We start from the raw sequence: 57,671 nt of genomic DNA, 5'->3' as shown, positions 1-57,671 counted from the left end.
AACAACCAGGAACGAATCGTGCCGGTGTGCGGGTCCCAGCCAATCACCTGCGTGCCCTCGAAGGCAGCATCATCGCCTGTCGACACGCGGAATGTCCGCACCAGAAAGTTCTGGTTCGTGGTCCAACGGCAGCTCACCGCCACGGAGTTTCCTTCGTTGGTGTTGCTCCACGAACCAACCATCCACTCCAGTTCCTGCAACTGTTCGTAGTGCGTTGGCGGGGCGGCCGCGGCTGGTTGCTCGGCCACTCGATCCATCTTCCAACCCGCTGGGGTCTTCACATGCACCACTTGGTACTCGAGTTCCTTGGGTTCTGCATTGGCCGTGACTACGCGGGCGATACCAGTTTCGCTGGCGACGTTGGGCGAGACCAACTCAACGTCGAACTCCACCAACTCCAGTTTCACATCGCGCGACTCGAAGTAGCTCGTGAATGCCTTGACCAGTGCTTCGCGACCTTTGATCATCTGGCCGGCTTCGTTCTCCAGCTCGCCTTGCTCGGTCCAGTGGTCGGCTAGCGCTTTGGCGTCGCCGGCGTTGAAAGCTTCGACATACGAGTCGATGGACTTGCGAATATCGGCCGTCCCATCATCAGCAGCTTCGGCCTGAGGCGGGTCAGTTGCTGTGTCTTGAGCTACTACGCACGAGGTCCAAGAACCAGCCACACCGACCGCCAACGCGGTCAGCAGGAAGTATCGCATGGCAATTGCTCCGATTGAGAAGATAAAGGTAAGCGCGAGGTTGTTCGCCGTGTATGCTCGCTTGCTTCCTGCTACTTCGCGAGAGGGTAACTTATGGGAATCATACCACCATTCCCTACCCGACACCAACTTCTTCCCCACAGTTGGGGGCAGAAAAAATGGGAGGGGCAGAAGTGCACCCAGCGGTCCGATTGGGAACAATCAAACCAACCTGCATGGTCGCTGTGACCTCGGGGAGCTCGCCGCAACGGAGTTGAGTGTTCTCGGGCGATTCGGTGATGCCTACGCGAGCAGGACCACCCGAATCTCGCCCCCGAGGTTAGTGCGCACCCGCAGGCAGACCACGGCAGCACGATTGCGCCAAGTTGCCAAATCGCTAAAGTTGGCTCATCCCGATCGTCGAATATTGATGAAGGCGGAACGTCTTTGCGCCGCTTGTTGATGCAGCTTTTCTTGCTCCTTTTCCAGTATCTATGTCCCGGCTCCAGCTAGCACTGACTAGTCGCGTACTGTGTGCGCTGATGTGCTGCTGCGCCTTGTCCAAAGCAGAGGAGCTGCCACGCCCCCGGCGTTTGCCGCCGCCTGAAAATGTCTCGAGCGATCTGCCAGCACGCAAAGCGGATGATAGCGTCACGCCTGTCCAGTTCAGTGATACGGGCGTTGGCCCCGACTCGGTTGCCGGCAGTGTTGCTGACGACGAGTTCGACCCGGTGACCGAGATGGAAGAGGAAAGCGACTTTCTTGACCTCTCACTCGCCGAGACCGTAGGTCCGTCGTTCGAACTCGACGGTAACGAAGAGGGCGTGGACGCTCGGCTCGACAACAACTTCACCAACTTTCCCGAGTTCACCGGTGGCATTGTGGTGTTCGGCGACGACGTGGCACTGAAAATCGGCGGCTATATCAAGGCCGACCTGATCAAGGACTTCGACGCCATCGGCTCCACGGACGTATTCGACACCACGACCATCCCCACCAGTGGTCCCAACCGGCAAAACGCCCGCTTCCACGCTCGCCAATCGAGGTTGAGTTTCGATACGCGTTGGCGAACCGAGGGAGAGACCGTGCGGGCGTTTGTCGAGGGTGACTTCTTTGGTGGCGAACCAAACAACCCAACGTTTCGACTCCGGCACGCCTATGGTCGACTCGGTCGTTTTACTGCTGGCCAAACCTGGACCACTTTTACCGATCCCTCGGCCGTGCCACAAACGCTCGACCGTGAAGGCGGTGTGTCCAATGTCAATCGTCGGCAAGGGTTGGTCCGCTGGGATCAGCCGTTGTGGTGCGACGATCTCTCTTTCGCCATGGCGCTGGAGGATCCCGAGATCAACGTCGAAGCCGTCAGTATGTTGATGGGGCAGGGGCGCACCGAGTTTCCCGACTTCATCACCCGCATCCGATACCAACGCGACTGGGGCGAACTGCGTGGCGCCTACGTACTGCGGACGCTCGGGTTTCAGCCCATCGGCGAACCGGTGATCAACGAGCGCGGTTGGGGGTTCAATTTCACTGGCGCGGTGTTTGTGCTGGAAGATACCAAGGCGTACTACCAGATCACCTTCGGCGATGGCATCGGCAGCTACCGCGGTTCGCCGGACGTCGTGGCGACGGGGCCCAATTCGGCGGAAGTTGTGGGGTCCTTCGGCTGGATGGTCGGCGTCCACCAACAGTGGAACGACTCGCTAACGTCGAACCTCACGTTTAGCAGATTGCACATGGAGGACATTCCGGGGCAGGATCCCGACAACCTCCGCAGCACAACGTACCTGGCGGTGAATCTGATATCGAATCCTTACGAACGAGTGTTCTACGGCATCGAATACCTATACGGCGTACGCGAGGACGCCAGCGGCGCCCGAGGCGACGCCAACCGGTTGCAACTCTCGTTTGGTTTCTTCTTGCCGTAGGCTTGCGGCCTATTTTTTCGTCACACGCAAGTGATATGGCGCAAGGAACTCGTCGCCTTGGGCGAGTTCGAATCGAAGGGAGAAATCGCCGACTGGAATCGCGACGTCGCGAAACACAACTGCGGTTGTGGTGGTATCCACACGTTGTTTCAGTTCGGTGGAGCCGAGTGTAAGCGTTGCCTCGCCCTCGACTGGCTTCAAGTAAATGGCCTCCACGTCCACAACGCCAGGTGCCTCGGCCCGCAACAACCATTCCCCCTGGTTGCCCCAGCCGCTGCCAACCGACTGCCAGTCTTGCCGAGTGAGCGTCGTCACCGTCTGTTGGTCGCTGCCAATAACCATGCGTGGCGGAGCGTAGTTGTCCGCTCGGGTGGTCGAGACGTCGTCGAACCACGACCCATAGTGTTGCCTCAGTCGCTGAAAGACTTCGGGCTGCTGCTTGCTTAGGTCGTTCGACTCTCGCGGATCGCTGGCGACGTCATACAGTTGGAATGGAGCATCGTCGCTCGGCTGGAAGCGTCCGAAGCCACTCGCGCGCACCAGTTTCCATTGCTGCTCGATGACCGTCATGTTGTGTCCCGCCACAGGCTGCGCACCGCGATGGCTTTGAATCACCACACTCCGATCGGGCCACTCTGCATTCTGTTGCGTCAGCAGTGGAACGAGGCTCCTGCCGTCTAGTTTCAGGTCTTCCGGAGGACTGCCGCCGGCGATTTCGAGCAGCGTGGGCAGCATGTCGATGTGCGCGGCCAGCCGATCGTCGCGATGCCCCGGGCGAACATGCCCGGGCCATTCGACGATGAAGGGACTAATCACACCGCCTTCGAGCACCTGCCCTTTCACGCCGCGGCGGTTGCCGACGTAGCGAGCGTCTTGTGGCCCGTTGTCGCTCATGAAGATCACGATGGTGTCTTCTGCGACTCCCAGTTCTTTGAGCTGCGCACGAAGCTTGCCCACGTTCTCGTCGATGTTCTCAATCATCGCAAACGTGCGGGAGGTGCGGTCGATCATCTTCTCGTTGCCTTGGACCACTTGCGAAAGGTCTTTCGACTTGTACTTCTTGTAGAGCTGCTCCGGCACATCGTGATAGGGGCCATGCGGCGCGTTGGTAGAGACGTAGGCGAAGAAGGGTTGCTGCACTCTGATGCTCTCACGGATGAACGCGAGTGCTTCGTTGAAAAACACATCGGTGCAGTAGCCATCGGCGACGAACTGCTGGCCGTTCCGCCAGAGAGTTGGGTTGGTGTAAACGCCACGGTTCTCAGGCGGGTCGCTAGGTTGGCAGAGTCCGCCGCCGTGGAACACGACCGTGCGGTCGAAGCCTTGATCCTGCGGCCGCAGTGGGTAGTTGTCGCCCAAATGCCACTTGCCAAAGATGCCGGTCGCGTAGCCTGCGTCGCGAAGCAACTCGGCCACGGTTACCTCATCGGTGTCCATCATCGAATGCCCGCGGTAGGTGTCGATCACGCGGGTGCGGTAGTTGTACCGCCCCGTCATCAGGCTCGCCCTCGTCGGCGAGCAGACGGGCGAGACGTAGAACCTCGTCAGCTCGGCGCCATGGTCGAGCAGCTGGTCGATGCTGGGCGTCTCGATCACCGGATTGCCGTGGCATGCCAAGTCGCCCCAACCGAGATCGTCCGTCAGGATCAATACGATGTTGGGCGGAGTGGCAGTGGCCGGCCAAATTGCTGAGAGCAAAGTGGCTACACAGCAAGCCATCGCTAACCTGAATACTCGTCGCGAACTCATGAGATTGCCTCGCAGCTAGGATGCATTGCTGTGGACCGCATGCCAGACCTTTATACCACAGTGGGTTTGGGCGTGCCGGGAGAGTAGGATAGGGGGCACGCGTTCGACTCCATTGATCCCGCTGGTCTTACTTGAGATTGAGGAACTACTTGAAGCCGCTCCACTCGATACTTTTTGTTGTTCCTCTCTCGCTCGGCGTCTCTCTTGCCACGGCCGCTGAGCGTTTGGTCGACCAGGTGAACCCGTTTCTCGGCACCGCTCCGCTCACCAACGCCGCGGACATCGGCTACGATCCGCCGTGGCGAGTATGGGCTGGTTTGACGTTTCCCGGCGCTAGTTTGCCGAACGCGATGGTGCAGCTTAGCCCCGTGACCGAATTCGGCAGCGGCGCCGGTTACGAGTACGAAGATCAGAAGATCCTCGCCTTCACGCACACCAACAAAGGGCATTGGAACCTGTGCCACTTGCCGCTGCTTCCGGTCTCGGGCGAGGTGGACCCCGACGACTTTGCGTCCGAGTTTTCGCACGACGACGAGTCGGCCAGCCCTGGTTACTACCAGGTGAAGCTCGCGCGGTACGACATCCACGCCGAGCTGACCACCACGCTGAGGTGTGGACTGCATCGCTACACGTACCCCCGCGGCGCGGACAAGCGATTGGTCGCCGACCTGACCCGGTCGAACGAGCGGGTCCGCGACTGGCAGCTCGAGCAGGACGGCGACTCGGCCTTTCGAGGCTTTCAAGACACAGGCCAGCGGGTCTACTTCTACGCGACAGTGAATCACAAGATCACCGGCGTCGAGACAATCCAAGGCAGCGAGCGCCCCGTGGTGGTGCTGTCGTTCGAGCCGTCGCGCGAGCCGCTGGAGATTCGCATCGGCTTGTCTTTCGTTAGCATCGAGAACGCCAAGGAGAATCTGGAGGCGGAACTCGCCACGAAGAGCTTCGCACAGACGCGGCGCGAAGCTTCGGACACGTGGGAGAAGCTGCTGTCGAAGATTCGCGTCACCGGCGGCAGCGAGCGGCAGGTCGAACTGTTTTACTCGTGCCTGTACCGGTGCTTCCTGTGGCCCGCTCTGCGGAGCGACGTGAACGGTCAGTTCACCGACGAGCGGGGCAACGTCGCGAGCAAGGGTTTTCGGTACTACACGCTTCCCTCGCTGTGGGACACCTACCGCAATAAACTGGTGCTGCTGGGTATGCTGTCGCCGGAGGTGACCTCCGATGTGATTCAGTCGATGATCGATCGGGGGGAGCACCGCGGCTTCATGCCTACGTTCTTCCACGGCGACCACGCGTCGCCGTTTGTTACGGGGGCGTACCTGCGCGGGGTGCGTGGGTTCGACGTTCAGCAGGCGTACGAATTGATGCTAAATAGCGCCACCGAGGAGAACCGCCGGGCGAGGCCTTATCTGACCGAGTACATCCGCAACGGCTACATCTCTACGCGACGCGCACGAAACCCGCACGTCGAGACGCGGGCCAAGGCTGGCGTGACCAAGACGCTGGAGTACGCCTACGACGACTACGCAGTGGCCTTGCTGGCCCGCGAGTTGGGCGACGAGGCTACCTTCGAGACGATGATCAAGCGATCGAAGAACTACAAGAACCTGTTCGATTCGTCCATCGGGCTGATGCGGGGCCGACTACGCGGTGGTGAGTGGGTCGAGCCGTTCGACGCCGAGCAGCCGTACTACGAGTACATGTACCGCGAAGCGAACGCTTGGCAGTCGTCGTTTTTCGCACCGCACGACACCGAGGGGCTCGTCGCGTTGTACGAAAGCCCCGCGGCCTTCGAACAGCAGGTCGATCAGTTGTTCTCGTTGCCATGGAATCCCCGCCACATCGCCCGCAACGTGAGCAGCTTCATCGGACAGTACTGCCACGGGAACCAACCCGACCATGGGTATCCTTATCTTTACTACTGGGTCGGCAAGCCGGAGAAGTCGCAGGCGCTGCTCAACACCATCCTGGACCGCTTCTACGGCATGGAAGGTGGCAACACTCTGTGCGGCATGGACGACACCGGCGAGATGTCGGCTTGGTACGTGTTCAACGCCATGGGCCTCTACCCTTACTCGCCGGCTGATGCCGAGTACCTTGTGACGGTTCCACTGTTCGACACGGTAAGGCTCCGCCTGGGTGACACATCGGTCGAGATCGTACGGCGCGGCTCCGGTACGCGCATCGAGCACATCCGCCACGGCCGGCAGACGGTCGAAGGCTACTTCATCCGCCATGCCGACCTTGCTAGCGGCCAGCGGCTCACGATCGAAACCCGGCCGGTCGACTAGTTCCTCGCATCTCCCCCTGCAGGAGGAAAAACGACGAGAAATCTGGCGGGCTGCGTGGCCGCTTATTGATCTCCCTGGTGCAAGCAAGATTTCGCCCACTTTTTACCGCGTTCTTGCCGGGCGATGGGCTCAACCAAGGGAGATAAACCGATGCCACGCGTACTGACCTGCGGGATGCTGCTGTTCATGTTGTCGTTGTCGGCGGCCAAGGCCGCGGTGCCGTACACGCCGGTTTCGGTGTTTGGCAAGCCGCTTACCGGGCCGAACGTCATGCGGCCTCACGAGGTTTACGGCAAGGAGTATTCGAACGACCGCGACTTCTCTGTCGTTGGCCCCACCGACGATCCCCAACAGATCATCAACTGGGACGGCATCGGCGGCGTGATGGACGGTCTGGACTACTCGTTCACCCAACAGCAGAACGAGTTCGATCTGCAACTCGACGCCATGGCGAATCATCGCGACGGGTTGTTTCGCGAACTGATCCGCGACGACGCCCATTTGATCTATTCTCACGACGACGAAATCGTGATGTTCCCCAACGGCCCTCCCGGGCCGATTAATCTGTTCAAAATGCCCAGCGTCGGCCCAGTGACGTTGGCCAACGGACAACAGATCGGCGGCGCGGGTGAACTGAGTGTGGAACTCTCTGGCGCTCACGTTGGAGCGTCGATCCACGACTTGTGGGCTAAGCGATCGGAGATCAATCGCATGCCGCCGCCGATCGACAAGATCGCTGGCGACATAGACGCCGTGGAAGTATGGGGGCCGGAACCACCCAAGGGCGAGGAGGAGGGGCAAGTGTTCTTCGGCGACGCCGACAAATACTCGTTGGAGCTCGACTTTCAGACGGGCACTTCGGTTTGGAATGCGTCGGGCACTCCGTACGTGTCGCACGCGATGATCGTGGGGGCCGTGGAGTCGCTGTTGGGGGCCATCCCGGGACACGCCATCCTGCCCCACGACAATCAGGAAGGACGCAATGCGATCGACATCGACGCGTTGATGGTTTACGACACCTCGGGCGAAATTGATGTGTTCGATCTGGAGCCGCAACCACCCCACAGCGAGAACCCGTTCGATCAACTTCGAGAACCGATCTTCGACGAGCAACCCCGCGACACGATCATCTTCAGCATCCGCCAAATCGTCGACGACGTGGACCCGGATGGATACTACGCCACCGGCAGTGAGCTGTTTGTGCTGGATAGCATGAGCGGGGTGAGCTTCCTGGAGCATGGTGGCCACCTTTGGGACAAGGGCTACGCCCTGTCCGAATTGCAGTTCAAGCTCGAAGGCCAGGAAGACGGTTACGGGGTGCTGGACGTGAACGCGATCGAGGCAATTGGCCAGGAGCAAGAAATCCCCGTGGGTCCTTGCCCTGGCGACTTCAACGCCGACGGGGTGGTGAACATCGCCGACTACGTGGTGTGGCGGAACAACCTGGGGTCGCTCGACGAGACGACCATCTCGATGAACGGCTACCTGAACGGCGTGGTCGACTCCGCCGACTACGGCCTGTGGAAAAGCAACTTCGGCCACGTCTGCCCAATGCCCATGCCGATGCTCTCCGCCACGGCTTCGGTGCCAGAGCCGAGCACCGTGGTGCTGCTCTCGACCGTGGCCCTGTTGGGAGTGGCCCTGCGACGCAGAGCAATGGCGAGCTAACTGAAAGCAGCCCAACGGCTGCCGGAGGGGAGATGGAGCCACCGCGTGCCCCCCCGCGCGGTGGCCTCCATTGCTAGACCTGAAGCGAAGTTCCACCACATAATGGAGACCACCAGCCATGCCCTCCCTGCGAGTTCCATCTATGCACGATGCAAGCGAAGTCTCGGTTACCCAGTGGATTGCCGATCTGCGTGTCGGCCAGGAAACAGCCGCGCAACAACAACTGTGGGCGCGGTACTTCAAGCGGCTGCAAGCGCTGGCCAAAGCTAAGCTGGGCAACATGCCGCGGGCGGTGGAGGACGAGGAAGACGTGGCGGTCAGCGCGCTGGGCAGCTTCTTCGTACGAGTTCGCGAAGGGCAGTTCCCCGACCTGACCGATCGCAACGGACTGTGGCCGCTCTTGGCGAAGATCACCGCTCGCAAGGCGATCAACCTGCACAAACGCCAAACCGCCGCCAAGCGAGGCGGAGGACGCCAGGCGGAAACGGGCGCGAGCGACGACAGCCAGAACGCGCCGCTGGAATTCGTGGACGAGCAGATCACGCCGGCGTCGCTGGTGGAACTGAGCGAGCAATGCAATCTGTTGATGGCCGAACTGCCCGACGAGGCGATGCGGCAGATTGCCGAACTGAAACTGGCAGGTTGCTCCACGCAGGAGATCGCCCAACAGCTGGAACTCTCGCCCCGCACCGTGGAGCGCAAGACAGGGCTCATCCGCCGGTACTGGACCGCGTGGCTCGAGCGAGCCGAGCAAGCGTGACGAGCAACAAGCCCAGTAAGCTCCAAGTCGCCGGCTCCGGCACGTGCAGCGGGTACACGATGGCGCCCTTGGTCGGTGCGTAGTTGTTTCGCCACACCACGTAGTCGGCAAGGTTCACCAGGCCGTCGCCATTGCCATCGGCGTCGTACGTGTTGGCGCCGAACTGCGATTCCCACACGGCATAGTCCAACGAGTCGACCGCGCCATCGGCGTTGTAGTCGCCAGGGCCGGCCAGCGTTAACACCGCGTCGCGATCGTCGACAGGAAATGTCCAGTCGCGATCACTCAGCAACGATGGATCATAGGGCGACGGCGCGGCGCCGATTGTGTCGACACCAAACTCCACTTCCATCGCGCTGGAATCCTCGCCCACGTGGTTCATTCCGTTCGTTCCAACTTGCAGCGCGAACTGGATAGACCCCGTGTCGGTGCTGGGTGTGAGCGTAAACGACGCGAACAACCATGCGGGGCTGCCGCTGCTGGTGGTGCCACAGTACGGATCGGCTGCATCGCAGGAGACGCCGAAGCCGTCGCCTAGCGTGGCGGGGATCGAGTAGCCTTGCAAACCAAGCAAACCTTGACTGAAGGGCGCCGGAGGATAGTCGTACAGCCCGGGACTCGTGCCGGGCGACTCGGTCATTCCCGTGCTCGAGTCGTGTACGTCGCCGAAGCGTGGATTGCCGGAGGTGAGCACGGGGTTGTAAACATCGATGTTCGAAGGGTCGATGCTGTACGTGGTCTCTTGCGAGACGACATTCAGCGAGACGTTCTGAAACTCCAAGAACGGATTGGTCGACGCGTGCCAGTCGCCCGCACTGGTGGTGCGAGGCTGGGCCCAGATATGCAGTCGCCGAGGGGTGCCCGAAGCCGCAACAAACTCCGCCACGCCCGGCGTGCCTGGGTCTTGGCCGTCGGTGGAGATCCAAAACCGCGCTGGCGCAGCCTCCGCACTGCCGGCGAGCAGCAAGGTGAGCACAAAAATTGCCCGACAGACGGGTAGAATACGCATAGCACCAGAGAGGGGGGTCGCCGCCCCCCACCAACCGCAAGACAGAAGTTCCGAATCGTGCCCCCCGCGCCGAGTGTAAACACAATCTGCAAGAAAGTACAGAAATCGTGGCGGGCGAGCGCCCGATTTCTTGATTAGCCTGGGAGTAGGGTTACGATCAACGGGGGACGCCCCCTCGCTAGGGGCTCGCCTTGCGCCTTGGTAATTACGAGTGAAATGAGCATCGCCACCCCAATTTTGCCGGCCCAACACCGCATACCGCGACCGATTTGCGCGGTGCTGGTGCTGTGTGCGTGGTTGGTGCTTGCTGCGATAGCCTATGGCCAGCCGACCACCTTCACTTACTCCAATCTCAATCAAGGTCCCAACGACAACCTGTTGGTGAGAATCGAAGGCGCGGGAATTCCCGGCGTCGACTACGACCTGCACAACGTGCTCGGCAACGCCATGCTCGACGGGCGGGTAGAGCTTAGGTTCGATGCCGGATACCAACCCGCGATTGGCGAATCGATCAACTTCCTCCAGGCGCAAACCATCGAGCAGCAGTTCCGCTCCTACTTCTTCCCCACCATCGCTCCGCCCGACGAAGTCGCGGTGCAGTTCGAGCAGTTGGATCAATTGGTCCGAGCGGAGTTCGTCAGCCCGCGCTTTGGCAACGACTTTCAGCCGACTGGGCCCGGCGTGAGCCAATGGCACGTCGACGATAATTGGAGTTTGGGAGAAATCCCCAACTCGACCGACCAATTGGTGCTGATGAACAACAGCCCCATAGCTTCGCAGCGGGTGCGCGTGATCGGCGACCCCATCGACGGCTTCGCGCCGGCCGCTGCGCATGAGATTGCGATCCAAGGCGGACTGCTGCCCATGATTCTCGAAGTCAACGGCGGCACCAACGGCGTCGGGCATCTGAGTGTTTCCACGCGGACGGCGATCGATAACGAAGGACAACTCGAACTGGTTAATCAAGGATCGCTGTTCACAGGCGAGTTGCTGGTTGGCAACAAGGGTACGGTGTTGCTCGACAACGGCCACATCGAAACCGGCGTCGCCGGCGCCCGCGTCGCCGGCTTGCTGGCGGGCACCGGTCAGGTTTCGGGCGACTTCCAACTGCTGCCGGGCGGACTGCTGGAGGTCCAAGAGCCCGCTGGCGGACGCGGTGGTCAAATCATGATTTCGCAAAACTACTCGCAATCGCCCGGCTCCCGCTTGGCGCTCGACTTGCCGTCGGACAACCCGGGCGAGTACGAGCAACTGTTCATCGGCGGCACGGCCTCCTTTGGCGGCGTGCTGCAGGTCAACCTCACTGAGTTCGACGGTTTCGGGGTGGGGACACGCATTGAACAAGTGGTTTACGCCGAAACGGGAGTTGGTCAAAACGACAGCTTCCGCCGCCTGGACGCGATTGGTCTGCCGACGGGAATCTGGGCGAAAGTCGAGTATGGTGTTGGTTCCTACTACGCTTCGATCGAAGGTCATTCGGTGGGCGACATGGACGGCGATTTCGATTTCGATCAGGAGGATGTCGATCTGTTTGTGCTGGCACTTCGCGATCGGGAGGCCTATGAGTTGACTCCGCTCGACGGCGGGGGGATCATTGGTGTCTCGGCCGACATCACAGGCGATACCGACTTTGACGGCGACATGGACTTCGACGACATCGACGACATGATTGCTCTGTTGGACGGCTCCGCAGCAGTTTACGCCCGACAGGTGTTGTTGGGCGTCTCCGTTCCCGAACCTGGTACTCTCTCGCTCCTTTTCCTTGCGTGTCTGGCGGTAGTCCGCTGGCGCAAATCATGACCCGCAATCGCATTGCATTCACGCTTGTTGAATTGCTGGTGGTCATCGCGATCATCTCGGTGTTGATTGCGCTGCTCTTGCCTGCGGTGCAAATGGCCCGCGAGGCGGCCCGTCGCTCGAGCTGCAAGAACAACTTGAAGCAAATCGGCCTGGCGATGCACGAGTATCACAACGCCCGCAGCGTGCTGCCGCCGGGCATGATGATGCACGCCAGGCGCAATCAGCCCAGCGCACCCTGGCGAGCGCTGCTGCTTCCCTACATGGAGCAGCAAGCTCTGTACGACGAAATTGGTGTGATCGAAGATCCATCCGACAACTCGTATGGTGGTGTGCAAAGCCGATTTCCAGGTACTTACGAACAACCAATGTTCCTCTGCCCCAGCGCTCCCCGCCCCGAAGGGCAGTTCAAGCTGGCTCACTACGCCGGCGTGGCGGGCGAAGTGAATGCCAGCGACGCGTGGCTGCTGGAGACGGACAATCGCTGCGGCGCCGTGCGGCGCAACGGACTGCTGTTCCCCGATAGCCGCGTCCGCATGGCCCACATCACCGACGGCACCGCTCACACGCTGCTGGTCGGCGAGCGAACATACATCTTTCGCGACTGGCTGGTCGGTGGCGAATGGGTCGGTTCGGCGCCCAACTACACGCGAGTCTGCATGAGGTCGAGCAAAAACATCGTTTATCCACTCAACGCCGACCACGACGAGTTTGGCTACAACATAGAAGACCGAAGCATTCCCGAAGGCGGCGATCCTTCGATGATGCACAACGACCTGGAATTCGCCAGCGAACATTCCGGCGGTGTGCAATTCCTGCTGGCCGACGGCTCCGTGCAATGGCTGGCCGACGACACCACGCTGCCAACGCTGTACGCCATGGCCTCGCGCAACGGCGAGGAAATCGTGCCGTAAGCTCGACCGCCGCTGGGATCCCATATTCACCCAGGGTAGCGTCCGATTCAATACTCCTTTCTGTTCGCGTTCATTCGTGTAGATTCGCGGGCAACATCTTGCACCACCAAGTCACGGCGACGCGTTGCGTGGCAACAGTTGATCCCGCAGTTCATCCAGCGACTCCACTTCGGTTGGCCAATCGGCTTCGAGCTTCAGTCGCGACTCGCTGGCCTTCAGCACGGAGTCGCGGCGCTCGGTGTCGCTCGGCTCCAGCGACGCCCGCAGCATTGCCTGATCGATGCTCGAGACGGTGGGCGTCACGTCTAGTAGCTCTTCCACTTCGTTCAGCACCGCGAGAGCTCCAGTCTCGTCGCCAGTCGACTCCAGCAGATGTGCCAGGGTAAGTCCAACTTCGATCTGCTCGCCTGGTGAATCGCTCGCGCCGTGGGCGTCCATCGCCGCGCGGTAGTGTTCGGCCGCTTGGGACTTGCGATCGGCGCTCACCAACAAGTCGGCCAGCGCGCGGTGCAAATCGGCCGCCGCGCCTTGATCATCCATCTGTTTGAGCTGCTCGGCGTACGGCTCGTACCGCGCATCGAGTAGCGACTCCACCAGGTCGACACGCCACGCTTCGACCTTCGCACCCTCTGGAAGGTTGCCCTTGAGCTGCCCAAGCCGCTCTTCGAGCGACGCAACTTGCTGCTGCAAGTCGAGCCGGTCCGCTTCGCGCTCTTTGACCAGCGTGTTGCGCTCGTCGAGTCGGCGGGCGATCTCACGCCGCTGTGATTCGATCATCACCGCGGCCGTGGGGCCGCCGATCGCCAGCACGGTCGCCAGCAGCAGCACCGTTGCCAGGGCCGGGTGACGCTTCACCCAACGCCACGCTCGCGCGGCTGCTGGGATGGGTCGGGCGAGTACCGGCTTGCCGTCGAGCCACCGCCGCAGCTCTTCGCCCACTTCCTTGGCCGTCTGATACCGCCGGTTGGGGTCGACCTCCATGCACTTCAGGCACACCGTGGCCAGGTCGCGCGGCACGCTGGGATCGAGCGAACGCGGCTGCGGCGGGTCGGTGGTGAGCCGCGCCTGAATCTGCATAGCGGGGCTTCCGCGGAACGGCAGTTCGTTGGTGAGCATGTGAAACAGCATGACGCCCAGCGAGTAAATGTCGGTCCGCCGATCCGTCCAGTGCCCTTCGCCGCGAGCCTGCTCGGGCGACATGTAGGCCGGCGTGCCGACGACAAAACCGTCGATGGTCATCGTCACTTCGCCGATCTCGCGTTTGGCCAGGCCGAAGTCCATCAGCCGCGGCTTGCCGGTCGCGTCGATCATGATGTTCGACGGCTTCAAGTCGCGATGCACCACGCCCGCTGCGTGCGCTTCGGTCAGCGCTTCGGTCACGGGAATGCACACTTCGGCAATCTCGTCAGCCGAGCGGCGGTGCGACTTCATCCAATCGGCCAGCGACTCGCCCAGCACGTACTCACTGACGATGAACACCGTGTTCTCTTCGCGCCCCACCTCGAACACCGGCACGATATTCGGATGACGCAACTGGGCCGCCGCCCGGGCTTCGCGGAGGAAGTGCTCGACCTCCATCGTGCTGAGGTTACCCTTGCGGGGAATCTTCACCGCCACAACGCGATCGAGTTCCGTGTCGTGCGCCTTCCACACGGTGCCGAACCCACCCACGCCCAACCGCGCGAGCAGTTCGAACCGCCCCAAAGTCTTCAGCGACGGACCAGCCGAGGAGTAGGTGCCTGAGTCGTCCACCAGGCTGAAGTGACTGCCACAGCTGTTGCAGGCAACATCGTCTACCGCCACATCCGCCAAGAGCTCCACCGGGTTGCTGCAATGAGGGCAGCGGATGTGCAGTGCTTGGCTACCGGTGGCCGATTGCGGAGCCTCGATCGTGCGATTCGGATCGTTCCCCGCGGTGGGCGCCAGCAGCGTCATGTTTTCCATCAGCGACGTGAGCTCGGGATACTTCTCCCGAAACGCCTGTTCGACCTCGTCCGACTCGACGCTGCTGTCGTAATGGCACTCAATCGCCCACAACTCCCGCGCCAGCGCAGGACGGAGCGCTTCTGGCACGTGCTCCAGGTACTGCGCGATCGACGGCTGCTGACCTGCTTTCGCCGCCTGTTCAAACCGGTCGCACACCTCGTCGAGCTGCTGCTCGTTGAATAGCGACGATGACGAGTCGCGATCGCTCATGCTCGAAACTTCCTCGGAAGAACCCCTGGGACGAAGCCCTCAGCATAGATTGCTCGTGTAACGATGCAACTCTGCCACTTCACGGACCGCGAACGTGCTAACTAGGCTTCGGTTTTGGACTCGCTTTGGTTTTGCCCCAGTTCGTTTTGCCCCAACATTCGATCCATTGGCCCAAAACCCCAAATGCATTGCCCCTACGCTACATCGCAAACCTCTATTTTTGTCGATCCTTTTTGCACGGCGAGGAGTTTTGGTCCACCGCGTTGTTCCCCGCATGTTTTGCGTTGGCCCAAAACTCCCATCGCGGTCGATCGCTCCGACGACGCATAGGCGGGTCGGCTACGGGATACATAAACGCGCGTACAGTATTTGTTGCCACCCGTTTGTACCACGGGGAGTGTAAGAAAAGGAGTCCCGCGGGGAGAGAATGTACGAGTTTTCGAGGTCGTAAACAGGGTGCCTGGGGACGAGCTCCGCGAGCCCCCAGCAACCAGTTTTTTGAACGGGAGGCAACGGAGAGAACAGAGAAGAAACGATGCCCGTTCGGGTGCCACTGCTGGTTTATCGGTCGTTGCCTACTCGCCACCTATTGAAGGCGAGCCAACGCTGTCCTCTCACCGCCCGCTTGAACCGAGCCAGCAGTGCTGGTGCGATAATAGCAATCTGAGAGCAGTGCAACACCACGACAAACACTGCTGGCTTGCTTTAACGTGGCGGTCCAGCTCATCACCGCAACCCTGGTCACTCCGTTACAAGAGGCAAACGGCGATGAACCAGCAGTGCCACCCAACCGCTCCAAGCTCTCAAGTACCCACTACGCTGTGATACCAACCACAAACACAAGGTAACACAGCCCGAGAAAGGCGGTCAGGTACAGAAAGTTTACTAACAACCCGATAATCGGCAGCACATGGGCTCCGTGGAACCGCAACGAACTGATGCCCAGAACTAACCCGAAGATGGTCAACAGCGGCAGAAAGAAGAAGACGCTAGCGCACAGTGTGACGAGGTGATACGCCAGCGTGTCGGGCGAACCATGTACACTGACGCCAGCAAAAAAGAGTAACGGGTAGGTCACGACCTGCGTCAATACCAAAGCAAACGGCACTGCCAAGGAGGCGGCGCGGTAGCGCCCAAATTGCCATAGGTAGCTGCGAATTGTGCTATCGAACGCACTTCGCGTACGCGACTCAGATGGCACATGCGAATTGCTCATAGTACTAGACTACCGTTCTCCATAGTTCCACAAAACCAACAACAGCGGCGCCGGCCAGGAGGACGAATCACTCGCAGACCGGCGCCGCAGCGGGGTGTTGCAAATTGTTCACTACCGACGGGCGTTACTTGTGGCGAGTGAGCGACCATTCGTAGGCGCCGCTGGCTTTCATGACGAGGACCTTGCCGTGGCCGGAGGTCAGGTCGTTCAGCGTCGTCTCGTACTGCACGCCTGGGTTCGATTCAACGTGCCAGGTGAGCAGCTGTTGCTGCCGGGCGAACCGGCCCTTCAGGTTGTGCGTGGCGCCGGAAAGTTGATCGACATACACACCGCGCACCTCGCCTTGCTTGCTGATCGACAGTTGCATGACGCGCGAAGGGGGCGCGTTGGGACCCGGCGCGAGGTTGAACGTGCCGAGCGACATCCATTGGCCTTCGCCGGCCGGCGCCGGTTCCGTCTCGTCAATGGGTTCTTCATCGATGGGTTCGTCATCATCGATCGGCTCTTCGTCGATTGGATCTTCGTCGATGTAGGAGTTGTCGTGAACGTACGTGTTGTTGATCACCGTCGTCGGATTGCTAGCCGCATACGTTGCCGGATAGGCAGTGGTCCAGGCCAGCACGCCGGCGGTCGTGGCCACGGCCGCTGCGCCCGCGTAGGGGTGTGTCGCCTGCCAGGCGTTCGGATGGTCGGCGTACCAGGCCGGGCTGAACGGTTCGGGGCCCGACTGCCAGTTGTTCACGGCCGATTGGAAGTTGCCACTAGCCTGATCGGCGTGCGACTGCACGTTCGACCGATCGAAGTTCTGCGCCTTGCCCTGCAATTGGTCGGCGCGGCTGTTCGGCTGGTTCAAGTTGCCCTGCTGTCCGCCGAGGAATTGCTGCACTTGCTGCGGCGAGTTGGCCCGCGGCTGAGCACTGCGTGGATTGCCCGCCTGGCCGAAGTTGCGTGGATTCTGGTTAATCTGGCCGATGTTGGCATTGCCGAAATTGTGTCCGCCCGTCTTTGGGCTTGCGGCCTTGATATTGCCGCTTGCGGGGCCGCTGAAGTTGCGACTGCTCGGCGTGGCGACCTTTCCACCAGCTCGGGCACCGCCAGCCGCTCGTCCACCGCCGCCGCGTCCGCGAGCGAAACTGTCGCTAGCAACGACAAGCATCAAGGCGAGGGACAGCGTGAACAAGAGTCGCGTGATGGACGACGCAGCCATGGAACCTCCAACAAAATTGGACAAGCGGAGTAGGGTCGCCTGGCAAACTGGCGACGTGGGAAAAGGGGTCACAGCATCTGCGCGCCGTGATGTTCCGTAAGCGTAGGTCACGCTAGCGACCCGCGCCGGCCAGAGCGGTCAGCTTTTCGGTTAAAGCGGTTGCGACGATTGTGCCGCCCTATCCCAGACGCCGGCGTACGCGCGGCTAGCGGTCTTCGCTAGCTTGCTTTCGGGCTGTACTAGGAGACATCCCTTGCTCAAGATATGGCTTCAGCTGTTTGCCCCAAGGTTTTCCCTCCCTGTCGAGATCTGCCCGTGCGGCAGCGAAATTGGCTCCGTGATCTTCTAACCACTCGACCACCGCTTCGTAGTCGGAGTTCTGTTGAGCATCCCGAAACGGCAGGTACATCTCATGATCCAGCAACAGGTGTTCCACCCTGGGAACATAGGACAGCTTTGCCCGACGTCGTTTGGGCAGACGGCTGTTGGCCCCAGCCTCCAGTAGCATCAATACCAGGCGGTAGTCGCGTAGCTGAATGGCCTCCTCGACCGGATACCTTCCGTACTCACCCCGAAAGTTTGGATTGGCGCCGGCGGCAAGCAGCATCTCCACGCGTTCACGCCTGTAGGGGACCGTGTCATCCAGCACGATTCCGAGCGGAGACTCGCTGTAATGCTCGTGCTTAGCTAACAGTTTTGCACTTCCTCCGTGGGCAAGCACGGCACGCAAGTAGGAGGTGTTGGCCATTGAGCAGGCGAAGTGGGTAACACTGCAACCTGCTTGGCAGCGAACGCCAAACACCGCGATCCCGGCGCGAGCAAGTGGCTCCAGGGCTTTCCCATTCGTTCCAAAGTCAGACTGCGTGAGTACATTCGGGTCGGCGCCCGCCTCAAGTAGAATTTCGAAACGCTCCAGTTTGTCATCGGGCAGCGCCCATAGGAGGAGCGACATTCCGTCCTTTCCTTGCGCATTCACGTTCGCACCGGCCTCGACCAATCGCTCCATTTCGGCGAGATCGTTTTGCTCGATAGCGTGGCACAGTGCAATTACCTTGGGATCGTTAAAAAAATCTTCTGCCTTCCAATTCACCACCGTATGCCAGCGTCTGGCGGGAATGAGCTCCCACTCAATCTCGTACATCCGCACCTCGGCTGCTTTCTTCCGGGCGAATGCAGCGTGAAACTTCGCCTCGAACTCGACACGCACCTCATCCGAATCGGCGCTGGCTCGCGCGGCATCTGCATGCCTTCGCACATCTGCCTTCGCCTCTCCAGCCTCCTTCAGAAGTTGTTGATACTCCTCGTTCGCCAGCAATGCTGCCTGCTCTTTTAGCGGAGTCAGCATCGCTTCCCGCGCCTTCTGGACAACTTCGTCTCTCGCGCTTTCGCTAAGTGGTTGCCGATGTTCCCAACCAGGATCGTAGCCGACGGGAAACTTGGGCGACCACTCACCGAGCATTCTGATAAGTGTGGCCTGCGCAGCGGGGTCGTTTTCAATCGCGGGCGAAACCGCTTGCCCCAGCGTAGCACCCAATGCGGCGATGAGTACTCCGGGGCTATTGCCACCCTTGCCCACCGGCGGGTAAACCTGCTTGTCAATTTGGTAGCGCAGCTGCGCTGCCAACATCAGGAAAGCGGCTTCGACATCCTCTCCCCCCGACTTTGCCTTTGTAGAAGCCAACATCATTTGGCTACTGTTCATCGAATTCGTGTCAGGGGCTGTAGAGCAACCCATGGTGACACAGAGCGATAATGTGAGCACCCAAGCTGACCGCCGCGTGATTCCGGAGTAATTCATGATGGGGTCTGCTCAACGACTTCGCATATAAGTCACGCACATCAAATACGCCCTGTCAACGTGCGTCTGCGCTCGCGTGTTTAAACAGCGAGGACGGTGCTATGCATTGTAGCTGTCCCAGCTTTGAAATTGCACTCATCATTTGCCAGTAGCTGGTGACGCCTGTGCGTTCTGGCTGAAAAGAGAACCAAAACGTGCCAAGAACATCATCAAGTCTTTAAAAACCACTCGACTTCATCGAACGGTGCAGAATCCGATCTGGTTTGTAATGGCGTTCGCCGTGACACAACATGAGACCTCTGAGGAGATTTGCTATTGGTTTGCGGCTCTCTCGTCGACCGCTCCAAGCCAGCAGCGATGAGCCGCTCCGTCCAATGCGGATTCAGCCAAACCAGCTTTTGGGTTAAAGCGGTTGCGACGATTGTGCCGATGTACGTCACAGGCACTGGCGTGCGCGCCGGGTGCTTGTGTTGCTAGCAGGGGGGCTGCCGGCCACAAAGCGACTTGTCGATGCGCCTCATCACGCGACTCTGCTCGCTAATTCTGCTTGCCAGCCTCACCACGGGTTGCAGTATCGTGCTGCCCGAAGTGTCGAGCATGCCGGTGGTGCACAACCCTTTTCCGCAGCTCAGCCGCGTGGCAGTGTTGCCGTTCTTCAATCTGAGCGACGAACCGACGGTCGATGGCCGCCAGTTTGCGCTGGCTTACTTTGCCGAGTTGCAGGCGGTTCCCGGGTTCGAAGTGGTTCCACTCGGCGTGGTGGAAGAAGCGATCCTGCGGAACGATCTCGATATCTCCGATCCTCGCGAAGTGCGACGCCTGGCGAACATCTTGAACGTCGACGCGGTGGTGGTCGGCGCCGTGACCGACTACACGCCGTACTATCCGCCCAGGTGCGGCATGCGCGTGGAGTGGTATGCGGCGAACCCTGGCTTCCACGAGATTCCGGCCGGTTACGGCTTGCCCTGGGGCACGCCCGACGAGGAATACATCCCGCAGGACGTAGTGTTCGAAGCCGAAATGGCACTGGCGCGCGAGCAGATGAAGACGCAATCGCCCGACTGCAACGATCAGGGCGAGCCGGCCTACATGCCGCCGGTAGACGCCCAACCGATGTTCCCACCAGCGCTGACGCCGCCGCAAGAACAATTGCCAGTGCCGCCGCTGCCGAAGCCGCCAATCCGCCTGGAACCGCAGTCCAACGCTGCCCCGGGAGGTGTAGACGTTTACGAGCGTTTCAACTCGCCGCCGCCGGCCACGGTGCAACCAAGCGCCGACAAGGTTCCTTCCACCACCAACGAGCCAGTGCCTCCTTCGCCCGATGGATTCGACATCGAAGCGGACGATCCGCAAGATCCGATCGCGCCGGAAGCTACCGACGCGCCGGCTGCCGAAGCTGGTGGCGACGAAACCGTGTGGCGGCCGCGCCAGCAGTCGACCTACAAAGTGCCGGTCGACGCCGCGCAAGCACCGCCAGCGGCTGACGTAATCCCTACCTCTAGCGCAATCGCTCCGGGCATGGAAAATAATTTTGCAGCGCAATTGCCGCCCGATTGGCCCGATCCGCGCGGTTTCATGCCGCCCGGCCCTTCGCCGGTGCGTCCGCCTTGCATCGAGAACTCGGGTCCAGTGATCACACATACTCGGATTTTCTTAGGCAGCGATCCCGAATTCACTGCGGCGCTTGCGGCCTATGCCGATTTTCGTGACGACGCTCGCTTTGGCGGATGGCGTGCATACCTCGAGCGTAGTGAGGACTTCATTCGTTTCTGTTGCCACTTGCACATCAACGAGATGCTCTCGGCACGTGGTGGAGCCACCGAAACGCGAGTGGTGCGACATTGGTCAAATAGCCGATAGGGTGCTGTAGCAGCGTTTAGGTAAGACTTGCAGACCGGGTCGCGGATTCGACTCCTGCAGGCAATGCCCTTTGAGCTGCGGTGTGTGATTGCACCGCTTGCTCCGCTGCCGCCCGCTATTTCCCCCCCCCGCACGAACCCGCCTGCACGGAGGCCCTGGCTGTGAACGACGACATCAATGTGCTTGCACTGGTCAAAGGCAAAGAGCGCTACATCTTCCTATTCGACGACTCGCAACAGGCCGAAGCCTTGCGAATGCTCGGCCGCCACGCGGCGAACCCCGAACTGAGCTTCAGTTGGTACGACGCCGCCGTGTTGGGCAAGAAGATTCGCAACGAAGCCACCTCCCGCGATCGGGCGCGGTTCACCATTCCCCAATCGAGCGATATCGACGAGTAAATGCATCGCGAGATTGCTCAATTCCTTCGGCACCTGGATGCGGAACGAAACTCCAGCCCGCACACGCTGAAGGCTTATCGCGAAGATCTTATCTCATTGGCTGAGTATTTGGCGGACGAATCAGGCGAGGCGCCGGACCCTGCTTCGATCACCACCGTCGAATTGCGCGGCTACGTGGCGGCGCTGGCCGAGGCGGGTTTTGCAAAGACGTCGATCGCGAGGCGATTGGCGTCGGTGCGGAGCTTCTATCGCTTCGGTCAGCGAGAGGGCTGGGCGAAAGCCAACCCGGCCGCCGCGCTGCGGAACCCGCGCAAGAGCCGCAAGCTACCGCACTTCCTCACCACCGACGAAATCGGCCGCCTGCTCGCCGCCCCGCCCAAGAAAGGCAAGCAGGGCACGCGCGATCGGGCGATTCTCGAGACGCTCTACTCGGCTGGCCTGCGCGTCAGCGAGCTAGTCGGCATGAACGACGGCGACCTGGACCTCGAGCAAGGCATCGTGCACGTCCGCGGCAAAGGCCGCAAGGAAAGATTGGCCCCGATTGGCAGCTACGCCGCCGCCGCGCTGCGCGACTGGCTGGCCGTGCGAGAGCTGTCGCCCAAAGAAGAATCCGGCCGCGCCGCGCCAGTGTTCACCAACCGCTTCGGCACGCGTCTTACGACGCGCAGCGTGGGCCGCATGCTGGAGAAGTACATCGCGACCGCATCGCTCGACGGTCGCACCTCGCCCCACACGCTGCGGCACAGCTTTGCCACGCACCTGCTGGACCGCGGTGCCGACATCCGCAGCGTCCAGGAACTCTTGGGTCACAAAAGCCTGGTGACCACACAGATCTACACGCACGTTTCGACCAGCACACTGCGAGCAGCGTACGAGCGAGCGCATCCGCGAGCGGGGTAAGTTTTTACGGCGCGCCAACAAAGCACCGAAACCCTCCCTCCGCTGGTGGGTTAGATGACTTAGCGGCCGTATCTACGAAGCGGCCCCCAAACTCCGCCCTCGGTGCACGCATGGGAATAGCATCCAGCGCAGCGGCGGAACAACTTGGTTAGTTGCCTTGTCACGGCTCACTTTTGGTGTCGTCGCCGGCTGCACGTCACCCCGTCGATCAGGCTCGGAACAGAGCGGAAAGAGCATCATGCGCAGTTGCAACGAAGGGGCCTTCCCCTTCCTGTTTGGGTTCGCTGTTTGCCTGGCGAGCACCTCGCTGGCCGCTTCACCGGGAGTTCCTGCCGTTCGTTCCGCGTCGCAGGACTACGTGGAGTACGCGATCAACAACCTGCCGAACTACTTCGCCAACGGCCCGATAGCCGCTACCGATAACACCCCGGCCGACAACCCAATCACCAACGCCGGCGCAATGCTTGGTCGGGTGTTGTTCTACGACGGCCGGCTGTCGCACAACAACGGAACGAGTTGCGCTTCGTGCCATCAGCAGTCCACTGGGTTTGGCGACTCGGCCCAGTTCAGCGAAGGATTCGAAGGTGGTTTAACGCCGCGCCATTCCACTGCGCTGGCCAATGCCGCCTACTACGAGCGTGGCAGATTCTTCTGGGACGAGCGGGCGGAGACCTTGGAGGAGCAGGTGCTGATGCCGATCCAGGACGAACTGGAAATGGGCACCGATCTCGACCAACTTCGCGAGGAACTGGCGGCCACCGACTTCTATCCGAAGCTATTCGAAGAGGCATTCGGAACTCCCGAAATCACCAACGAACGCATCTCCAAGTCGCTCGCTCAGTTTATTCGCTCGATGAAATCGTACCAGTCCAAATACGACCAGGCGGTCCAAGCCGGCACGCCTGCCAACCCCGACTTCGACTCGGTCTTCACGCCACTGGAACGCCAGGGAGCCGACCTCTTTCTGCACGGCGCCGGCAGGTGTGCTACCTGCCATTCCACCCATGCGCAGGTGGCCGACCGGCCGCACAACACGGGGCTCGACCTCGATAACTCGGATCCCAACGACGACATCGACGACGGAGTGGGTGATGGGAGCTTCAAGGTGATGTCGCTCCGCAACGTGGCCGTAAGAGAACGCTTTATGCACGACGGGCGGTTCAGCTCGCTGGAAGAGGTGATTGAGTTCTACAACAGTGGAATTCAGGATAACCCCGACCTGGACAGAGGCTTGCGGGTCAACGGAGAGCCCTTGCGACTGAACATGACGGACCAGGAAAAAGCCGCGTTGGTCGCCTTTCTGGAAACGCTGACTGACGAGACCTTCCTCACCAGCGAGCTGTTCAGCGATCCATTCGAGCAACTGCCGGGCGATTACGACGGCTCTGGCGTGGTCGACTCTGCTGACTACCTGATATGGAAGCAGGACTTCGGACTCACCGACTCCTGGGCCGATGGCAATCTCGATGGCACGGTGAATCTGGCGGACTACACCATTTGGCGGAATAACCTGGGGGCCACCTGGGAAGGACTTTCGACCTCCACGAGTCTGCAAGCTGCAAGCGTTCCGGAGCCGAGTTCTATGGTGCTATTCTGCGCAGCGGGATTGGGACTGCTGGGGTGGAGAAGGGTAACTAGCCGACGCTTCTACGCCTCGTCGGATCGATGAGACGTAGCTCATCGGCTACGGCAGAATCGCATGCTGACCTCCGACCTCTTATCTGCCGCGGTACACCCTTTCCGCAAAACTGCCGATCCTGCCTACCGCAACGCTTGCTCCGGCTGGTCCGTTCGTGCCGGTTGTAGGTTGCCATATTCCGTCGTCGGCATGATGACCACGAGGTTTTGTTGACCCTTGGCAACAGGTGACCTAGATACTTGTGGTGCATCGCAACACCCGTTGCGTAGGCACCCACGGTACATCAAAGACGCCTCACTTGCCTCGCCCATCATGTCCAGCGCAAAGCTCCTACTTGTTGACGACGACTACCAGGTTCTCGAATCGATGGCCGATTGGCTGCGAGAGCAAGGTTTCGAACTCGACACCGCCCGCACCGCCACCGAAGCGGTCAAAGCCTGCGAGAGCGCGACTTACGACCTCGCGCTGGTCGACGTGCGGTTGGGCGATGAGGATGGGTTCGACTTCCTCCGCCAGTCGCTCCGACAGTGGCCTGCCATGCAGGTGCTGCTGATGACGGGTTACGGAACTGGCGACATGGCCGTCGAGGCCATCCGCGCCGGCGCGTTCGACTTCCTCACCAAGCCGCTCATCGACGAAGAGCTGCTCATGGCCCTGGAGCGGGCGCTGTCGCAACGCAAGGTGCTGAACGAGAACTCGCAGCTCAAGGCCGAACTCGACAAGCACTACGGCATGGGCAACATCGTGGGTCAGGACCCGCGGATGCTGCGTGTGTACGAGATGATCGAAAGCATCGCCGATACTCGCGCCACGGTGCTGGTGACCGGCGAGAGCGGCACTGGTAAGAGCATGATCGCCCGCGCGATCCATCGCCGCAGCAGCCGCTCGAAGGGGCCGTTCGTCGAAGTCGCCTGCGGAGCGTTGCCTGAGAACCTGCTGGAAAGCGAGTTGTTCGGCCATGTGGCGGGTGCGTTCACCGGCGCGACTGGCGACAAGACCGGCAAGTTCCTGCAAGCCGACGGCGGCACGATCTTCCTCGACGAAATCGGCACCGCCAGCCCCGCCATGCAGGTCAAGCTGCTGCGAGTGCTGCAGGAACTGTCGTTCGAGGCGGTCGGCGGCACCAAGACACACAACGTGGACGTCCGGGTGATCCTGGCGACCAACGAGGACCTGGCGAAGAACGTGGCCGATGGCAGCTTCCGCCAGGACCTGTACTACCGCATCAACGTGATCAACATCGAGCTGCCCTCGCTTCGCGAGCGGGTGAGCGACGTGCCGCTGTTGGCCGAACGCTTCCTGCACGAGACGCTGGAAGACGTCAACCGCGAGGTCGACGGATTCAGTGACGATGCGCTTGGCTGCCTCCGCTCGTACAACTGGCCCGGCAATGTCCGCGAACTTCAAAACGTGGTGGAGCGAGCTGTCCTGCTGGGCAAAGGTCCGGTGATCGAAGTCGCCGACTTGCCGCTTGAGGTTCGCACCGGTCTATCGACGGGCGGCAGTGCCACCTTCACCGCCGGTCAGACCTTGAAGGAAGCCCTCGAAGGTCCCGAGCGACAGATCATTCTGCAAGTGCTCGAGTCGAACGGCTGGAACCGCAACGCCACGGCCGACACGCTGGGTATCAATCGCACGACGCTTTACAAGAAGATGAAGCGGTTGGGGCTGGAGGATGGAGCACCGACTCACTGAGTCGATTGTGTAGGTGCTTCCGACGAGGCGTAGCTCGTCGGCTATTGCGCGTACAAGTGAACCACTTCATCGCAGTTCACTTTAGCTCGTATTCCTCCCCATCCTCTTCCGGTGGCTCGATCCGTACCTCTGGTCGTGCGTCGGTTTGTTCCACGTGCTTCAGGTCGTCCGCGGTGTAGGTACGTCCGTTTTCGACCTCTTCGTTCGGTTCGTGCACTTGGTAGCGGAGCGTGCCTGTGTGGTCGTCCCAGAGCATCTCGGTGATGGTGCCGGTGCGGTGGTCGTTCTGCATGCCGCGCGTTCGCACCTCGACCAGGTTGCCGATGTCGAACCCCTCGTATGGCAGGTCTTTCCACAACGTTCGGCGGACGCGGAGCACCTGCTCGCCGTAGGTGAGCACCACGAACTCGCCCTGCTGCCCGTCGCGCCGCCAGACTCGCGGGCTGGGCACCATGCGGCGGGCCAGCTCGACGTCTTCGGGGTGGACCCAGTCGTCGCCGTTCTCGGGCCACCAGGGGTAGTAGCCGTACTTGGGGTCGGTTTTCAGCTCGATACTCATGGGGAATATAACGATTCTGGGGAAAAACGGACGAGGGAACCTCCAGCGGCGCAGCCTTCGGTCACCTATAATTGTACGCGGCAAATCCAAACCTTTCAGCACACGCGCCCACCACCTCTGCCCCGACACCAGCACCATGCGAACCGAGAAGTTTCTCCAGCACCACGGCGTTTCCACCAATCCCTTTGCGGAGGAAGATGCGCAAACCGACCCGGTGTTCAAGAATCGCTGCCGCACCAGCACATTCCACCCCGTATGGGACAAAGTGTTCGGCGATCCGGCCGACCCGGCCACTTCGATCGTGTTTGGCGAGAAGGGCGCGGGCAAGACGGCCATGCGGCTGCAGATCATGGGCAAGCTGGCCGAGCATAACCGCGAACACCCGGACGCCAAAATCTGGGTAATCGAGTACGACGACTTCAATCCGTTCCTCGACCGCTTCGCCGACCGACTTCCGGCCCGCAAACAGCGCGACTCGGCCAAGGTGCTCGAGGAGTGGAAGCTGTGGGACCACATGGACGCCATCCTGTCGCTCGGCACCACCAACCTGGTGAACCTGGTGCTCGGCACGCAGGGGCCGGGCAACGCGGCGGCCAACCAGATCAGCAACGACCTGCGTTCGAAGCTCGACAAGTATCAGAAGCGCGATCTGTTGTTGCTGTCGGCTTGTTACGACGATTCGCTCAGCGAGTCGTTCGCCGACCGCACGAACAAACTCCGCCGCAAACTGTGGTACGGCGGGTTGTCCACCTTCGCCACGCCGCTGTTGGGTTGGGGCGTGTCGGCCGCCATGGCCGCGTTGGTCGGGTACCTGATGTGGCACAAGGAGTTCAGTGCCGTGTGGGGCTGGGTGGCCGCCATCCTGGTGGTCCTGGGTTGGGTTCCGTGGCTGATCCGTTGGTGGCGTTGTCATTTCGAAGCCCGCGGCGTTGCCAAGAACGTTCGCGTGCTGAAGCACGATACTTCGTCGCTCCGCCGGCTGTTCATGCGGATGACCGACCGCGACCTGCACGGCCAGCCGCTGCCTAACCGCCGACGGACCGACGACCGGTACGAGTTGCTCTCGAAGTTTCAAGGCGTGCTGAGTTCCCTCGGCTTCAACGGCATCCTGGTGCTGGTCGACCGAGTGGACGAGCCACACCTGGTGAACGGTTCGGTGGAACTGATGCGCGACTTCGTGTGGTCGATGCTCGACAACAAGTTCCTCAAACAGCCCGGCGTGGGGCTCAAGCTGTTGTTGGCCAACGAACTGGTAGAGCACCTGAACCGCGAGACGCGCGAATTCCACCAGCGGGCGCGCATCGACAAGCAAAACATGATTCCCTCGCTCGACTGGACCGGCGAGGCCCTGTACGACCTGGCCAACTCGCGCCTGGAAGCCTGCGCAGTTGACGGCGCCACGCCGCAACTGCGGAGCATGTTCGACGAGGGCGTGTCGGACCAACGTTTGATCGACGCCTTCCGCTCGCTCCGCACGCCGCGCAACTTGTTCAAGTTCCTGTACCGCGTGATCGTGGCCCACTGCAACTCGCACACCGACGCCGACCCGGTGTGGAAAGTGCCCAAGGAAACGTTCGAAGCGACGCTCGCCGTATACGGCCGCGAACAAGCCGCCACTGACCGCGGGCTGTCGGTTAGCTAGACGCGTTAGCGGTTGGGCGAACACGTAGAACAGGTTGGTGAGGCGGAAAGTCATTCGTCGCGGGGTGGAGTTTCGGGTTCGGCGGAGTCGGGAATGTTGGGCCATACCCACGGGCGGAGTTGCGGCACGCCGGGCAGGATCGCCAGGACGGCAAAGACCGAAAAACCCCACACGCGGTCGTAGTCCAACTCGGCAGGGTGTTGCCCGAGCCACGCTGGATCGATCTTCTCGCCGCCGTTGGCCGTAAGCAGTGCGATGGCCGCTTCGCGTGAGATGGGCACAGGAAGTCGGTGGCAGCTTCCGTCGCCCATGGCCACATTGCGGACGAAACTCGGCTTGTGAAAGTACCCGTTGTCGATGCGGTGCCCATCGCTTTGGTCGGCCGGTAGCGGGGTGGTGAGCAACTCGACCGCCTCGTCGAACAAGAGGTCTTTCGGCTCCGACCAATAGACTCCCCGCCCGGCGGACTCAACCAGCATGATGGTGTACGACAGCCCGTCGGTCGTGTCAGTGAGTTTGCGCGGTGGGCCATTGCCCCAGGCGGTCTGTGGTCCAGTCACGGCGAAGTACGTTGTTTCGCTCGGCGCGTGATGGGAAGGGCACTCGCAAACCTCCAGCACAATAGGCACCACCTGCTTGGAGTTCTTGGGACCATTCCACGGCTCGTTTAAGTTGTAGACTTGGTAGATTCCTTCAGCCGACATGTAAGGCAGGATCAGCAATCGCCAACTTGCCGGGTCACCGTTCTTGCCCATGGGATTCGCCGCCGCGGGAAGCTGCTGGTTGGTCGATTCGTAATTCTCAATGGCGAGCATCAGTTGCTTCATGTTGTTCGCGCAGCTGCTGCAACGCGCTGCTTCGCGCGCGGTCTGTACGGCCGGGAGCATCATCCAGGTGAGCGCCAGCAGTACAAACCCCATGATCCACATCGGACGGGCGATGGGCCCCGGCAGATAGAAACAGCCCGCCCAAAACGCCAGCACCCCGCACGCCACCAAGATGCCCACCGGCCCAAACGCGGCGAGCGACGCCGCCACCAGGGCGAACAGGTACATCAATGTAGTAAGGCGGAAGGTCATTCGTCGTTGGCCGCGGGTTCAGGTTCAGATGATGGCCAAACCAATGGTCGCAACTTCGGCACGCCGGGCAGGAGGGCGAGCAGAACGAAGGCGCCGATGGCAATGGGATGGCCGTGGGCGAGCTGCGGAATCGGTTGCACTTCAAACTGTCGCACGTCGACTTGCTCGCCGCCGCTAGCGGTAAGCAGCGCCACGGCAACTTCGCGATCGAGTGGCATCACGAGTTGCCGGCAACTACCGTCGCACATACCTACGTGGCGGACATAGACGGGACTGTTGAAGTAGCCTCGATCGATACGATGACCATCGCTAGCATCGTTGGGGAGCGGTGTCGTCAGCAGTTGGACCGCTTCGTCGAACGTGAGGTCCTTCGGCTCCGACCAGTGAACACCGCGATTGGCCAACTCGATCAATAGGATTGTGTTGGCCGGGTCGTCGGCAACGTCGTCGAACGAACAAGGTTGGCCGTTGCCCCACACCGTGTTTGGGCCGGTAATAGCGAAGTAATCCGTGTGGGTGGGAGCAGCATGCACAGGGCACTCGCAAGCAGGAAACCGAATCGGCATGATCTGTTTGGCATTGGTCGGGCCATTCCACGGTTCGTCGAAGTTGTAGTGATTGCTGATGGTCTGGCCTTCCATAAAGGGAAGGATGTTCACCCGCCAGCTCTGGGGGGCCTTCCACTTGCCCGCCTTACCGTTGGCGGGAGGGAGTTTGCCAAGCACGTCGTGGTAGTTATGAATAGTCAGCGCCAAGTGCTTGATGTTGAATAAGCAGGAATTGCTGGGGGATGCTTCGCCTACACGTGACTCGGCCGGTAGCAGCAGCAATACCAGCGCCATCAGAAGTACAACCCCCACGGTCCCTGCCCGTGAGAAATGGAACCACCCCGACCAAAACATGAGCACGCCCACCACGGCCACCATGCAACCCACCGCGCCGAACGCGGCGAGCCCGGCGGCGACCAGGGCGAACAAGTAGAGCATGGTGGTAAGGCGGAAGTTCATTCGTCGTTGGCCGCGGGTTCAGGTTCAGATGATGGCCAAACCAATGGCCGCAACTTCGGCACGCCAGGCAGGAGGGCGAGGACCACGAACAACGAAAAGCCCCACACTCGGCCGTAGTCCAGTTCGGCGCTCGATTGTTGCTCGAGCCACTCCGGGTCGATCTCCTCGCCGCCGGCGGCAGTAAGAAGCGCTACGGCTGCTTCGCGCGGAACGGGCACTCGCAGCGAGTGCACGGCGCCGTCGCACATCGCCACGTTGCGCACGTAGCTGTGTTTGTAGAAGTATCCATTCTCGACGCGATGCCCGTCGCCACCGTCGATGCGCAGCGGAGTGGTTAACAACTCCACTGCTTCGTCGAACGACAGGTCTTTCGGTTCTGCCCAATGCGTTTCGCGTCCCGAGGCTTCGACTAGCAGGATGGTGTTCGACAACCCGTCGGTGACGTCGGCAAAGGAGCGTTGCTCCCCATTGCCCCAGGCAGTCTCTGCGCCCGTTACCGCGAAGTAGTTCGTCTCGGTTGGATGGACGTGCTCGGGGCACTCGTAGAGTTCAATGGGAAGCGTACCCACGACTTGGCGATTCTTCGGGCCGTCCCAAGGTTTGTCGAAGTCGTACTGGTCGTAGAACAACGTACTTTCCACAAAGGGAACGATGCGCATTCGCCAGCTATGAATATGGTCGGTCTGGCCATGCGGACCCGCGGCGGGCGGGAACCGCTTATTGGTATCGTGGAAGTTATGAATCGACAGGGCTAGCTGCCTCAGGTTGTTCCGGCAGCGCATCTGTCGAGCACCACTGCGGCCCATTTCCATGGCCGGCATCAACAGCACGACCAGGACCGCCAGCGTCAAGGCGGCCACATATAGGTGATATCCGTGGTGCGGCTTGGACAGCGCCACGGTCCAAAACCACAGCACGCCGACCAGCACAAACAACCCGACCCCACCCAACGCACCGAGCCCAGCGGCCACCAGGGCGAAGAGGTACAAGATGGTGGTTAACCGAAAGTTCATGAGGTCGGTGCTGCTTTGGCGGCCAGTGACTCACCCTATAGTAATGTCGCAGAAGTGCGACAAAACGATTCGCTGCGACATTATTTCCGCGTGCGCCATTTTGTTCGCAAGTCGTTATGCAGGAAAGACTTGTGAGTTGATGTCGATGAGTAATGTCGCACCCCGTTGCGCCCAGAATCGCGCCACCTGCGACATTATTTTTACCAGATTTCGGTATCACATTCGGTCTCGAGTACCCGTTTATTGATAGAGATACCCACGCAGCTGCCGGTAATCGGTTCGGGGGAAGTGAACAAAAGTGCACTTCATTAGAACGCATTCTGGGCGCGGCTCAACAACCGTTTTTGGACCGCCTGGCAACCGGTTGGAATACCTATTCGCACGAGCACATTCCCTTTGCGCACCGGTGTATCTTCCCAGCGCAATGTCGCGATGTTTTTGTTCTTTTTTTTCGCGTTACATTACTTTCCCGGCAGACATATACTAATTCCTAGGCATAATAGTGTGCCTCAGTTATCGCGGGCCCCCTGACACACACCGGGGATCTGATGCCCTTCTTGGGCCAGGGTCCCTGGTGTGTTTTTCTTTGCCGGTTTAGCGTAAGGGCTATCTGCCCTTCGCCCTCCCACTCCCGCCCGCTGGGTCCCTGCCTTGAAAGCTCTGGTTAAACAGCACGCCGAAGTCGGCTTGTGGTTGCTCGACGTTCCCGAACCGACAATTGGCATCAACGATGTGCTGATTCGTGTTCACAAGACCGGCATCTGCGGAACCGACGTCCACATCTACAACTGGGACGCCTGGGCGCAGAAGACAATCCCCGTGCCGATGGTCGTCGGGCATGAGTTCGTGGGCGAGGTCGTGGAAGTCGGCTCGAATGTCAACGACTTTCACCCTGGCGACATTGTCAGTGGCGAGGGACACGTGGTGTGCGGGCGGTGTCGCAACTGCATGGCGGGACGACGTCACCTCTGCAAATCGACCAAGGGTGTTGGAGTCAATCGTCCCGGCGCATTCGCCGAGTACATCTCGCTGCCGATGACCAACGTCTGGCACCACGCGCCGGGCGTCGATCCCGACGTCGCTTCGATCTTCGACCCGCTGGGCAACGCAGTGCACACCGCGCTGTCGTTCCCAGTGCTCGGCGAAGACGTCCTGATCACTGGCGCCGGGCCGATCGGCATCATGGCCGCCGCCGTCGTGCGCCACGCCGGCTCGCGGCACGTGGTTGTCACCGACGTAAATCCCTATCGCCTGGAACTTGCCGAGAAGGTTGGCGTCACCCGCGCGGTGGATGTTCGTACGACCAAACTCGCCGACGTGCAGCAACAGCTTGGCATGACCGAAGGCTTCGACGTCGGCCTCGAAATGTCGGGCAACCCCAGCGCGTTCCGCGACATGATTGCCAATATGTGCCACGGCGGAAAGATCGCCATGCTCGGCATCCCCGAAGGCGAGATGGCCATCGACTGGAACGAGGTGGTGTTCAACATGCTCACCATCAAAGGCATCTACGGCCGCGAGATGTACGAAACCTGGTACAAGATGACCGTGATGATCCAAAGCGGCCTGGACATCTCGCCCGTGATCACTCACCGCATGCCATACAGCGAATTCCAACAAGGCTTCGACACCATGCGCTCGGGCAGCTCGGGCAAGATCATTTTGGATTGGACCTTTTAGCTGGTTTAGCCCCGGCATTTATGCCGGGGGGAGATAGGTATCCGTTGTGTCATTCCGAAAGGAGGCTCGCCGACTGAGGAATCTAGTACGCCAACCGTGACCAACTTGCCCATTTAGGAGCTTGGCCGACCGAACTCCCCAAACGCAATAGTCCCGGAGAATGGCAGACCAGATTTCTCGGTCGGCGAGCCTCCCTTCGAAATGACACGATACAAGAACAAACTCTCAACCCCACCCGGCATGAATGCCGGGGCTAAGACTCGGAGCACCCATGAACCAAGACCTCCAGCGCATCGCCGGGCAGGTGGACGAGATTCGCTCGGCCGGGCTGTACAAGAACGAACGCCTGATCGAGTCGCCGCAGCAGGCGCACATTGCGGTCGCGGGCCACGAGGTCCTGAACATGTGCGCCAACAACTACCTGGGCCTCGCCGATCATCCCGAGATCATCCAGGCCGCGCACGAAGCGCTCGATCGCTGGGGCTACGGGCTGTCGAGCGTGCGGTTCATCTGCGGCACGCAAACCTGCCACAAAGAGCTTGAAACTGTGGTCTCCGACTTCCTGGGCACGGAAGATACGATCCTCTACTCCAGTTGCTTTGACGCCAATGGCGGGTTGTTCGAAACGCTGCTCACCGAAGACGACGCAGTGATCAGCGACGAGCTGAACCACGCTTCGATTATCGACGGCGTGCGACTGTGTAAGGCCAAACGCTTTCGCTACAAGACGTGCAACATGGACGACCTCAAGGACAAACTGCTGGAGGCCGACGCCGCTGGCGCGCGGACCAAGCTGATCACCACCGACGGCGTGTTCAGCATGGATGGCAGTGTCGCGAAGCTCGACGAGATCTGCCAACTGGCCGACGACCACAACGCCTTGGTGCACTTCGACGATTGCCACGCCACGGGATTCTGGGGCCCCACCGGCCGCGGGACGCACGAACATTGTGGCGTCGTCGGTCGCATCGACATCACCACCGGCACGTTCGGCAAAGCCCTGGGCGGCGCGAGCGGCGGTTACACCAGCGGCCGCAAGGAAGTGATCGAACTATTGCGGCAGCGCTCGCGGCCTTACCTGTTCTCGAACACCATCGCCCCACCGATTGTGGGCGGATCGATCAAGGCGCTCGAGATCGCCGGCCGCTCGACCGAGCTCCGCGATAAGCTGATGAACAATACGCAACTGTTCCGCAGCGAAATGACCGCCGCCGGGTTCGACATCCTGCCGGGCGAGCACCCCATCGTCCCCATCATGCTGGGCGACGCCAACCTGGCCACCGGGATGGCCGACAAGCTCCTGGAGCTAGGCATCTACGTCATCGGCTTCTACTACCCTGTGGTGCCAATGGGCAAAGCCAGAATCCGCGTACAAGTCTCGGCCGCCCACAGCGAAGACGACCTACGCAGCGCGGTGGAGAAGTTCAAACAAGCGAAAGCGGCCGTGGGCTAGGCGATTGCTAATCGAAGGGGGCATCGAGAACGCGGAATAGAAGAGGCCATTCCTGGCCTACTCAACGAACTGACGGTACTTGTTCGCCATTTATTCGCAGGGATGCCGTCCAATACGAAGCGTCGATCTCGACTTTCTGCACGCTGGAATCCAGAGATGCCACAGGAGTCTTGTCTACCAAAACCGTAGTGGGAGTGAATTCAAAGACGTGTCCGCCGGCATCGATTACCGTCGCTGCGGTGTTGTTCGAGCACGAAAAAGGGCCATTAATCGTGGCAATGGTCCCGTTGGGCAGGGTGGCGGTCCCCGACACCGAGGCGGAGGCGAAGAACACCATCGCGCCCAGCGCAACAAGGACTATCAGTCCCAAACCGAGAGCGAATGGGACAACCGCCGCAGTCCGCTTCTTTGTCTCTGCCATACGTACTTCCATGTTGAGGAGGTGGATCTTGCCGAGCTCTCGATCAGGGTATCAATGCTTATGCTGCCGGCCCAGCCCAATCAAGCTAGCAAGGCTGACGATGCAATGCTGGGAAATCTCCAAGACAGACCAGCGAGTGCGACGAGTTCACTCCTCCTGTTGGCTGTCTGGCTCGACCATCACCGGCCGCTCGACTTCGACTCCCCACGCCTTCAGGGTTTCATACGCTGCATTGCGGACGCCGTAGTACTTCGAGCGATTCCCTTTATTGTCCGCCATCCATCCGTACCCCGGGTCGTCAAGCAGCGTGCGAAGGCGGTCGATGTTGGCGTCGGACTTGAAGTACCGCAGAATCCTGGCGGCTTCTGATCGCTTAGTATAGGTCTTGGAATCCAGGAAACCGATCGCGCGCTCCTGCAGTTGTTCATCAACGGGCACCGTCAGTTGCAGGTAGGGCCCATTCTTGGTTTCTGCAAGCGTCTCTTGTGGGATCACGAGACGGAACGTGTGCAGTTGGCGCACATTCGTCGGCGCGCGGCGGATGATCTCTCTGGCAGCCTCGACGACCGCCTCGGGCTCGTGCAGCAGCGTGAAGTCCGACAAAAACACCTCGGTCTTGCCTGGCGCCAGCTCGATCAGCCTTGGCGAAAATGGCTCATCATCGCGGTGGGCAACCAGCAAACGACTCGAACGCTCCTCAAACTCCTTGAATCCCGTCGTCGGGTGTTCGACAAACAACCCCAACTTATCGTGCCGTTCTTCGAAGAGAGGGTATTTGAGCGTTTCCTCGATTTCAATCGTGATGCGGGGCCTCTTCGAACCGCCGGGGATCGGATCGTCCCGGACCTCGACGATCTTCGCCACCAAAACGCGGTCGGCGTTGATGACCAGGCTCTCAAGGCTCTCTGTCGTGAAGCCCAAGGGCTGAGCAGTTGCACGACCGACAGCAAAGAGCAGGAAACCGACAACGACAACTGGTAATCGGCGTGTGTTGCACATGCGCAGCAACTCCTAGGTCGAGGAATTCTGCTTGGAGTATAACCAATTCTGAATAGGAGATAACGCACCAAGCCATCCTGCAGTTTCTGGATTGCCGATACCGTGGAGTATAATGGGCCTAGGAGGTGTCAACATGGTCTCCACCGAGTCTTCGAACGAGCAGGCGAGCCGACTTAGCGCGCCGAATCTCGTCACCGGGCTGCGAGTGATCGGGTCGCCAGCGCTCGTTCTGCTGGCGCTATACGACCAGCCCGTTTGGGTGGCTGTGGTCGTCACGGCGCTCGTCTTCACCGAATGGCTCGACGGATTTCTGGCCAGGACGCTGCACCAGGAGTCCGCATTCGGCGCGCGACTCGATACCGTGGCGGACGCTTCGTTCTATACGTCGCTGCTGGTTGCCTTGGTGATCCTGAACCACGAGGCGATGCACCGCGAGGCGGGCTGGATCGCCGCGGCCATCGGCGCCTATGCGTTGAGTTGGCTGGTAGCCCTGTTCAAGTTCGGCAACCTGCCGAGCTACCACACCTGGGCGGCGAAAGGGGCGTGGCTGGTTGTCGGCGCGGGCGTCATCTGCCTGATCGCCGATTGGGCCGCGTGGCCATTCCGAGTCGCCATGTTCCTGGTGGTGCTTGCCAACCTCGAGGCCGTGATGATCACCTTAGTGCTTCGCGCTCCGCGCGTTGATGTGCCGTCGCTGTGGCATGCCCGACGCCAGTAGTTCTCAGTGGAGGTATCTCAGGCCGCGGGCGACCTGCGGTTGGATTCGTAACGAATGTTGTTGGCTGCGCACGGATACAATGACAATACAACGAGTTAAGTAGCCCTTTACCGCAAATCGTAACGTGTTTGACGGCGACTTCATTTACGAGCTTCCCTTTCTTCCCGGAAAGCGTTTTCGTGTTATCCAGGGTTACGGAGGATCGTATTCACATACGGACGAGAGCCACTTCTCGTTGGATTTTGGGATGCCCGAGGGCACCGCAGTCTGTGCGTCTCGCAGCGGAGTTGTGTATCGCGTCATCAATCATTTCTGCGAAGGTGGTACCCATCCTTCTTTTAAGCCCAAGGCTAACGCCATCCATATACTTCATCCCGATGATAGCATCGGATCTTACGTGCACCTGATGCACCGAGGCAACTGTGTTGTAGCAGGCGACGCAGTCGCCAAGGGGCAGGTCATTGGCTACTCCGGCAATACGGGGTGGTCTAGCAGGCCGCACCTTCACTTTCACGTTGCCGATGCGGTGCTGCGTAAGCGTGTAGCTACCACTTTCAGAACGGCTAGACGTGGTGCTACGCAGCTCAAGAACGGCGCCTGGTACAAGAGGCCCGCACCTGCCGACAAGTCCACCAAGTCAAACTCTGCGCCTGCCGTGAAATCTCTGATAGGTGTCGATGCTGATGCGTCGGCGTTCTCACCCGAGCTGTTGCAGTTGGCCCGCGACGTTGCCGAATTGCTCGCTGCAGCAGGCTTTGACAGCGTATCAAACTACTCGTCGATAGACGCCTTGCATGATGTTCACGGCCTGGAGGTCTGCGGAATCTCTTGTGCAGACGATACCCTGGAGATCACGCGGCTACTGCTACGCCAATTCCCTGGTTGGAACGCGGGATGGATACACGCTCCGGACGATTCGTCGTCACAAGGCTGGGTGGCAAGTATCCAACGCGACCGCGATGCAACCGACGAGTATTGGGATACGGACTAGAGCGTTGAACGCGATATTACCTCGCATGCACTACAGGCTGCCCGCCTGTACCACGCGGCCGCGTTCGAATCGCAGGTAGCTGCCGTGTTCGGGGTCCCACGCCACTTCGTAACCTAGCGTGATGGCGATCGGATCACTGTCGTTGTCTGGGCCGACGATCAGGGTCGGATCGCCGTCGACCTGGGCCCAGATATCGGCCGGTTTTTGCGGGTCGGGCACTGGATCCTCATTCCATTCTGGCATAACCTGGGCCATCTGCAGCTGCTCGTCAATCAACTGCGGGCGGACCGCGCGGAACAACTCGAAGTGGGCACGCTCCGCCTGACGATATCGAGCCTCCGCCTTGGCCCTGAACCGCTCGAAGGTCTCCTGCTGACGCCGGGTCGGATAGACCAACTCGTCGGCTTGATCGGGTGGCTCGACGTTCAGTTCCAATCCTTCACCGAACGGCGGGAGGTCGATCGTGCCGGTCCAACAGTACTCGTCGTGCGTAAGCTGGCCGAACACGGGGTCGTCGACAGTCTGACCGCGGACTTTCTTCTGCCGTTGCCGTTCGCGCTTTCTAAACGCCTCCTCTTGCTTGCTGTACGCGGCCGCCTCTTGTTGTTGCTGCGCGGTGGCCTGCGCGATTTCGGCCTCGCTCTTGCCGGCGTGGGTCATCTGCTGCCGCGCAACGTATTCGATGATCGCCGCAGGGTCCTTGGCCAGATTGCGCATCGCGGCGAAGTCGAAGTCGGTGTGCATTCGGACAAACGCTGCGTCGTCGATCAGCCGCTTCGCCTCTGTTTCGTCGCCCTTAGCTTCGATGAGTGCAGCCCGGCAGAACTTTGCTGGCCGACCAGTCGCCTCGGCAAATGCCATGACTTGCTGTCGCTCCGCCTCGGTCGGCGGCGGTTGGCCAATGATCTTAAGCGGGTCTTTCTCGGACATCGGATCGCTACACCACTAAAGGCCTATCAACAAAGTGGATAGGAATACGCCACCGCAGACACGACACGCCCGCACGAAGCAGCCAGCTTCATTGTCGGCGCGACGCCGGCCGTCTGCAAGGCTTGCGAGGCCCATGGAGGAGATTCGTGGTGCGTCGGCCGTCTGGCGATGGACGTGCCGTCGCTTTCACGCGCTCGACGACTTCAGCCAAGGCCGCTTGTGGTCTTCAGTCGGGCGGTTTGCAGAAGTCATGTGGAGAGTTCATCGCCATGTACGACTGGCGATCACTCCTCCTATTACGCCTGCCGCGACTCGCCCTGCAATCGAACCGATCATCAGTAAGGTAATGGCCGCGGACCCGGCCATGCCAACCGCCAGTCCAACGTCGAGTAAGGCCGCTCCCACACCAACGGCGACTCCGTGTGGTAGTTTCCAGTGCTCCGCTGCCGCGGCTGCCCAGCACGCCATCAGCATGGTGCAGAGGAAACCGCCAATAGGGCCGACCCAATTGCCGGCTAGCGGGGCAAACTCCTCTGGCGAAAGCGCATCTTCACTGCGAACCATCGCATAGACGGTCACGATGCCAACGAGGATGAGAATCGGAACGGCTTCGGCCACAACCACCGCCAGCAGAACCTTGCCCCACCGGAATCTAGGAGAAGTAGGATCGGTCATGGGAAGGCCTGCATGGAACGGGATGGGGCTAGCGGACAAATTCCTCTGGCACGCTTTTGCACGAGTAGCATCGCTTCGACAGCGGAATGGCGCCTGGCGTGAAGTGCCCCTGTTCGACTCGGCCGAGAATGCGAGGGATTAGACGCTTCATCATGTAGCCCCATCCCATCCGCATCATGTTGCGGGTGAGCCATGTGAGGTGCTCCGCTCCTGTGTGTTCGAGTATCAGCAAAGTGCCTCCGTCTGTTGGCTTCAGCGTCCAGGCGATTCGCATCGGTTCGCACGGCGGGGCTGGTGGCTTGGGATGGTGTACCCAGCTCCAAACGAGCCTCCGCGGTGGGTCGGCTTCCAGTACCTCGCAACTGGTGATGCCAGCCCCGCATGAACCTGGGTCGCAGCGGAACTCGAACTTGTGCCCGACGATGGGTTTGTGGTTGTTCGGTTCGAGCCACTCGGCCAATGCGTGTGCGTCGCTGATCGCGGCCCACACATCTTCGGGTGGGTGAGGATAGAACCGTTCCTTGCGAATCGTAATCGACTTTCGGGCCACCATAGTAAGTGTCCTTTATCCGCGTTTTTTGGATTGTCGTCGGTCCAGATAATCGCCCAGGGCGTCGAGTTTTTCATCCCAGTGTTTTTCGAAGTGAGCTACCCAGTCGTGCACTTCCTGCAGACGTTGGGGAACCACTTCGTAGAACACCTGCCGCCCAACTTTGCGAGAGCGAATTAACTCCGCTTCCCGCAAGATTCGTAGATGCCTGGAGACCGCTGGCTGACTGATCGACAGCGGCTCCTTCAGGTCGGTAACGTTTGTCTCGCCCTCTCTCAGCAGGCGTAGCAACATCGACCGCCGCGTTTCGTCGGCAATGGCCGAAAACACGTCGGTCGTTGGGGAGATCTTTGCCATGGGTAGAATATATAACAATTCGGTTATGCGTCAAGTCGTGCGGCACAGACGAGGAGGTTCTATGTGTAGCGGGCGTCGCTACGGCGGTAGCTACCGTGGTTGGAACAACGCCAGGTTGCTCACTTCAACTGCTCGTCAAGCAGCTTGGGCCGCTGGATGGGCATTTGCTGTCTGGCCTGCTCATAGGTAATTCCGTGACTGGCCGCGTAGGCTTCGTAATCCTCTTTCGGTACATAGCGACATGCATCACGCTGGAAGCTTGATCGACAAGCACCTGCTAGCTCTACCGGCTGGCGCTCAGACCCTGGATCTGGCCGGCGGCGACCAGCCAGCGGAGGCAGCTCTCGGCGGTCGAACAGTTCGAGTCCGAGCACCGGCGGCGACGAATGAACGCATGCGTCGATCGATCATTAGCGTGGTTTTGCGCCGCGCAGCGGGAATTTGCATGGGTGGCCCAGGGGCCTCAAACTGCGTTACAATGACGAATTCGAGCGGCCCGGATCGACACCCCCAACCGACTGTAATCGCCGATGGATCCTTACACACTGTGCCCCTGTGGCAGCGGCAAGAAGCTGAAGTTCTGTTGCTCCGACCTGATCCACGAGATCGAGAAGATTCACCGCATGATCGAGGGCGATCAGCCCCGCGCGGCGCTGCGGCACGTCGAGCAGACGCTCGCCAAGCGGCCCGGCCGCGCGTCGCTGCTGGACCTCAAGGCGATGCTGCAGATGTCGCTCGAGGAGTATGACGAAGCCGATGCGACCATCCAGGAGTTCCTGAAGTGCGAACCCGATAGCCCCGCGGCCCACGCCCACCACGCGATGCTGCTGGCCGACCGTGGCGAGACGACCGCGGCGGTCGAAGCGCTGCAGTCGGCCCTGGAGCGCGTGGAGACCAACCTGCCGCAGCGCGTGCTCGAAGCGATCGGCGCGGTAGGCCATGCCCTGCTGATGAGCGGCGACGTCGTGGCCGCCCGCGCGCACCTGTGGCTGTACGAAGCCATCGCCGGTGGTAACGACCATCGCGCGCTGGAGCTGCTAGTGCGAATGAATCAGATGAGTGGTTTGCCACTGTTGTTGCGCGACCGTATGGCCTTGCGCGGGCTGCCGGCCGGTCATCCAGTGAAGGCCGAGATGGAAGTCGTCCAACGGATGGCGGCCGCCGGCAAGTGGCGCGCGGCCGCGGCGCAGCTCGACGAGTTGCTGCCCGACCATCTGGACGAGCCGCTGTTCTTCTACAACCGCGCGCTGTTGTCCGGCTACCTGGCCGATCCCAAGAACTTCGCCGCCGGCATGCGACTCTACGCGCGGCAGGATATTCCCACCGACGACGCGGTGGAGGCCGAAGCGCTGGGGCAGTTGGTCGACCCCGAACTGCGCGACGAAGCGGCTCACGCAGTGCGAATCGTATTCGAACTGAAGGACGAAGACGCGCTGGTGGAGCGGATCGCCGACAGCAAGCTGGTGCAGAACATGCAGCTCTCGCCCGAGGAGCTGGAAGGCTTCGAAGGCCCCAAGCCGCGCGGTTATTACATGCTGCTCGACCGCGAAGTGCCGGAAGAAGCCGAAAACTTGACGCGTGACGACGTGCCGCACGTGCTGGGTTTCGTGTCGCACTTCGGCCGGCAGACCGATCGCGCCGAGCGACTGGAACTCACCACCGACCGCGACGCCCAGTTCGACACCACCCTCGAAACGCTTCGCGCGCAGCTGGGCGACGCGCTGGGCGAGCAACTCGAAGAAGAAGACCTAGGCGACGCCCAGCATGGCGGCGACGCGGCCTTGAGTTGGCGGTGGCACTTGCCGCCCAACGCTTCGGCCAAGAAACGCCGCGAGCTGTTGCGCGAAGAGCGGCAAGTAGCCCTGCTCGAACGCTGGCCCAACACGCCCCGCGCGGCGCTGGGCGGCAAGACACCGCTTGAAGCAGTGGGTGTCGAAGAGCTGGCGCTGCCGCTGCTGGCCGCGGTGCTGCTGCTCGAGCAAGGTTCGAACAACGTGGGCTTCGGCGAGACGTTCGTCGAGCTGCGCAACAAGCTTCAGCTACCGCAGCACGACACGATTGCAGCCGACGAGGTGGACGCCGACACCGCGCCGGTGGTCCGCATCAGTCGCATCGACCTGTCGGCGCTGCCGAGCGACAAGCTCACCATGCTGTACAAGCGGTGCGTGCTGGTGAACGCCACCGACGCGTTGGGGTACGTGCTTCGCGAGGCCTTGAAGCGCGACGACTTCGATCCCTCCCTGCCGCGGCCGAAGTTGTACGAACAGCTCTTCACCGTGGAAGAGGATTCCGACAAGGCGGTGGCCGTGCTCGACGAAGCCCGCGCTTGGGCCAAGTCGGAGGGTCAGTCGTGCGGGCATTGGGACATGCTGGAGCTGCAACTGCACATCGCGGATAACAACTCCGAGGGCGCGAACCGCCTGCTCACTCACTTGCGCGACGAGCACATGGAGGAACCGGAGATCGCCCAGCAGATGTACCAACTGCTGTACATGATCGGCGCGATCCCGCCCGACGCCGGCATGGGCGCGGGTCCGGGCATGGGAGCGATCCCGAGCGACATTCCGGCCGGCGCTGCCGCCCAGATGCCTGCGGCGCCACAAGGCGAGTCGGGCATTTGGACCCCTGGCAGCGAAACCGAATCGGCCGGCAAGAGCAAACTCTGGACACCTGACTGAGATGCCATTTAACGATCCCATCATGTCGGCCGCCGTGTGGCTGGTCTCGCTCCTTTGGGCATGGTGGATCGCTCGCAGTATACAAGGCCGCGCCAACGTCGATCGCGGCCAGTCGGTCGTCGAGTACGGGCCGGGCATCCGCGCCATCGCGATAGTTGGTTGGTTGGGCGCGGCGGCGCTCACGCTCGTCGCCATCTTCGAACCGCTGTTTCCCTGGTGGGGCCGGTTATGGTTGATCATCTCGGCAGTGTTCGTGGCCACGGTCCTGCACGTGGAGTTCTACTACTCGATGGTTCGCTACGACGACTTCGGCGTGCACTTCATCTCGCCATGGCGGGCGGATCGGTTGGTGCCGTGGGACGACTTTCAATTGGTGTACTACAGCGACTTCCGCGACGCGTACATGCTCGAGTCGCACACGCACGGTAAGCTCGCGCTGCACAAATACCTAAGCGGCATCGACTCGCTACTCGACGAACTCGCCCGACGCGGCGTTCACCTCGAACTAGACGATTCTCCAACTTGTCAACGCATGCAATGACCTCTTCCGATTCGCAATACATGGCGCGGGCGCTCGAGCTGGCCAAGCAAGGCCAGGGGCGCGTGGAACCCAATCCCATGGTAGGGGCCGTGGTGGTCGCCGACGGGCAGATCGTTGGCGAAGGATGGCACCAGGAGTTTGGCGGCCCGCATGCCGAGGTGCATGCGCTGGGCAATGCCGGCGACCGCGCGCGCGGCGCGACGATGTACGTCACCCTCGAACCGTGCTGCCACACCGGCAAGACTCCGCCTTGTACCCAAGCGGTAATCGACGCAGGCATCGCGCGAGTGGTGGCGGCCGCCGGCGATCCGTTCGGCGAGGTCGACGGAGGTGGCTTCAGCCAGCTTCGCACCGCCGGCATCGAATGCGAAGTTGGCGTCCTGGAAGCCGACGCCCGGCGCCTGCTTGCGCCTTACCTAAAGCTGGTCACGACCGGCCGGCCGTGGGTCATCGCCAAGTGGGCCATGTCGCTCGACGGCAAAATCGCCACCCACACCGGTTCGAGCCAGTGGATCACCGGCCCGGAGGCTCGCCAGCGAGTGCACGAACTTCGCGGGCGGATGGACGCCATTGTGGTGGGTTCGCGGACCGCGCGAGTCGACGACCCATTGCTCACCGCCCGCCCCGCTGGCCCGCGGGTGGCGACGCGAATCGTGCTGGGCCACCTCGATCGAGACAGCCAACTCGTGCAAACCGCCAGCGAAGCGCCGCTGATTGTGGTTCGCACGCAGCGCGTCGACCGCGGTGAATACAACTGGCTGACCGACGCCGGCGGCGAATTGCTGCTGTTGGACGAGGGCGATCACCTCTCGCAAATCAACCAGTTGCTCGAGCTCTTAGGCGAACGGAAGATGACCAACCTGCTGTTCGAAGGGGGCTCGGTGGTGCTCGGCGCGCTGTTCGACGCCCACGCAGTCGACGAAGTGCACGCGTACATCGCCCCGAAAATCACCGGCGGCTCCGGCGCCCCCAGCCCGGTAGGCGGCTTCGGCATCAGCGACATGGCCGACTCGCTAGGGCTATCGGAGGTGGAGGTGGAGAGACTGGATGGGGACATCTGCGTGCGGGGGCGGGTGGCGCGGGAGTGAGTGACTCTAGCCTGCAAAGAATCACCTCAGTTGGTCACTTGCATCGACCGAAGTTACGTGTTGCCATTGAAGATTGTACAACTGAAATTGACGAGTTCTGCAGTTTGTGCAAGATCATGCATTGCTATGAGTACATACCACTTAAGCCTGAACTGGTCGATTCGCTGTCATAGGGCAGCGATGTTAACTGCAATATTGATTGCGTCGATGTCGTCGGCGATTGGGAGTGCATTCAGATTTACTGGTACGTTTGAACCCATCGAAGGCACGACCAACAGTGGAGACATTTGGCCAGCCGCTCTTGCGACCGACTTCTCCGGGGTGATAAGTTGGCCGCCAGACGTCTCCAGCTATTCTGAAGACCTACAGCCGGAAGACAGCAATTGGGGAGTCTATAGCACGACGAGTGTTGATATTAGTTTTGCCGTCGACGGCAGTCCTCTCTTCTCTCAGAGACCAACGCAATTCTTATGGTCTAGTCGGAATGACTCCCTGCTACATGTCGGCGCTACGCAGTATTTTGGGGATGAACTTAAACTATCTAGTGTCGGAATTCGGTCGATGAGACTCGTAGTTGGCGAAAGTCCGGTTCCTCGAGGCATGGTGATTGTTCCTACAGTGATTGATATCGATTCCGAGCTGATGCTTGTATTGCGTGCAATAGACACGCAGGGCAAAGCACTTCAAGGTGACCGTTCAGCTATACAATTTGACCCGACACAGTTTGATCTCATCTTCTTTGAAATGAAACAGTCTTTCGTGATGTATAATTCGCCCAGGACCTACAGTTGGAGGGGACGGATTCGGAGCATCGACGCCATTCCCGAACCAGACACTTGTTCTGCAATGGCCACGCTATGTATTGTCCTAGGTCTGTTTAGGCGACAAGTGGCTCAGAAGGCTTCGACGACTTCATCGCCATGAGCGCGTGCGCTTTGAGGTTCCACTTGCCAGTGGGACCGGCTCGCAAGCGAATAGAATGCTGTCTTCACACGAAGTACGATGTAGCTAGATACACTTGATCGTGGCTTCATTCGTCCCACAGGAGCTTCCTATGCACAAAACGTTCGCTGCCGCGCTATTAATAGTGATCGCCCTCGGCACTCTCTGCTTGGGCCAGGCTCCAAGTGAGGAAGGCGCCGCAGCGCCTGACTCGCCGGTGCCGGTGCAGGAAGACGCTCCTGCAACCGCGCCGAGCGATAAGGTACTGCAGGATACGAAGGCCGCGTCCTTGGAGATCTATGCCGATGGCTTGATGCGTGACGATCGGGTTATCGAAGTGATTCGAGCCGAATATCCCAACGCGAAGCTGCATGTCGTCGTTTACGACAGCACACTGGGGCAGCTGTTGGCCAAGCGAGGCCATATCGCAGCGCTCTACCATCTGCTTTCCACGATGAGCGACGAAGAAAGAAAGCAGTTCCTGCACGTCACCCGTACACGAAGAGACACCGGGCTATCCGTGATGCACCACGTGGTGCTCAGCACCAAGTCCGCGTACTGGGTGGATCGTTTTGCCGAGTTGGGCGTCGATGTCGAGCTGGAGCCGAATCTGCTCGGCGAACGTTCGTTCGAAGATCTGGTTCGCTACCACCAACAGGGCAATGACGAACTGAAGTCGCTGAGACGCTATCAGCAGCTCAAGGCAGAACGGGACCTCGAAGGCGAGGTCCAGCAGTGCGACCAATCGAGTTCTGCAAATCCCGCGAAGGACCTTGCTGAGTTGGTAGAAGAGTTTGCTCCAAGCTCGCCCAACAGTCCCGTGGCCGCCAAGTCGCAGACCCCCGAGTTGGTCGAACAGTCGCAACGTGCATGGAAATTGCATCTCGAGGGCTTTGAGAAAGGTCTGTCGTCAGCCGAGGTTGCCGAGCGACTAGCCGACCAATACCGTGATAGAGCGACCATCCACGTGGGAGGCAGCGGCGCCACCGTGGACGTCTACCTGCTGGACGATTTCACCGAACTGCGATTCGGTTTCTCCCTGCTCAAAGGGCTCGAGGGAGCATCCGTGCACGACAAGTCGCAGTGGGCTCGATTCCCGAACGATCAACTTGTCCTGCTTGACCAGTGAGGGGGCAATCGAACAGAATTCTTGGCCTTCGGCCAAGCAACTTCGCGGGTCCGAGTCCGGCCATAAAAAAACGACCGAACCACCCAGGTGGCTCGGTCGTTTTGTTGTTCCAAATTCTGCGAGCGATTAACGCTTCGAGAACTGCGTGCCGCGGCGGGCGCCGTGCAGACCGGGCTTCTTACGTTCCTTCATACGCGAGTCGCGTGTGAGGTACTCGCCTTCGCGGAGCTTCTCGTGCAGGTCGCTGTCGTACTTCACCAACGCCCGACCGATGCCCTGCATACAGGCGCCGGCTTGGCCGGTGTTGCCACCGCCATGGACGCGGATCACCACGTCGACGCTATCACGCAGTTCGCAGTGCTCCAGCGGCGAGAGGACCGCGTTGCGGTCCTGCGGAACGGTGAAGTACTCGTCCAGCTCGCGCTTGTTGATTGTGATCTTGCCCGAACCGGGGCGAATGCGAACGCGGGCGACCGAGGTCTTGCGGCGGCCAGTGCCCAGTGCGTCGATGACTTTGGTTTCTGCCATGGGTAGGAGTCAGGGGTCAGGATTCGGGGGTCAGGGATGGGATCGCTACGCGATGCTAACCGGCCAGTTCGACCTTTTCAGGGTTCTGGGCCTGGTGAGGGTGTTGGTCACCCTCGTAGATCTTCAGCTTGTCCAGCATCTGGCGGGCGAGCTTGTTCTTGGGCAGCATCCGGCGGACCGCTTCGCGGAGCACCCGTTCGGGATGCCGATCGAGCTGATCGCCTGCGGTGATCGACCGCTGGCGGGGGTAGCCGGTGTACCAGGTGTATTTTTTTTGCTCCCACTTCTTGCCGGTGAACTTCACCTTCTCGCAGTTCACCACGACGACGAAATCGCCGGTGTCGATGTGGGGCGTGTAGGTCGGGCGGTGCTTGCCCATCAGGCGCACGGCGATGTCGCTCGCCAGGCGGCCCACCACCTTGTCGGTGGCGTCCACCAGCAGCCACTTCTGCTCGACTTCGGCCGGTTTGGCCATATACGTTTTCATCGCGGGACACTCACACTACGCGGAATATCATCGGGCACTCCCTCTTTGGGAGCGCGGAATAGGCGAAGTCCCGAAGAATACCACTTCCGCGTGCGGCCGACAAGGGGCCAGAGGGCCATAAATGCCGCGAAAAGTGGCCCTTTTCGCGCCCCGCTTTACCCAGCCGGTTTCCCCAGCAGGGCCAGCACCGTTTCCGCCGAAGCGGGCCACTTTTGCTTCGACAACTCGGTTTCCTCCTTCGCATGCCCCGCGACCAGGGTGGCCACCAGATGCCCCCGGTCGCAGCGTGGGCAATGCTCCAGCACCACGCGGGTGCGGGCGGTCTGCTTCTCGATCTGCTTGGCCTCGCCGCGGTGCTGCTCCAGGCACTGGGCGATGGCCGCGCTGTCGCCGGCGGCTACCCATTGCCCGAGCCGTTCGATCAACTCGCGCCCCTCGGCCAGGGTTTCGGCCACCTCGCGCTGGTACTCCGCCTGGCCCTCGTGATCGCGCGAGCGAATCTTCCGCGGCGCCATGCCGGCCGGCAGCACGCCCTGCTTGGTGGTCTTCATGTACGATCGGCAATCGTCGCAGTACGGCTTGACCATCATCGCCGCAGGAACCACCAGCCCGCCGAGCGCGAAACCCACCACTTCCAGGATGCGAAATGCGTACCCCCAGATGCCCATCTCCGCGCCCGGCTTACCGTCACGCGGCCGAAAAGTGATGCTCCGCGTCGTGGCGTCGAAGTACTCCGCGAACGACATGTCCATCCCCATCGCGGCCAGCTGTGGTCGCGCACTCTTGTACTCTTCGTATTGGGCGAGCGCGTAGCTGCATGCCTGCAGCAGGATGACGATCAGCAGCAACTGCTTGCCGATCTTGGCATTCGTCAGCCACGAAGCAATGCCGTAGCCGCTTCCCGCGGCAATGCCCACCAGGATGGCCCCGATGGGCACAATGAACAGCCAGTACCATCCCATGATCTGAACGTCGGGCCAGCGGCTGGAGATCATCGCCAAGAGGCCGAGCGTTAATCCACTCGAGGCCAGACCGCTCAGCAGCACCCACATACCGGGCCAACGCGCGGCGACGGGCTCTGCGGAGGTTTCCTCGGCATACTCTTCAGCGTGCACTTCGTCCATGCGACTGCCCCCGTTCTGGTGAACTAACCCGACACATGCCGGTGGGCCGCATTATAACCCCAGTGCGTCGAGCCCGCCCACTATTTGCTGCTCGGAAAGCGAATCGTCGGCGCCCGAATCGTCGTCGGACGCCACTTCACGTGACGACTCTCCGGTCGCAGCGTTGCTGCGGCGATCGGATTCGAGCGGCCCAGAATCGACAGCCTGCGTGGTGTCGGTAGAGTGAGAAGTCGCGGCGGAGCCGCTATCCACAGCCTCGGGCGCTGCGGGCGAGAGGTACATCGCGAAGGCGGCGTCGGTGGCCGCGGCGCTGGTTGAGCTCACGGACGCGACGGCCGCTGGTTGAATCGACGCGCCGAAGTTTGCCTTCCACACCGCGTAGTCGTCTTGGTCCACTACGGCGTTGCCGTTGCCGTCGGCAGCCTGGTACGCGGTGACGGCCGCGCCCAACTGGTTTCGCCACACGACGTAGTCGGCCAGATTCACGGTGCCGTCTTCGTTGTAGTCGCCTGGCAGGGCGGGGAGCGGTTGGAACTCCACCGCGCCGATGTCGATTTGTAGATTCGATCCACCGGTGGAATCCACCACGCGCGGGAAGCCCGTGCCGCGCTGATCGAACGAGTTAGCGTTGGGCTGCGTGGCGGGATTGCCCCCGTCGATCGCGGGGCTATCGGACTGCGGCAGGTGGGTGAACGTCGGGCCGCCGTTGTCGGCGAGGGGATCGAGTTTCGGGTCGGGCCCGATGAGGTTGAACTCGCTCGACGCGGCTAAACTGCCTGAGAGGTCGTCGCCGCCCACCGAGGCGACGTTGCCCGATAGGATGGTGCCTTTGAGCGTGACCGGGTTCTGAGCGTACGCGCCGCCGCCGTACGGGGCCGTGTTCAGGGTGACCGTGCCATTGGTGATGGTGAGCGTCTGCAGGCTGTAGACACCGCCGCCTGCGTAGCCCGCGGTGTTACCCGACACGGTGCTTTGAATCAGGTTCGAGGTGACATGGTTGTAGATGCCGCCCCCTTTGCTGCCGGCCATGTTGCCCGACAGGGTGCTTTGCACCACCGACAGCATTTCCTTGTTGTACACACCGCCGCCATCGACGGCCGAGTTCCCGGCCACGGTGCTGCGGATCAGACTGGCCGACTGCGTGTTGTAGATACCGCCGCCAAGGCTGGTGGCCGTGTTGCCGGTGATCGAACTATGGATCACCGCCAGTTGGTCGTTGTTGTAAATGCCTCCGCCACTGACCGCCGTGTTGCCGGTGATCACGCTGTCGGTAATGGTGAGCGTCTCGCAGCTATAGATCGCGCCGCCCAAACCGCCCAGCGAATCGCTCGTCGGATCGCCACCGGTGATCGTCAGTCCGCTGATGTCGACCACCAGGCTGTTGCCCTCGACACCATCGTCGATCCTGAGCGCGCGGAAACCATCGCCCGGGTCCTGAGTTGCACCGCCACCTGCGTTGATAGTCAGCAAGCTTGCGCCGGGACCTTCGATCGACAAGGCCTTGGTAATGGTGGGCAGTTCGCTCTGCAGATTGATCGTGCCATTCCAGGTCGACTCGACGAACCGAATGGTGTCGGGCGCGCCGGTCAGGTTGGCCAACGTGATCGCCTCGCGCAGCGAGGTCTCGCCGTCCATAGTGTCTTCGATATCCAGCAGCGTGGTGACCGGGATGGTCGCCAGCAGATGACGGGCTTCGAGCGGCTCGACCGCCAGCGTACGATCGGCGGTGGATTGGCGTGGGTGCATTCGACTAGTTCGCGCTGGACGACGGTGCGGCATCAATGGTGTTCCCCTTCCCAATCCCCCTCGAGCGCCACTCGCGCGGAGAGACGCGAGTTAGCAGTGCGGCGCGCAAGAAAATAATTGTAATTGCTGGGAGAAAATGCTCCAAGCACCTGGAGGGCGGAGTTTTGGGGAATATCCGGGCTCAGCGAGTGGCGGCCCCCACTTCACTGGGGGCTGATTCCGGATTTCAGAGTCCCCAATCGAGTTGCAACTCGCCAGAACTTGGCGTTTGCTCGTCTGGAGCCGATGTTTCGCTCGGTCGCGACCAGCGGCTTCTTGGCGCCGGCTCGTCCTGCTCCGCCTGCGGTAGGAGTAGCAATCCGTCGTCCGCAGCACCTTCGGTGGTGCCAGAGGTGCGTGGCGTTGGTGTGGGAGCATCCGCGAGAGTTTGCGGCGACGCGTACGCAGCGAATACCGCATCAGTCACCGCCGCGGCTGGTGGTTCGACCGGCGTGACTGGAATCACGGTGTTGCCAAAGTTCTCGCGCCACACCGCATAGTCGGCCGCGTCGACCACGTCGTTGCCGCTGCCATCGGCATCGAGCGCCGTGGTGCTGCCAAGGTTGTTCCGCCACATGACGTAGTCGGCGAGACTCGCCACACCATCGTGGTTGTAGTCGCCCACCGGATAGTCGGGCACGCCTTGCGACTCGTACGCGCCGATGTCGATGCGCAGTCCGCCGCCACCGTCGACGACGCGCGCGAACCCTTCGCCGCGCTGGTCGTACTGCATCGGGTCGTAAGCGATCGTCGGATCGCCCGCATCGATGGCGGGGCTACCAGGCAGCAGGGCGTGGGTTGGTGTAGGGCCACCATGATAGCCCAGGGAACCCAACAGGGGATCGATTCCCAGGAGGTTGCCTACTCCCATCCCTGGTGATACGCCGGAACCAAAGAAGTTGCCAAGCAATGTGTACTCGAAGTCCTTTGGCCCTTCTGGATCGAGCATCAGGTCCGCGGAACTAGTCCTGGCTATGTTGTTTGCCACTATAGAACCGTGGAAGTGAGCACCAAAGTCGTTCAAGTAATTTACTTGAAAAAGGCCAGCGGTTCTCACATGCGTGCCAGCTTGATAGTTATCAGCGATGATCGACGAGGTAACGGTGACTTCCCGGCTCACACGTGCTCCCGCACCATAGGCAGTGGTTCCCAAAGTCGTATTGCCACTGATGGTGCTGTTGGTCATTTCGAGATCATAGTAGGTGAACAACCCTCCCCCGGTCGAATCGCTGCCTCGGGTTTCATTTTCTATGATGGCGCTTTGCGTGAGGAGAATATCGCCAGCCGATAGGACGCCGCCCCCATAACCCTTCTCCGCTTGGGTCCAGTTATTGCTTACGGTGCTTCGCACTATACGAGTTTCGCCATTTGCCCGAAGTCCTCCCCCATTGGCGTTTAGTCCTTCTGTGTGATTGTTCGTGATGATACTATCAATCATCGTCACGGGGCCGCTAGCCATAGCCCCGCCACCGTTGCTTGATGTACCCAAGGTATAGTTGCCGCTGATGATGGTGCGATCCAATTTCAGCGTTCCGTAAACATGCACTCCGCCGCCCCAGGCGGAGTTGCCGTGTGTCGAACTGTTGCGAACCCAGCAGTCGATAAGGGTCAAACGCAGATTCGTGGAAAGAACCGCTCCGCCTCTCCGGGTGTCAAGCACGGTTTGTCCATTGACGATGTCCATGCCTTGTAGCACGAGATCATAGTCGGTCATTCGATGCTCGGGATGCCAACTGTGGAACACTCGCGATTTGTGTTGCGCATCAAACTTCAGCAGTTCGGGACCGTTGCCTATGATCGTAAGGGCTTCGGTAATCGAAAGCTCCCCCTCGGTGAGCAGAATCACCTCCGGCCCATCGTGGCCGAAGTCGAAGGTGATCTCATCCGCGCCGGGGGTGTTGTTGGCCGCGGTGATTGCTTCGCGGATGCTGATTCCGTCCTCGCCGGGCGTGGCTTCGAGGGCGGCGAGGCTCGAGGTGTCGCCGTTGATGGTGTCGAGATTGTTGGTCACCACGACCGCGGCCAACACGCGGCGGTCTTCGAGCGATTCGATGCGGAGGCGGCGATGGAGCGATGACACGAAGTGGTACCGTCTGATGTGGCGAGACTATCGGCGAGCCGGAAGCGTCGGCGCCCGGAGTGGTTGCTTCGAGTATAACCGCGATTCGCGGCAGCGGACACATCGCGGCAGATTCGGGTGAAACCAGTAAATTTTCCGTAGCCGGATTCGCAAGAATTCGGACGCTCTGGGCTAGCTCCCCCTGGAGTCGATCGAGACGCCCGACCTGCATTTCTTGTCGCTTTCTTTCACATTTTTACACGGGCCGTGAGACAATGGAGTGCGGCGCGTGAAGTACTACTAGGGCGTGTTGGCATCGGTGTCGCGGACCGCGTGGCGGTCTGACTGGGGGCGTCCGCTCGGAGCGGCGGAGCGAACGGTTACAAGCGGGGTTTTGCCCCAACGGAAAACATGCGGGGAACAACGCGGCGGGTTTTGTCGCACCCCTCGCATGGTTTGGCCTAGAAAACAAGTGGTTTCACCACTTGGGGGGTGACCAAAACGGTTGGGGTTTTGGGCCAATGGATCGATAGTTGGGGAACAACGGACAAAACTGGGACCGCCCCGAGAGGCCGCCAACGGCAAGACGGAAGGTGAATGATGGACCCTCGCTGCAAAACTGCACATGCAAAGCTGCTAGCTGGCGTTTGCCCCTGGTGTGGTCGGGAAATCATCAAAGGTAACGTGGTAGGGCTGCCCGACGACAATGATCTCGAGCCACGCGAGATGGAAGAGGAGGATCAGCAACAAGGGCAAACGCTCGCCGATCGTATTCGCAGCGATGGAGTGCTATCCATTGAGGAAGCGGTGAACGTCATCGAGTCGATTGCTCATGAAGTCGCGCGGCTACAGGAGGGATCGACGCGTTGTGACTGGCTATCTCCCAGCAACATTCGAATCCAGCATGGTCGGATCACCCTAGGACTTACCACCTTTGCGGCCGCGGATTCGCACGCTGTCTCCGCGAATGCAACCGAAGTGGCAGACTATCTAGCGCCAGAACTAGTATTTCATGGAGCACGTGCCGATCCTCGAACAGCAGTCTACAGTTTGGGATGCGTCCTGCATTTCGTGCTTGTCGGTCGGGCACCCTTCGCCGACGGTTCGATTTCTGAGCGCCTGCTGAAACATCAAGTCGAACAGCCGGCGCCTTTGGAAACAGTTCGGGAGAACGTCCCCGCCGGCCTGGCGACTATCTGCCAGCGGATGTTGGCAAAGAAACCCGAGGATCGGTTTCCATCGGCCGAGGACGTGCTCTTGGCGATTGCGTCGTGGAGAGCCGGTGAGTGAATTATTGTACCGGGCGTAGAATCACACAGAGGTGTGGTTCGCGTCTAACATTTCGCGAACCTTCGCCAGCAGTGCATCGGGGGTGAGCGGCTTGCGAATGAACTCAAAACTATGACTTTGAATTCCCTGGCGTATCATTTCGTCATCGGTGTACCCCGAAGCGAACAGGATCTTACAGTCGGGCCGCACCGCCGCGATGCGTTCTGCCAATTGTCGGCCGCCCAGGTGGGGCATCACCACGTCGGACACAACCAGGTCGATGGCGTCCCGATACTCTTCCATGATCTTGAGGGCTTCGCGCCCGTTGCTTGCCTCCATCACCGTGTAACCACCTTGCTCCAAGATGCGACGGATCAACAAGCGCACGCTCTCCTCGTCCTCCACCAGCAGAATCGTTTCACTCCCTTGCCCCGCATCCGTCATCGGCTCGTCGCCTGTCAGTACGGTTGGTTCCGAATCGGCTTGAGGCAGATAGATCAGGAAAGATGTGCCGACGCCACGGGTGCTGCGCACCTCAATGTGACCCTGGCTTTGCGCGACGATGTTGTAAATGGTCGCGAGCCCCAATCCCGTACCCTTGCCAACCTCCTTGGTCGTGAAGAACGGCTCGAAAATGCGGGCTTGGGTCGCTTCGTCCATGCCAGCGCCGGTGTCGGTCACGACCAAATTGGTGTAGGTCCCGGGCGCCACATCCGCATGCTGTTGACAGTACGATTCGTCGAGATCCACGTTGGCTGTCGCAATTCGCAGGACTCCTCCACTTGGCATGGCGTCCCGTGCATTGACCACGAGGTTAACCAGCACTTGTTCAATCTGACCCTTGTCGGCCTTTATGGTCCCCACTTCCGGAGCGAGGACAATCTCCAGTCGCACCTGCTCGCCAATCAATCGCCGGATCATCGACTCGGTGTCGGACACGATAGCATTGAGGTCCAGTACCCGTTCCTCCGTAACATGTCGCCGACTGAAGGAGAGCAATTGGCGTGTCAGTGTTTCGGCTCGTCCCCCAGCACTCTCGATCTCGGTCAAGAAACTCCGGGTTTGCTCGTCCAACGTGCGATGCTTAAGCAGCATGTAACAGTAGCTCTTGATCACCGTGAGGATGTTATTGAAGTCGTGAGCTACCCCTGCGGCGAGTTGTCCTACGGCTTCCATCTTCTGGGCTTGCAGGTACTGTTGTTCCAGTTGCTGCTGCTCGGTGATGTCTCGGAAGTTTACAACAATGGCACCAATGGAAGGCTCGTCGAGCAGGTTTACTGTCGTGAGTTCCAGGCAACAAATAGCGCCATCCCGACGCTGTAGTTTTCGTTGAGTGCGAAACAGTTTGCCTGGGCTGTGTAGGATTACGTCGAACAACTCTCTCGACTCATCAAGTTCACCCGCAAACACGATAGCAAAGCCGGAGCTTCCTTGCAGTTCATTTTTCGTATAGCCAAGGATCCGTTCTCCTGCAGGAGTGATGTCGATGAATTCGCACCGTTCGTTGACAAGTATCACCCCATCCCAGCTGTTTTCCACCAGCGCCCGATAACGCCGTTCACTGGCCAGGATTGCCGCTTCGGCTTGTTTCGCTTCGGTGATGTCTTCACAAACACCAACCCATTCGACAACCTTGCCATGCTCGTTTTTGATCGGGACGGCTCGTGCGACAATGTAGCGCCACTGGCCATCCTCCCGCCGCATCCGATACTCCGAGTGGTAGGGTTGTTGTAATTCGATAGCGTTGCTCCATCGATCGGCCGCACCTGGACGATCGTCGGGATGCACTGCTTCGAGCCAACCCCAGCCGGCGGTTTCCTGTTCCATCATCCCGGAGAATTCATGCCAGCCTGTCATGTCCTCAAAAACGCTGCCATCAGCTGCGGCTGCCCATACAATCAACGTGGTCGCATCAACGAGCGATCGATATCGCTGTTCGCTCCGTCGCAGCAACAGTTCTTGTTGCCTTTGCTTCGTCACGTCGCGCACGATGACCGCGAACCCGACGTGGCTGCTGGCTTCGTACAGTGGAGTGATCGTGTAGATCCCCCGAAAAGTGGTGCCGTCCTTTCGCTTCCGCAGACCTTCGTCTTCGAATGTCCCCTGCGCGAGAGCTGCTTCCAAGTCCCGACGTGGTTCGCCCAGGGCGACAGCTTCGGGCGCGAACATCATGTCGTACGATTTGCCCAACACGTCGTCAGCGGTGTAGCCTTTCATCCGCTGGGCTGCGGCGTTCCAGCTGACGATACGACCGGACGTGTCGAGCAGGTAGATGGCGTAGTCTCTTACGCTGTCGACAAAAAGATGATACGCGGCGTCATTGGCCTGCTGCAGCGACGACGCCAAGGCGTTTTGATCCCCTACGGACAAACTAGACTCCCAGGATCAGAATTGCTTCCCCGTGTCGCAACTTTAGGAACTGCTGTTTTGTTCGGCAATCCTCCTGTGAGGGGGGTCGCAGGTGAAACTACTGGTTTACTTCCAATTGCCACGCGTCGAGGAACACGCGCTGTGTGCCACTGGGTGGTTTGCCGAGTGTTAACGATGTGTTCGCTGCGACCCCACTCGTCGCTGAGCAAGCTCGTTACTCCGCGTCGACCACACATCGGAACCCGACGGTTGAGCAGCGGTCGAGTCCCGGCCACTGAGGAATATGTTGCCGAGTCACGAGACTTGGCCAGTTTGGGGGCATGGAATTCGAAGCTCCCCCAGACACACAACCTGAGCTCAACGAAAACCAGATTTCTGGGTCGCCCGACTCCCTTCGAAATGACACGAGTTTGGCTAGAGAGAACTAGAGCATCCGCCCTCCGGTCTGCCATCTCGGCTATAATCCACCCACATGTTGCACCCACGCTCTAACCACCATGCTGACCATGAAGCCATACATCGTTGCGATCGGATTCGGGGTACTACTGGCCATGCAAACAAGTTCGGCGGTCGATCGGCCCGAGGGTCGCGCGTTTGTTACTCGCTCGCCGGCGGTCGGCGCGCGCGGCATGGCGGCCACCAGTCAGCCGCTGGCCAGTATGGCGGCGATCGAGATCTTGCGAGCAGGTGGCAACGCGGTCGATGCAGCTATCGCGGCCAACGCGGTGCAGTGCGTGACCGAACCGACCTCCTGCGGGTTGGGCGGCGACCTGTTTGCCATCGTGTGGGATAACGAGACCCAGCAGCTGTACGGACTGAACGCCAGCGGACGCAGCCCGCAGGCGCTAACGCTGGCGGAGTTCGAGCGGTTGGGGCACGACACCATCCCGCAGCATGGCATGCTGCCCATCACGGTGCCGGGCTGCGTCGACGGTTGGTTCACGCTGCACAAGCGGTTTGGCAAGCTGCCGATCGAACAGGTACTCGCCCCGGCCATCTCCCACGCACGCGATGGATTCGCGGTCACCGAGGTGATCTCGAAAGCGTGGGCCGGCGGAGTCGAGGCGCGACGCGATCAGCCCGGCTGGGCCGACGTGTTTCTGGTCGATGGCCAGCCGCCGGAGCATGGAGAGACGTTTCGCAATCCCTCGCTCGCGGCGACGCTGGAGAAGATCGCCGCAGGCGGCGCGGATGAGTTCTACCGTGGCGACATCGCGCGGGTGATCGATCAATTCATGCGCGACCATGGCGGTTATCTGCGCTACGACGACCTGGCCAATCACCACAGCGATTGGGTCGAGCCGGTGAGCGTCGAGTATCGCGGGTACGAAGTGTGGGAGCTGCCGCCAAACGGTCAGGGCATCGCGGCGCTGCAGATGCTGCAGATGCTCAAGCGATTCGACCTGGCGAAGGCCGGCTTCGGCAGTCCGGACCACCTGCACTACTTTCTGGAAGCCAAGAAGCTGGCGTTCGAAGACCGCGCGCGTTTCTACGCCGATCCGGCGTTCAACCCGGCGCCAGTGAAAGAGCTGATCTCCGATGAGTACGGAACGCGGCGCGCCGGGCTTATCGACCCTCAGCGCGCGGCCACCAACGTCGAGGCGGGCGATCCGGTGCTCCGCGATGGCGACACGATCTTTCTGACCACGGCCGACGAGGATCGCAACATGGTGTCGCTGATCCAGAGCAACTACCGCGGCTTCGGTGCGGGGCCCTGCGCGCCGGGGCTTGGGTTTTGCTTTCAGGACCGCGGCGAGTTGTTCAACCTCGAGCCGGGCCACGCGAATAGCTACGCACCGGGCAAGCGGCCTTTCCATACGATCATCCCCGCCTTCGTGACCAAGGAGGGACAGCCGGTGATGAGCTTCGGCGTGATGGGCGGCGACATG

The 57,671-nt window shown here is 60.6% G+C and carries 45 protein-coding genes (2 of these 45 only partly in view); 22 read left to right on the top strand and 23 right to left on the bottom strand.

Annotation, left to right across the window (positions count from 1 at the left end; translation table 11 throughout):
* Positions 1–701: the 5' portion of a YybH family protein gene (locus ACQK2L_RS03940; protein WP_425395630.1), read on the bottom strand. It extends 226 nt beyond the left edge of the window; only the first 701 of its 927 coding nucleotides appear in the window; it begins with the start codon at positions 699–701; its stop codon lies off the left edge, out of view.
* 536 nt (positions 702–1,237) lie between these two features.
* On the opposite strand from ACQK2L_RS03940, the gene ACQK2L_RS03935 reads away from it, so the two are divergent.
* Complete coding sequence (locus tag ACQK2L_RS03935) at positions 1,238–2,608, top strand: DcaP family trimeric outer membrane transporter (protein WP_425395629.1); 1,371 nt, start codon at positions 1,238–1,240, stop codon at positions 2,606–2,608.
* 9 nt (positions 2,609–2,617) lie between these two features.
* Here the strand turns inward: ACQK2L_RS03935 and ACQK2L_RS03930 are convergent, their stop codons facing one another.
* The gene (locus ACQK2L_RS03930) at positions 2,618–4,357 is read right to left on the bottom strand and encodes an arylsulfatase (protein ID WP_425395628.1); all 1,740 of its coding nucleotides are present in this window, start codon (positions 4,355–4,357) and stop codon (positions 2,618–2,620) included.
* Positions 4,358–4,506: 149 nt separating this feature from the next.
* Here ACQK2L_RS03930 and ACQK2L_RS03925 point away from each other — a divergent pair, with 149 nt between their 5' ends.
* From ACQK2L_RS03925 to ACQK2L_RS03915, 3 genes are all read left to right on the top strand, one after another.
* Positions 4,507–6,651 (top strand): GH92 family glycosyl hydrolase, encoded by a 2,145-nt coding sequence (locus ACQK2L_RS03925; RefSeq protein ID WP_425395627.1) that lies wholly within the window; start codon positions 4,507–4,509, stop codon positions 6,649–6,651.
* A 150-nt stretch (positions 6,652–6,801) separates the two neighbouring features.
* Positions 6,802–8,319: a PEP-CTERM sorting domain-containing protein gene (locus tag ACQK2L_RS03920; protein ID WP_425395626.1), complete on the top strand. Its 1,518-nt coding sequence runs from the start codon at positions 6,802–6,804 to the stop codon at positions 8,317–8,319.
* Between the two features lie 142 nt (positions 8,320–8,461).
* On the top strand, positions 8,462–9,079 hold the full coding sequence (locus ACQK2L_RS03915) for an ECF-type sigma factor (RefSeq protein WP_425395625.1): 618 nt from the start codon (positions 8,462–8,464) through the stop codon (positions 9,077–9,079).
* Here ACQK2L_RS03915 and ACQK2L_RS03910 read toward each other — a convergent pair.
* Entirely contained in the window at positions 9,030–10,088 is a 1,059-nt protein-coding gene (locus ACQK2L_RS03910; RefSeq protein WP_425395624.1) for a dockerin type I repeat-containing protein, read from the bottom strand. The genes ACQK2L_RS03915 and ACQK2L_RS03910 overlap by 50 nt on opposite strands.
* A gap of 216 nt (positions 10,089–10,304) precedes the next feature.
* On the opposite strand from ACQK2L_RS03910, the gene ACQK2L_RS03905 reads away from it, so the two are divergent.
* Positions 10,305–11,888 carry a PEP-CTERM sorting domain-containing protein gene (locus tag ACQK2L_RS03905; RefSeq protein WP_425395623.1) on the top strand — a complete coding sequence of 528 codons (1,584 nt, stop codon included), beginning with the start codon at positions 10,305–10,307 and terminating at the stop codon, positions 11,886–11,888.
* Positions 11,885–12,799 carry a DUF1559 domain-containing protein gene (locus tag ACQK2L_RS03900; RefSeq protein WP_425395622.1) on the top strand — a complete coding sequence of 305 codons (915 nt, stop codon included), beginning with the start codon at positions 11,885–11,887 and terminating at the stop codon, positions 12,797–12,799. The genes ACQK2L_RS03905 and ACQK2L_RS03900 overlap by 4 nt, the downstream gene beginning before the upstream one ends.
* A 111-nt stretch (positions 12,800–12,910) precedes the next feature.
* Here ACQK2L_RS03900 and ACQK2L_RS03895 read toward each other — a convergent pair whose 3' ends face one another.
* The 4 genes from ACQK2L_RS03895 to ACQK2L_RS03880 all read right to left on the bottom strand — a co-directional run bounded on the left by ACQK2L_RS03895 (position 12,911) and on the right by ACQK2L_RS03880 (position 19,120).
* Positions 12,911–14,995 (bottom strand): protein kinase domain-containing protein, encoded by a 2,085-nt coding sequence (locus ACQK2L_RS03895; RefSeq protein ID WP_425395621.1) that lies wholly within the window; start codon positions 14,993–14,995, stop codon positions 12,911–12,913.
* Between the two features lie 814 nt (positions 14,996–15,809).
* The gene (locus ACQK2L_RS03890) at positions 15,810–16,211 is read right to left on the bottom strand and encodes a hypothetical protein (RefSeq protein ID WP_425395620.1); all 402 of its coding nucleotides are present in this window, start codon (positions 16,209–16,211) and stop codon (positions 15,810–15,812) included.
* A gap of 124 nt (positions 16,212–16,335) precedes the next feature.
* Positions 16,336–17,418 (bottom strand): hypothetical protein, encoded by a 1,083-nt coding sequence (locus ACQK2L_RS03885; protein WP_425395619.1) that lies wholly within the window; start codon positions 17,416–17,418, stop codon positions 16,336–16,338.
* Positions 17,419–17,623: 205 nt separating this feature from the next.
* Positions 17,624–19,120, bottom strand: coding sequence for a hypothetical protein (locus ACQK2L_RS03880; RefSeq protein ID WP_425395618.1), 1,497 nt, complete (start codon positions 19,118–19,120; stop codon positions 17,624–17,626).
* 606 nt (positions 19,121–19,726) lie between these two features.
* Between ACQK2L_RS03880 and ACQK2L_RS03875 the strand changes: the two genes are divergently transcribed.
* The 5 genes from ACQK2L_RS03875 to ACQK2L_RS03855 all read left to right on the top strand — a co-directional run bounded on the left by ACQK2L_RS03875 (position 19,727) and on the right by ACQK2L_RS03855 (position 25,708).
* The gene (locus ACQK2L_RS03875) at positions 19,727–21,076 is read left to right on the top strand and encodes a hypothetical protein (RefSeq protein ID WP_425395617.1); all 1,350 of its coding nucleotides are present in this window, start codon (positions 19,727–19,729) and stop codon (positions 21,074–21,076) included.
* Between the two features lie 161 nt (positions 21,077–21,237).
* Positions 21,238–21,474, top strand: a complete 237-nt coding sequence (locus ACQK2L_RS03870; RefSeq protein WP_425395616.1) for a hypothetical protein — start codon at positions 21,238–21,240, stop codon at positions 21,472–21,474.
* On the top strand, positions 21,475–22,374 hold the full coding sequence (gene xerC, locus ACQK2L_RS03865; RefSeq protein ID WP_425395615.1) for a tyrosine recombinase XerC: 900 nt from the start codon (positions 21,475–21,477) through the stop codon (positions 22,372–22,374). It begins immediately after the preceding gene.
* 238 nt (positions 22,375–22,612) lie between these two features.
* Entirely contained in the window at positions 22,613–24,043 is a 1,431-nt protein-coding gene (locus tag ACQK2L_RS03860) for a cytochrome c peroxidase (RefSeq protein ID WP_425395614.1), read from the top strand.
* Positions 24,044–24,322: 279 nt separating this feature from the next.
* Positions 24,323–25,708, top strand: coding sequence for a sigma-54-dependent transcriptional regulator (locus ACQK2L_RS03855; RefSeq protein ID WP_425397412.1), 1,386 nt, complete (start codon positions 24,323–24,325; stop codon positions 25,706–25,708).
* Positions 25,709–25,784: 76 nt separating this feature from the next.
* On the opposite strand, the gene ACQK2L_RS03850 is transcribed toward ACQK2L_RS03855, so the two are convergent.
* Entirely contained in the window at positions 25,785–26,267 is a 483-nt protein-coding gene (locus ACQK2L_RS03850; protein ID WP_425395613.1) for a DUF6960 family protein, read from the bottom strand.
* Positions 26,268–26,403: 136 nt separating this feature from the next.
* On the opposite strand from ACQK2L_RS03850, the gene ACQK2L_RS03845 reads away from it, so the two are divergent.
* A complete protein-coding gene (locus tag ACQK2L_RS03845) occupies positions 26,404–27,909 on the top strand; it encodes a hypothetical protein (protein WP_425395612.1) in 1,506 nt (501 codons plus the stop codon).
* Positions 27,910–27,959: 50 nt separating this feature from the next.
* On the opposite strand, the gene ACQK2L_RS03840 is transcribed toward ACQK2L_RS03845, so the two are convergent.
* From ACQK2L_RS03840 to ACQK2L_RS03830, 3 genes are read right to left on the bottom strand one after another with little or no spacing between them, the layout of a single operon-like run.
* Positions 27,960–28,988: a DUF1559 domain-containing protein gene (locus ACQK2L_RS03840; RefSeq protein WP_425395611.1), complete on the bottom strand. Its 1,029-nt coding sequence runs from the start codon at positions 28,986–28,988 to the stop codon at positions 27,960–27,962.
* Positions 28,985–29,995 carry a DUF1559 domain-containing protein gene (locus tag ACQK2L_RS03835; protein ID WP_425395610.1) on the bottom strand — a complete coding sequence of 337 codons (1,011 nt, stop codon included), beginning with the start codon at positions 29,993–29,995 and terminating at the stop codon, positions 28,985–28,987. Before ACQK2L_RS03835 ends, ACQK2L_RS03840 begins: the two co-directional genes overlap by 4 nt.
* Positions 29,992–31,008 carry a DUF1559 domain-containing protein gene (locus ACQK2L_RS03830; protein WP_425395609.1) on the bottom strand — a complete coding sequence of 339 codons (1,017 nt, stop codon included), beginning with the start codon at positions 31,006–31,008 and terminating at the stop codon, positions 29,992–29,994. The genes ACQK2L_RS03835 and ACQK2L_RS03830 overlap by 4 nt, the downstream gene beginning before the upstream one ends.
* A 651-nt stretch (positions 31,009–31,659) precedes the next feature.
* On the opposite strand from ACQK2L_RS03830, the gene tdh reads away from it, so the two are divergent.
* On the top strand, positions 31,660–32,688 hold the full coding sequence (tdh, locus tag ACQK2L_RS03825; protein ID WP_425395608.1) for an L-threonine 3-dehydrogenase: 1,029 nt from the start codon (positions 31,660–31,662) through the stop codon (positions 32,686–32,688).
* A gap of 271 nt (positions 32,689–32,959) precedes the next feature.
* Positions 32,960–34,141, top strand: a complete 1,182-nt coding sequence (gene kbl / locus ACQK2L_RS03820; protein ID WP_425395607.1) for a glycine C-acetyltransferase — start codon at positions 32,960–32,962, stop codon at positions 34,139–34,141.
* A gap of 61 nt (positions 34,142–34,202) precedes the next feature.
* Here the strand turns inward: kbl and ACQK2L_RS03815 are convergent, their stop codons facing one another.
* Together ACQK2L_RS03815 and ACQK2L_RS03810 are read right to left on the bottom strand one after the other, a co-directional pair.
* A complete protein-coding gene (locus ACQK2L_RS03815) occupies positions 34,203–34,562 on the bottom strand; it encodes a hypothetical protein (RefSeq protein WP_425395606.1) in 360 nt (119 codons plus the stop codon).
* A gap of 147 nt (positions 34,563–34,709) precedes the next feature.
* Entirely contained in the window at positions 34,710–35,561 is an 852-nt protein-coding gene (locus tag ACQK2L_RS03810) for a hypothetical protein (protein ID WP_425395605.1), read from the bottom strand.
* A gap of 133 nt (positions 35,562–35,694) precedes the next feature.
* Between ACQK2L_RS03810 and ACQK2L_RS03805 the strand changes: the two genes are divergently transcribed.
* Positions 35,695–36,279: a CDP-alcohol phosphatidyltransferase family protein gene (locus ACQK2L_RS03805; protein WP_425395604.1), complete on the top strand. Its 585-nt coding sequence runs from the start codon at positions 35,695–35,697 to the stop codon at positions 36,277–36,279.
* A gap of 124 nt (positions 36,280–36,403) precedes the next feature.
* Entirely contained in the window at positions 36,404–37,270 is an 867-nt protein-coding gene (locus tag ACQK2L_RS03800) for a M23 family metallopeptidase (protein WP_425395603.1), read from the top strand.
* A gap of 30 nt (positions 37,271–37,300) precedes the next feature.
* Here the strand turns inward: ACQK2L_RS03800 and ACQK2L_RS03795 are convergent, their stop codons facing one another.
* From ACQK2L_RS03795 to ACQK2L_RS03780, 4 genes are all read right to left on the bottom strand, one after another.
* The gene (locus tag ACQK2L_RS03795; RefSeq protein ID WP_425395602.1) at positions 37,301–38,200 is read right to left on the bottom strand and encodes a DUF6985 domain-containing protein; all 900 of its coding nucleotides are present in this window, start codon (positions 38,198–38,200) and stop codon (positions 37,301–37,303) included.
* Positions 38,201–38,461: 261 nt separating this feature from the next.
* The gene (locus ACQK2L_RS03790; protein ID WP_425395601.1) at positions 38,462–38,875 is read right to left on the bottom strand and encodes a hypothetical protein; all 414 of its coding nucleotides are present in this window, start codon (positions 38,873–38,875) and stop codon (positions 38,462–38,464) included.
* A 28-nt stretch (positions 38,876–38,903) separates the two neighbouring features.
* Positions 38,904–39,428 (bottom strand): SRPBCC family protein, encoded by a 525-nt coding sequence (locus tag ACQK2L_RS03785; RefSeq protein WP_425395600.1) that lies wholly within the window; start codon positions 39,426–39,428, stop codon positions 38,904–38,906.
* 12 nt (positions 39,429–39,440) lie between these two features.
* The gene (locus ACQK2L_RS03780) at positions 39,441–39,782 is read right to left on the bottom strand and encodes an ArsR/SmtB family transcription factor (protein WP_425395599.1); all 342 of its coding nucleotides are present in this window, start codon (positions 39,780–39,782) and stop codon (positions 39,441–39,443) included.
* Positions 39,783–40,312: 530 nt separating this feature from the next.
* On the opposite strand from ACQK2L_RS03780, the gene ACQK2L_RS03775 reads away from it, so the two are divergent.
* From ACQK2L_RS03775 to ACQK2L_RS03760, 4 genes are all read left to right on the top strand, one after another.
* Positions 40,313–42,460: a hypothetical protein gene (locus ACQK2L_RS03775; protein WP_425395598.1), complete on the top strand. Its 2,148-nt coding sequence runs from the start codon at positions 40,313–40,315 to the stop codon at positions 42,458–42,460.
* A 1-nt stretch (position 42,461) separates the two neighbouring features.
* On the top strand, positions 42,462–43,001 hold the full coding sequence (locus ACQK2L_RS03770) for a hypothetical protein (protein ID WP_425395597.1): 540 nt from the start codon (positions 42,462–42,464) through the stop codon (positions 42,999–43,001).
* The gene (ribD, locus tag ACQK2L_RS03765) at positions 42,998–44,089 is read left to right on the top strand and encodes a bifunctional diaminohydroxyphosphoribosylaminopyrimidine deaminase/5-amino-6-(5-phosphoribosylamino)uracil reductase RibD (protein WP_425395596.1); all 1,092 of its coding nucleotides are present in this window, start codon (positions 42,998–43,000) and stop codon (positions 44,087–44,089) included. Before ACQK2L_RS03770 ends, ribD begins: the two co-directional genes overlap by 4 nt.
* 1,054 nt (positions 44,090–45,143) lie before the next feature.
* Complete coding sequence (locus tag ACQK2L_RS03760) at positions 45,144–46,160, top strand: hypothetical protein (RefSeq protein ID WP_425395595.1); 1,017 nt, start codon at positions 45,144–45,146, stop codon at positions 46,158–46,160.
* A 126-nt stretch (positions 46,161–46,286) separates the two neighbouring features.
* Here ACQK2L_RS03760 and rpsI read toward each other — a convergent pair whose 3' ends face one another.
* The 5 genes from rpsI to ACQK2L_RS03735 form a co-directional block, all read right to left on the bottom strand.
* A complete protein-coding gene (gene rpsI, locus ACQK2L_RS03755; RefSeq protein ID WP_425395594.1) occupies positions 46,287–46,688 on the bottom strand; it encodes a 30S ribosomal protein S9 in 402 nt (133 codons plus the stop codon).
* A 55-nt stretch (positions 46,689–46,743) separates the two neighbouring features.
* Positions 46,744–47,175: a 50S ribosomal protein L13 gene (gene rplM / locus ACQK2L_RS03750; RefSeq protein WP_425395593.1), complete on the bottom strand. Its 432-nt coding sequence runs from the start codon at positions 47,173–47,175 to the stop codon at positions 46,744–46,746.
* Between the two features lie 155 nt (positions 47,176–47,330).
* On the bottom strand, positions 47,331–48,299 hold the full coding sequence (locus ACQK2L_RS03745; protein WP_425395592.1) for a hypothetical protein: 969 nt from the start codon (positions 48,297–48,299) through the stop codon (positions 47,331–47,333).
* A gap of 51 nt (positions 48,300–48,350) precedes the next feature.
* Positions 48,351–50,045: a choice-of-anchor Q domain-containing protein gene (locus tag ACQK2L_RS03740; RefSeq protein ID WP_425395591.1), complete on the bottom strand. Its 1,695-nt coding sequence runs from the start codon at positions 50,043–50,045 to the stop codon at positions 48,351–48,353.
* A gap of 226 nt (positions 50,046–50,271) precedes the next feature.
* Positions 50,272–52,164, bottom strand: a complete 1,893-nt coding sequence (locus ACQK2L_RS03735; RefSeq protein ID WP_425395590.1) for a choice-of-anchor Q domain-containing protein — start codon at positions 52,162–52,164, stop codon at positions 50,272–50,274.
* A 576-nt stretch (positions 52,165–52,740) separates the two neighbouring features.
* On the opposite strand from ACQK2L_RS03735, the gene ACQK2L_RS03730 reads away from it, so the two are divergent.
* Positions 52,741–53,433 carry a protein kinase domain-containing protein gene (locus ACQK2L_RS03730; RefSeq protein ID WP_425395589.1) on the top strand — a complete coding sequence of 231 codons (693 nt, stop codon included), beginning with the start codon at positions 52,741–52,743 and terminating at the stop codon, positions 53,431–53,433.
* Between the two features lie 21 nt (positions 53,434–53,454).
* Here ACQK2L_RS03730 and ACQK2L_RS03725 read toward each other — a convergent pair whose 3' ends face one another.
* Entirely contained in the window at positions 53,455–55,782 is a 2,328-nt protein-coding gene (locus ACQK2L_RS03725) for a PAS domain S-box protein (protein ID WP_425395588.1), read from the bottom strand.
* Between the two features lie 497 nt (positions 55,783–56,279).
* On the opposite strand from ACQK2L_RS03725, the gene ggt reads away from it, so the two are divergent.
* On the top strand, positions 56,280–57,671 hold the 5' portion of the coding sequence (gene ggt / locus ACQK2L_RS03720) for a gamma-glutamyltransferase (protein WP_425395587.1). 321 nt of this gene lie beyond the right edge of the window; 1,392 of the gene's 1,713 nt are visible here — the first part of the coding sequence; the start codon lies at positions 56,280–56,282; its stop codon lies off the right edge, out of view.

The sequence above is a fragment of the Aeoliella sp. genome (assembly GCF_965227375.1).
Classification (GTDB): Bacteria; Planctomycetota; Planctomycetia; order Pirellulales; family Lacipirellulaceae; genus Aeoliella.
This window is presented reverse-complemented; position numbering and strand designations above follow the sequence as displayed.

What these genes read in the sequence shown, in the direction of transcription:
- ACQK2L_RS03930 (WP_425395628.1), bottom strand. Translation starts at nt 4,357, where the DNA reads ATGAGTTCGCGACGAGTATTCAGGTTAGCGATGGCTTGCTGTGTAGCC.
- ACQK2L_RS03920 (WP_425395626.1), top strand. Translation starts at nt 6,802, where the DNA reads ATGCCACGCGTACTGACCTGCGGGATGCTGCTGTTCATGTTGTCGTTG.
- ACQK2L_RS03915 (WP_425395625.1), top strand. Translation starts at nt 8,462, where the DNA reads ATGCACGATGCAAGCGAAGTCTCGGTTACCCAGTGGATTGCCGATCTG.
- ACQK2L_RS03910 (WP_425395624.1), bottom strand. Translation starts at nt 10,088, where the DNA reads ATGCGTATTCTACCCGTCTGTCGGGCAATTTTTGTGCTCACCTTGCTG.
- ACQK2L_RS03905 (WP_425395623.1), top strand. Translation starts at nt 10,305, where the DNA reads ATGAGCATCGCCACCCCAATTTTGCCGGCCCAACACCGCATACCGCGA.
- ACQK2L_RS03900 (WP_425395622.1), top strand. Translation starts at nt 11,885, where the DNA reads ATGACCCGCAATCGCATTGCATTCACGCTTGTTGAATTGCTGGTGGTC.
- ACQK2L_RS03895 (WP_425395621.1), bottom strand. Translation starts at nt 14,995, where the DNA reads ATGAGCGATCGCGACTCGTCATCGTCGCTATTCAACGAGCAGCAGCTC.
- ACQK2L_RS03890 (WP_425395620.1), bottom strand. Translation starts at nt 16,211, where the DNA reads ATGAGCAATTCGCATGTGCCATCTGAGTCGCGTACGCGAAGTGCGTTC.
- ACQK2L_RS03885 (WP_425395619.1), bottom strand. Translation starts at nt 17,418, where the DNA reads ATGGCTGCGTCGTCCATCACGCGACTCTTGTTCACGCTGTCCCTCGCC.
- ACQK2L_RS03880 (WP_425395618.1), bottom strand. Translation starts at nt 19,120, where the DNA reads ATGAACAGTAGCCAAATGATGTTGGCTTCTACAAAGGCAAAGTCGGGG.
- ACQK2L_RS03875 (WP_425395617.1), top strand. Translation starts at nt 19,727, where the DNA reads ATGCGCCTCATCACGCGACTCTGCTCGCTAATTCTGCTTGCCAGCCTC.
- xerC (WP_425395615.1), top strand. Translation starts at nt 21,475, where the DNA reads ATGCATCGCGAGATTGCTCAATTCCTTCGGCACCTGGATGCGGAACGA.
- ACQK2L_RS03860 (WP_425395614.1), top strand. Translation starts at nt 22,613, where the DNA reads ATGCGCAGTTGCAACGAAGGGGCCTTCCCCTTCCTGTTTGGGTTCGCT.
- ACQK2L_RS03850 (WP_425395613.1), bottom strand. Translation starts at nt 26,267, where the DNA reads ATGAGTATCGAGCTGAAAACCGACCCCAAGTACGGCTACTACCCCTGG.
- ACQK2L_RS03845 (WP_425395612.1), top strand. Translation starts at nt 26,404, where the DNA reads ATGCGAACCGAGAAGTTTCTCCAGCACCACGGCGTTTCCACCAATCCC.
- ACQK2L_RS03840 (WP_425395611.1), bottom strand. Translation starts at nt 28,988, where the DNA reads ATGACCTTCCGCCTTACTACATTGATGTACCTGTTCGCCCTGGTGGCG.
- ACQK2L_RS03835 (WP_425395610.1), bottom strand. Translation starts at nt 29,995, where the DNA reads ATGAACTTCCGCCTTACCACCATGCTCTACTTGTTCGCCCTGGTCGCC.
- ACQK2L_RS03830 (WP_425395609.1), bottom strand. Translation starts at nt 31,008, where the DNA reads ATGAACTTTCGGTTAACCACCATCTTGTACCTCTTCGCCCTGGTGGCC.
- kbl (WP_425395607.1), top strand. Translation starts at nt 32,960, where the DNA reads ATGAACCAAGACCTCCAGCGCATCGCCGGGCAGGTGGACGAGATTCGC.
- ACQK2L_RS03815 (WP_425395606.1), bottom strand. Translation starts at nt 34,562, where the DNA reads ATGGCAGAGACAAAGAAGCGGACTGCGGCGGTTGTCCCATTCGCTCTC.
- ACQK2L_RS03810 (WP_425395605.1), bottom strand. Translation starts at nt 35,561, where the DNA reads ATGTGCAACACACGCCGATTACCAGTTGTCGTTGTCGGTTTCCTGCTC.
- ACQK2L_RS03805 (WP_425395604.1), top strand. Translation starts at nt 35,695, where the DNA reads ATGGTCTCCACCGAGTCTTCGAACGAGCAGGCGAGCCGACTTAGCGCG.
- ACQK2L_RS03795 (WP_425395602.1), bottom strand. Translation starts at nt 38,200, where the DNA reads ATGTCCGAGAAAGACCCGCTTAAGATCATTGGCCAACCGCCGCCGACC.
- ACQK2L_RS03790 (WP_425395601.1), bottom strand. Translation starts at nt 38,875, where the DNA reads ATGACCGATCCTACTTCTCCTAGATTCCGGTGGGGCAAGGTTCTGCTG.
- ACQK2L_RS03785 (WP_425395600.1), bottom strand. Translation starts at nt 39,428, where the DNA reads ATGGTGGCCCGAAAGTCGATTACGATTCGCAAGGAACGGTTCTATCCT.
- ACQK2L_RS03780 (WP_425395599.1), bottom strand. Translation starts at nt 39,782, where the DNA reads ATGGCAAAGATCTCCCCAACGACCGACGTGTTTTCGGCCATTGCCGAC.
- ACQK2L_RS03775 (WP_425395598.1), top strand. Translation starts at nt 40,313, where the DNA reads ATGGATCCTTACACACTGTGCCCCTGTGGCAGCGGCAAGAAGCTGAAG.
- ACQK2L_RS03770 (WP_425395597.1), top strand. Translation starts at nt 42,462, where the DNA reads ATGCCATTTAACGATCCCATCATGTCGGCCGCCGTGTGGCTGGTCTCG.
- ribD (WP_425395596.1), top strand. Translation starts at nt 42,998, where the DNA reads ATGACCTCTTCCGATTCGCAATACATGGCGCGGGCGCTCGAGCTGGCC.
- ACQK2L_RS03760 (WP_425395595.1), top strand. Translation starts at nt 45,144, where the DNA reads ATGCACAAAACGTTCGCTGCCGCGCTATTAATAGTGATCGCCCTCGGC.
- rpsI (WP_425395594.1), bottom strand. Translation starts at nt 46,688, where the DNA reads ATGGCAGAAACCAAAGTCATCGACGCACTGGGCACTGGCCGCCGCAAG.
- rplM (WP_425395593.1), bottom strand. Translation starts at nt 47,175, where the DNA reads ATGAAAACGTATATGGCCAAACCGGCCGAAGTCGAGCAGAAGTGGCTG.
- ACQK2L_RS03745 (WP_425395592.1), bottom strand. Translation starts at nt 48,299, where the DNA reads ATGGACGAAGTGCACGCTGAAGAGTATGCCGAGGAAACCTCCGCAGAG.
- ACQK2L_RS03740 (WP_425395591.1), bottom strand. Translation starts at nt 50,045, where the DNA reads ATGCACCCACGCCAATCCACCGCCGATCGTACGCTGGCGGTCGAGCCG.
- ACQK2L_RS03730 (WP_425395589.1), top strand. Translation starts at nt 52,741, where the DNA reads ATGATGGACCCTCGCTGCAAAACTGCACATGCAAAGCTGCTAGCTGGC.